The 57,404-nt window shown below is 63.5% G+C and carries 52 protein-coding genes, 1 tRNA gene and 1 other RNA gene (1 of these 54 running past the window's edge); 22 read left to right on the top strand and 32 right to left on the bottom strand.

Annotated elements, in window-relative coordinates; genetic code table 11:
* Positions 1–1,092, bottom strand: the 5' portion of a protein-coding gene (gene lepA / locus F758_RS0118760; protein ID WP_024509308.1) for a translation elongation factor 4. Its footprint begins 720 nt before the window's first position; 1,092 of the gene's 1,812 nt are visible here — the first part of the coding sequence; the start codon lies at positions 1,090–1,092; its stop codon lies beyond the left edge, outside the window.
* Between the two features lie 115 nt (positions 1,093–1,207).
* Here lepA and F758_RS0118755 point away from each other — a divergent pair, with 115 nt between their 5' ends.
* Positions 1,208–2,800: a glycosyltransferase family 39 protein gene (locus tag F758_RS0118755; RefSeq protein ID WP_024509307.1), complete on the top strand. Its 1,593-nt coding sequence runs from the start codon at positions 1,208–1,210 to the stop codon at positions 2,798–2,800.
* Between the two features lie 57 nt (positions 2,801–2,857).
* Here F758_RS0118755 and F758_RS0118750 read toward each other — a convergent pair whose 3' ends face one another.
* From F758_RS0118750 to F758_RS0118730, 5 genes are all read right to left on the bottom strand, one after another.
* Positions 2,858–3,187 (bottom strand): HPr family phosphocarrier protein, encoded by a 330-nt coding sequence (locus F758_RS0118750; RefSeq protein ID WP_024509306.1) that lies wholly within the window; start codon positions 3,185–3,187, stop codon positions 2,858–2,860.
* Positions 3,184–3,585 (bottom strand): PTS sugar transporter subunit IIA, encoded by a 402-nt coding sequence (locus tag F758_RS0118745; RefSeq protein WP_024509305.1) that lies wholly within the window; start codon positions 3,583–3,585, stop codon positions 3,184–3,186. The genes F758_RS0118750 and F758_RS0118745 overlap by 4 nt, the downstream gene beginning before the upstream one ends.
* Before the next feature lie 133 nt (positions 3,586–3,718).
* Positions 3,719–4,246, bottom strand: coding sequence for an HPr kinase/phosphorylase (locus F758_RS0118740; protein WP_024509304.1), 528 nt, complete (start codon positions 4,244–4,246; stop codon positions 3,719–3,721).
* Entirely contained in the window at positions 4,243–6,039 is a 1,797-nt protein-coding gene (locus F758_RS0118735) for a sensor histidine kinase (protein WP_024509303.1), read from the bottom strand. Before F758_RS0118735 ends, F758_RS0118740 begins: the two co-directional genes overlap by 4 nt.
* Before the next feature lie 95 nt (positions 6,040–6,134).
* A complete protein-coding gene (locus tag F758_RS0118730; RefSeq protein ID WP_024509302.1) occupies positions 6,135–6,836 on the bottom strand; it encodes a response regulator transcription factor in 702 nt (233 codons plus the stop codon).
* A gap of 204 nt (positions 6,837–7,040) precedes the next feature.
* Between F758_RS0118730 and F758_RS0118725 the strand changes: the two genes are divergently transcribed.
* Positions 7,041–7,775 carry a HugZ family pyridoxamine 5'-phosphate oxidase gene (locus tag F758_RS0118725; RefSeq protein ID WP_024509301.1) on the top strand — a complete coding sequence of 245 codons (735 nt, stop codon included), beginning with the start codon at positions 7,041–7,043 and terminating at the stop codon, positions 7,773–7,775.
* 395 nt (positions 7,776–8,170) lie between these two features.
* Entirely contained in the window at positions 8,171–9,787 is a 1,617-nt protein-coding gene (locus tag F758_RS0118715; protein WP_024509299.1) for a phosphoenolpyruvate carboxykinase, read from the top strand.
* Positions 9,788–9,990: 203 nt separating this feature from the next.
* Here the strand turns inward: F758_RS0118715 and F758_RS0118710 are convergent, their stop codons facing one another.
* A complete protein-coding gene (locus F758_RS0118710) occupies positions 9,991–10,809 on the bottom strand; it encodes an acyl-CoA thioesterase (protein WP_024509298.1) in 819 nt (272 codons plus the stop codon).
* Between the two features lie 189 nt (positions 10,810–10,998).
* Positions 10,999–13,515, bottom strand: a complete 2,517-nt coding sequence (locus F758_RS0118705; protein ID WP_024509297.1) for a glycogen/starch/alpha-glucan phosphorylase — start codon at positions 13,513–13,515, stop codon at positions 10,999–11,001.
* Between the two features lie 199 nt (positions 13,516–13,714).
* On the opposite strand from F758_RS0118705, the gene F758_RS0118700 reads away from it, so the two are divergent.
* Together F758_RS0118700 and F758_RS0118695 are read left to right on the top strand one after the other, a co-directional pair.
* Complete coding sequence (locus F758_RS0118700; RefSeq protein WP_024509296.1) at positions 13,715–13,942, top strand: hypothetical protein; 228 nt, start codon at positions 13,715–13,717, stop codon at positions 13,940–13,942.
* 157 nt (positions 13,943–14,099) lie between these two features.
* On the top strand, positions 14,100–14,531 hold the full coding sequence (locus tag F758_RS0118695) for a hypothetical protein (protein WP_024509295.1): 432 nt from the start codon (positions 14,100–14,102) through the stop codon (positions 14,529–14,531).
* A 106-nt stretch (positions 14,532–14,637) separates the two neighbouring features.
* Here F758_RS0118695 and F758_RS0118690 read toward each other — a convergent pair whose 3' ends face one another.
* Both F758_RS0118690 and pyrE read right to left on the bottom strand, forming a co-directional pair.
* Positions 14,638–15,417, bottom strand: a complete 780-nt coding sequence (locus F758_RS0118690) for a DUF2865 domain-containing protein (protein ID WP_024509294.1) — start codon at positions 15,415–15,417, stop codon at positions 14,638–14,640.
* 279 nt (positions 15,418–15,696) lie between these two features.
* Entirely contained in the window at positions 15,697–16,260 is a 564-nt protein-coding gene (pyrE, locus tag F758_RS0118685; RefSeq protein ID WP_024509293.1) for an orotate phosphoribosyltransferase, read from the bottom strand.
* A 206-nt stretch (positions 16,261–16,466) separates the two neighbouring features.
* Here pyrE and F758_RS0118680 point away from each other — a divergent pair, with 206 nt between their 5' ends.
* Complete coding sequence (locus F758_RS0118680; RefSeq protein WP_024509292.1) at positions 16,467–17,093, top strand: glutathione S-transferase family protein; 627 nt, start codon at positions 16,467–16,469, stop codon at positions 17,091–17,093.
* A 222-nt stretch (positions 17,094–17,315) separates the two neighbouring features.
* On the opposite strand, the gene F758_RS0118675 is transcribed toward F758_RS0118680, so the two are convergent.
* The 3 genes from F758_RS0118675 to F758_RS0118665 form a co-directional block, all read right to left on the bottom strand.
* Positions 17,316–17,951 carry a LysE family translocator gene (locus F758_RS0118675; protein ID WP_024509291.1) on the bottom strand — a complete coding sequence of 212 codons (636 nt, stop codon included), beginning with the start codon at positions 17,949–17,951 and terminating at the stop codon, positions 17,316–17,318.
* Positions 17,952–18,057: 106 nt separating this feature from the next.
* Positions 18,058–21,129 carry a DNA polymerase I gene (gene polA / locus F758_RS0118670; protein ID WP_024509290.1) on the bottom strand — a complete coding sequence of 1,024 codons (3,072 nt, stop codon included), beginning with the start codon at positions 21,127–21,129 and terminating at the stop codon, positions 18,058–18,060.
* Between the two features lie 207 nt (positions 21,130–21,336).
* Positions 21,337–22,404: an acyltransferase family protein gene (locus F758_RS0118665; protein ID WP_024509289.1), complete on the bottom strand. Its 1,068-nt coding sequence runs from the start codon at positions 22,402–22,404 to the stop codon at positions 21,337–21,339.
* 150 nt (positions 22,405–22,554) lie between these two features.
* Here F758_RS0118665 and F758_RS0118660 point away from each other — a divergent pair, with 150 nt between their 5' ends.
* From F758_RS0118660 to F758_RS0118645, 4 genes are all read left to right on the top strand, one after another.
* Positions 22,555–23,871, top strand: a complete 1,317-nt coding sequence (locus tag F758_RS0118660; RefSeq protein ID WP_024509288.1) for a UDP-glucose dehydrogenase family protein — start codon at positions 22,555–22,557, stop codon at positions 23,869–23,871.
* Positions 23,872–23,988: 117 nt separating this feature from the next.
* A complete protein-coding gene (gene hrpB / locus F758_RS0118655; protein WP_024509287.1) occupies positions 23,989–26,472 on the top strand; it encodes an ATP-dependent helicase HrpB in 2,484 nt (827 codons plus the stop codon).
* A gap of 149 nt (positions 26,473–26,621) precedes the next feature.
* Positions 26,622–27,140 (top strand): TIGR02281 family clan AA aspartic protease, encoded by a 519-nt coding sequence (locus F758_RS0118650; RefSeq protein ID WP_024509286.1) that lies wholly within the window; start codon positions 26,622–26,624, stop codon positions 27,138–27,140.
* A gap of 240 nt (positions 27,141–27,380) precedes the next feature.
* Positions 27,381–28,880, top strand: a complete 1,500-nt coding sequence (locus F758_RS0118645) for a phosphomannomutase/phosphoglucomutase (protein WP_024509285.1) — start codon at positions 27,381–27,383, stop codon at positions 28,878–28,880.
* A gap of 201 nt (positions 28,881–29,081) precedes the next feature.
* On the opposite strand, the gene F758_RS0118640 is transcribed toward F758_RS0118645, so the two are convergent.
* From F758_RS0118640 to F758_RS0118630, 3 genes are all read right to left on the bottom strand, one after another.
* The gene (locus F758_RS0118640; RefSeq protein ID WP_024509284.1) at positions 29,082–29,594 is read right to left on the bottom strand and encodes an Lrp/AsnC family transcriptional regulator; all 513 of its coding nucleotides are present in this window, start codon (positions 29,592–29,594) and stop codon (positions 29,082–29,084) included.
* A gap of 284 nt (positions 29,595–29,878) precedes the next feature.
* On the bottom strand, positions 29,879–30,829 hold the full coding sequence (nudC, locus tag F758_RS0118635; RefSeq protein ID WP_024509283.1) for an NAD(+) diphosphatase: 951 nt from the start codon (positions 30,827–30,829) through the stop codon (positions 29,879–29,881).
* A 7-nt stretch (positions 30,830–30,836) separates the two neighbouring features.
* Positions 30,837–31,256, bottom strand: coding sequence for an HIT domain-containing protein (locus tag F758_RS0118630; RefSeq protein WP_024509282.1), 420 nt, complete (start codon positions 31,254–31,256; stop codon positions 30,837–30,839).
* 207 nt (positions 31,257–31,463) lie between these two features.
* On the opposite strand from F758_RS0118630, the gene ffs reads away from it, so the two are divergent.
* The 5 genes from ffs to F758_RS0118605 all read left to right on the top strand — a co-directional run bounded on the left by ffs (position 31,464) and on the right by F758_RS0118605 (position 35,086).
* An RNA gene (gene ffs, locus F758_RS47110) (signal recognition particle sRNA small type) lies at positions 31,464–31,560 on the top strand.
* A gap of 160 nt (positions 31,561–31,720) precedes the next feature.
* Positions 31,721–33,574 (top strand): DNA polymerase III subunit gamma/tau, encoded by a 1,854-nt coding sequence (locus tag F758_RS0118620; protein ID WP_024509281.1) that lies wholly within the window; start codon positions 31,721–31,723, stop codon positions 33,572–33,574.
* Positions 33,575–33,669: 95 nt separating this feature from the next.
* Positions 33,670–33,996, top strand: coding sequence for a YbaB/EbfC family nucleoid-associated protein (locus F758_RS0118615; protein WP_024509280.1), 327 nt, complete (start codon positions 33,670–33,672; stop codon positions 33,994–33,996).
* Positions 33,997–34,015: 19 nt separating this feature from the next.
* A complete protein-coding gene (recR, locus tag F758_RS0118610; protein ID WP_024509279.1) occupies positions 34,016–34,621 on the top strand; it encodes a recombination mediator RecR in 606 nt (201 codons plus the stop codon).
* Positions 34,622–34,645: 24 nt separating this feature from the next.
* On the top strand, positions 34,646–35,086 hold the full coding sequence (locus F758_RS0118605) for a hypothetical protein (RefSeq protein WP_024509278.1): 441 nt from the start codon (positions 34,646–34,648) through the stop codon (positions 35,084–35,086).
* A gap of 105 nt (positions 35,087–35,191) precedes the next feature.
* Here the strand turns inward: F758_RS0118605 and F758_RS0118600 are convergent, their stop codons facing one another.
* Together F758_RS0118600 and F758_RS0118595 are read right to left on the bottom strand one after the other, a co-directional pair.
* Complete coding sequence (locus F758_RS0118600; protein WP_024509277.1) at positions 35,192–36,562, bottom strand: AmpG family muropeptide MFS transporter; 1,371 nt, start codon at positions 36,560–36,562, stop codon at positions 35,192–35,194.
* A gap of 146 nt (positions 36,563–36,708) precedes the next feature.
* Complete coding sequence (locus F758_RS0118595) at positions 36,709–37,917, bottom strand: DNA recombination protein RmuC (RefSeq protein WP_024509276.1); 1,209 nt, start codon at positions 37,915–37,917, stop codon at positions 36,709–36,711.
* 170 nt (positions 37,918–38,087) lie between these two features.
* On the opposite strand from F758_RS0118595, the gene def reads away from it, so the two are divergent.
* The 3 genes from def (at position 38,088) to truA (ending at position 40,541) form a co-directional block, all read left to right on the top strand.
* Positions 38,088–38,615 (top strand): peptide deformylase, encoded by a 528-nt coding sequence (gene def / locus F758_RS0118590; RefSeq protein ID WP_024509275.1) that lies wholly within the window; start codon positions 38,088–38,090, stop codon positions 38,613–38,615.
* A 126-nt stretch (positions 38,616–38,741) separates the two neighbouring features.
* Positions 38,742–39,674 carry a methionyl-tRNA formyltransferase gene (fmt, locus tag F758_RS0118585; RefSeq protein WP_024509274.1) on the top strand — a complete coding sequence of 311 codons (933 nt, stop codon included), beginning with the start codon at positions 38,742–38,744 and terminating at the stop codon, positions 39,672–39,674.
* 129 nt (positions 39,675–39,803) lie between these two features.
* Positions 39,804–40,541, top strand: coding sequence for a tRNA pseudouridine(38-40) synthase TruA (gene truA, locus F758_RS0118580; RefSeq protein WP_024509273.1), 738 nt, complete (start codon positions 39,804–39,806; stop codon positions 40,539–40,541).
* A gap of 111 nt (positions 40,542–40,652) precedes the next feature.
* On the opposite strand, the gene dapE is transcribed toward truA, so the two are convergent.
* The 10 genes from dapE to rpmH form a co-directional block, all read right to left on the bottom strand.
* Positions 40,653–41,807 (bottom strand): succinyl-diaminopimelate desuccinylase, encoded by a 1,155-nt coding sequence (dapE, locus tag F758_RS0118575; RefSeq protein WP_024509272.1) that lies wholly within the window; start codon positions 41,805–41,807, stop codon positions 40,653–40,655.
* A 222-nt stretch (positions 41,808–42,029) separates the two neighbouring features.
* Positions 42,030–42,875 (bottom strand): 2,3,4,5-tetrahydropyridine-2,6-dicarboxylate N-succinyltransferase, encoded by an 846-nt coding sequence (dapD, locus tag F758_RS0118570; protein ID WP_024509271.1) that lies wholly within the window; start codon positions 42,873–42,875, stop codon positions 42,030–42,032.
* A 146-nt stretch (positions 42,876–43,021) separates the two neighbouring features.
* On the bottom strand, positions 43,022–43,732 hold the full coding sequence (locus F758_RS0118560) for a pyrimidine 5'-nucleotidase (protein WP_035722420.1): 711 nt from the start codon (positions 43,730–43,732) through the stop codon (positions 43,022–43,024).
* 168 nt (positions 43,733–43,900) lie between these two features.
* Positions 43,901–44,887, bottom strand: coding sequence for a DUF1036 domain-containing protein (locus tag F758_RS0118555; protein ID WP_035722444.1), 987 nt, complete (start codon positions 44,885–44,887; stop codon positions 43,901–43,903).
* Between the two features lie 71 nt (positions 44,888–44,958).
* Positions 44,959–45,855 (bottom strand): acetylglutamate kinase, encoded by an 897-nt coding sequence (argB, locus tag F758_RS0118550; RefSeq protein ID WP_024509268.1) that lies wholly within the window; start codon positions 45,853–45,855, stop codon positions 44,959–44,961.
* A 72-nt stretch (positions 45,856–45,927) separates the two neighbouring features.
* Positions 45,928–46,299, bottom strand: coding sequence for a DUF423 domain-containing protein (locus F758_RS0118545; RefSeq protein ID WP_024509267.1), 372 nt, complete (start codon positions 46,297–46,299; stop codon positions 45,928–45,930).
* Complete coding sequence (gene yihA, locus F758_RS0118540; RefSeq protein ID WP_024509266.1) at positions 46,296–46,949, bottom strand: ribosome biogenesis GTP-binding protein YihA/YsxC; 654 nt, start codon at positions 46,947–46,949, stop codon at positions 46,296–46,298. Before yihA ends, F758_RS0118545 begins: the two co-directional genes overlap by 4 nt.
* A 112-nt stretch (positions 46,950–47,061) precedes the next feature.
* Entirely contained in the window at positions 47,062–48,921 is a 1,860-nt protein-coding gene (gene yidC / locus F758_RS0118535; RefSeq protein ID WP_024509265.1) for a membrane protein insertase YidC, read from the bottom strand.
* Between the two features lie 28 nt (positions 48,922–48,949).
* Positions 48,950–49,327, bottom strand: coding sequence for a ribonuclease P protein component (gene rnpA / locus F758_RS0118530; protein ID WP_024509264.1), 378 nt, complete (start codon positions 49,325–49,327; stop codon positions 48,950–48,952).
* Positions 49,328–49,373: 46 nt separating this feature from the next.
* Positions 49,374–49,508, bottom strand: a complete 135-nt coding sequence (rpmH, locus tag F758_RS0118525) for a 50S ribosomal protein L34 (protein ID WP_024509263.1) — start codon at positions 49,506–49,508, stop codon at positions 49,374–49,376.
* A 507-nt stretch (positions 49,509–50,015) separates the two neighbouring features.
* On the opposite strand from rpmH, the gene F758_RS0118520 reads away from it, so the two are divergent.
* The 3 genes from F758_RS0118520 (at position 50,016) to queD (ending at position 52,250) form a co-directional block, all read left to right on the top strand.
* Positions 50,016–51,491, top strand: coding sequence for a sensor histidine kinase (locus tag F758_RS0118520; RefSeq protein WP_024509262.1), 1,476 nt, complete (start codon positions 50,016–50,018; stop codon positions 51,489–51,491).
* 246 nt (positions 51,492–51,737) lie between these two features.
* Positions 51,738–51,814: transfer RNA gene (locus tag F758_RS0118515), tRNA-Arg, on the top strand.
* A 79-nt stretch (positions 51,815–51,893) separates the two neighbouring features.
* Positions 51,894–52,250, top strand: a complete 357-nt coding sequence (queD, locus tag F758_RS0118510) for a 6-carboxytetrahydropterin synthase QueD (protein WP_024509261.1) — start codon at positions 51,894–51,896, stop codon at positions 52,248–52,250.
* A gap of 127 nt (positions 52,251–52,377) precedes the next feature.
* Here the strand turns inward: queD and F758_RS0118505 are convergent, their stop codons facing one another.
* The gene (locus F758_RS0118505) at positions 52,378–53,046 is read right to left on the bottom strand and encodes a class I SAM-dependent methyltransferase (RefSeq protein WP_035722418.1); all 669 of its coding nucleotides are present in this window, start codon (positions 53,044–53,046) and stop codon (positions 52,378–52,380) included.
* An 80-nt stretch (positions 53,047–53,126) separates the two neighbouring features.
* Complete coding sequence (locus tag F758_RS0118500) at positions 53,127–54,113, bottom strand: alpha/beta hydrolase (RefSeq protein WP_245286530.1); 987 nt, start codon at positions 54,111–54,113, stop codon at positions 53,127–53,129.
* A gap of 279 nt (positions 54,114–54,392) precedes the next feature.
* On the opposite strand from F758_RS0118500, the gene F758_RS46550 reads away from it, so the two are divergent.
* The gene (locus tag F758_RS46550) at positions 54,393–55,199 is read left to right on the top strand and encodes an SDR family oxidoreductase (protein WP_084305500.1); all 807 of its coding nucleotides are present in this window, start codon (positions 54,393–54,395) and stop codon (positions 55,197–55,199) included.
* Between the two features lie 37 nt (positions 55,200–55,236).
* Here the strand turns inward: F758_RS46550 and F758_RS0118490 are convergent, their stop codons facing one another.
* Both F758_RS0118490 and F758_RS0118485 read right to left on the bottom strand, forming a co-directional pair.
* Entirely contained in the window at positions 55,237–56,151 is a 915-nt protein-coding gene (locus tag F758_RS0118490) for a hypothetical protein (protein ID WP_157450065.1), read from the bottom strand.
* A 386-nt stretch (positions 56,152–56,537) separates the two neighbouring features.
* Positions 56,538–57,404: LPS-assembly protein LptD (locus F758_RS0118485; protein WP_024509256.1), on the bottom strand; the 867-nt coding region annotated here is incomplete at its 5' end.

Below are 57,404 nucleotides of genomic sequence, written 5' to 3'. Positions count from 1 at the left end.
GCGCGACAGGCGCTCTTGAATGATCTCCAGATGCAACAGGCCCAGAAAACCGCAGCGGAAGCCGAAGCCGAGCGCGGCCGAGGTCTCCATCTCGAAGGAAAAGCTTGCGTCGTTGAGGCGCAATTTTCCCATTGCCGCGCGCAGGGATTCGAAATCGTCGGCATCGACCGGGAACAGGCCGCAGAACACCACGGGGATCGCGGGCTTGAAGCCCGGCAGCATCTCCTTCACCGGGTTCTTGTCATCGGTGATGGTGTCGCCAACGCGGGTGTCGGCGACCTCTTTGATCGCAGCCGTAATGAAGCCGATCTCGCCGGGACCAAGTTCGTCGACCTGTTGCATCTTCGGCGTGAAGAAACCGACGCGCTCGACGTCATAGGCCGCTTTCGTGCCCATCATCCGGATGCGGCTACCCTTCTTCATCACGCCGTCGACGACGCGGATCAAGACGACGACGCCGAGATAGACGTCGTACCAGCTATCGACCAGGAGCGCCTTCAACGTCGCGTCGCGATCGCCTTTCGGCGGTGGCAAGCGGGTGACGATCGCCTCCAGCACGTCGGGAATGCCCTGGCCCGTCTTGGCGGAAATCATGATAGCATCGGATGCATCGATGCCGATCACATCCTCGATCTGCTGCTTGATCTTTTCGGGCTCGGCGGCCGGCAGATCGATCTTGTTCAGGACCGGCACGATCTCGTGGTTGTTGTCGAGCGCCTGATAGACGTTGGCGAGTGTCTGCGCTTCCACGCCCTGGCTCGCGTCGACCACCAAGAGCGATCCTTCGCAGGCCGCCAGCGAGCGCGAGACCTCGTAGGCGAAGTCGACATGGCCGGGCGTGTCCATCAGATTGAAGATGTAGTCCTGGCCGTCCTTGGCGCGGTAGTGCAGCCGCACGGTCTGTGCCTTGATGGTGATGCCGCGCTCGCGCTCGATATCCATGGAATCGAGCACCTGTTCCTTGCCCGCCATTTCGCGATCCGACAGGCCGCCGGTCATCTGGATCAGGCGGTCGGCAAGGGTCGACTTGCCATGGTCGATATGGGCGACGATGGAGAAGTTGCGGATGTTGGAAATGGGCACGGTCGTCATGGGCGGCGGGATAGCATTGGCCCCTCTGGCCGGCAACCATATAGCTTTATTCTAAGGGCTTTTGTTCACGCCAAGCTGATTCCACTTGCTCCCAAAAAGCGCTACGCGTGAGGCCATGCCGACTGCATCCTTGTTACCCGCCGCCTCGCGCGCACGCCGCCGTCTGACGCTGCGGCGACCTGCCGCGTGGCTTGTGGCCCGGGCCCGGGATCCCGAGACCGGCCTCTGGCTCGTGATTACCTTTGCGCTTTTGCATGCCCTGCTCTGGACCCTCATCCTGATCAAGTTGAAGGCGGCGCAGGACGTCCATATGGACGTGGCGGAGGCCTTTGCCTGGGGTCAAAAGTTCCAGTTGGGCTACGGCAAGCATCCGCCCCTGTCGGGGTGGGTCGCGGGCCTCTGGTTCAGCTTCTTCCCGGTCGCCGACTGGGCCACCTACCTCCTGGCGATGACAACGGTGAGCGTGGGGCTCGTGCTCTGCTACCTCATCGCGCTGCGGGTGGTCGATCGCCGCCGCGCATTCTTCATGATGGTGACGCTCGCGCTGTATCCGATCTTCAATTTCAAGGGCTTCAAGTACAATCCAGATCTGCTGCAGCTTGTCACTCTGCCGCTGCTGGTACTGGCCTATCTCAATGCCTTCGAAAAGCGTAGCTGGCTGTCGGGCGTCTGGCTCGGACTCGCCGGCGCGCTGGCGCTGATGACCAAATACTGGGTGCTGACCATGATCGGCGCCATTGGCCTCGCGGCGCTGATCCACCCCGATCGCCTGAAGATCCTGCGCTCGCCCGCACCATGGGTCGCGATCGTGACAATGGTCGTTGCGATGATTCCGCATCTGATCTGGCTGAAACAGGTCGATTTCGTGCCGCTGACCTATGCCGGCGATGTCTACGGGCTATCGAGCCGCGCGCAAAGCGCACAGCTCGTGCTCGGTTATGTCGTGCATAATGCCGGGCTGCTCGCGGCTCCGATCCTGGTCGGTCTGCTGGCGCTGGCGTGGCGGCCACGGCTGCTGGCGCAGATCTGGTCGTCGGGACCTAACGGGGCGGTAAAGCTTTCGCAGGCACTGAACATCTGGATCATTCAGATCATCGTCGCGGTGGGGCCGCCGCTCGGCGCGCTTGCCTTCACGATCTACATGAAGACCGACTGGGGAATCTCGCTGTTCTTCCTCACGCCGCTCGCGCTGATCGCAATTCCTCGATTGCGCGTGCCGGCGATGGCGCTGTTTCGGATCATGGCGATCTGGCTGGTGATCACGCTCGTTACGCTCGCCGCCGCCCCCAGGATTGCGCTTAGCGACATCCCTAAGAGCCCGAATGGTGCGAGCACTTATGCCGCACGATCGCAATTGGCGCGGGAGCTGACGCAGGCCTGGCATATGCGCTTCGGCTCGCGCTGGGCCGTGGTGGCCGGCACCACTGAAATCGGCGAACCCATGACCTTCTACAGCCCCGATCATCCGGCGCCGCTCACGCCTGGCGAAGTGTGGTCATCCGGGCTGACGTCGCTGGACGAAGCCAAGCGACTCGGCTTCATCGGGATTTGCGATACGACGGATGCACGGCTGCCGACGTGCGAGGCCTGGATGAAGGAAAATGCGCCCAATGCCGAGCAACTGGTGATGAGCACGCAGCGCTTCTTCCAGGGCCATCCGGGCCCGTCGACCGCGTGGAAGATCTATATCGAGCCGCCAGGGAAATAACTGCCGTTGTTCCGGCTTTCGCCGGGACGACGTCGGGAGAGAGATCGCGTGGCCCTCTCACGTCCCTTCTTCGTTGAATTTGCTCTCGACGAGTTCGGTGATGGCGGCAAGCGCGGCTTCCGCCTCAGCGCCGATCGCGGAGACTTTGATGGTGGTGCCGGGCGCGGCTGCGAGCATCATCAGCCCCATGATCGAGGTGCCGCCGACGGTCTCGCTGCCGCGAGTCACCCAGACTTCGGCGCTGAAGCGCTCCACGGTCTGGACAAATTTTGCGGAGGCGCGTGCGTGCAGCCCGCGCTTGTTGACGATCAGAAGCTCTTTGGAAATAGCCCCCTCGGGCACCCGCGGCCCAGGAATGTTCTCTAATGCCGCGTCATCGTCGCTCATTTGCCGGCGAGAACGCGGCTGGCGATGGTGACGTATTTGCGGCCGGCTTCCTGCGCCATCGCGATTGCGTCAGGCAGCGAGCGCTCCTCGCGAACCTTCGCGAGCTTGACCAGCATGGGAAGATTGATGCCTGCGAGCACTTCAACCTTGGGGCGGCTCATGCAGGAGATTGCGAGGTTGGACGGTGTGCCGCCGAACATATCGGTGAGGATGGCAACGCCATCGCCCGAATCTACGCGGTTGACCGCTTCAATGATGTCGCTTCGACAGAGATCGGAATCATCTTCGGCGCCGATCGTGACCGCTTCGATTTGTTTTTGCGGACCCATGACGTGTTCGAGCGCCGCCTTGAACTCGTCGGCGAGGCGCCCATGGGTCACCAGTACTAGCCCAATCATCGGAAACTCCTCGCGGGTGCTTTTTGACGCACCGCACGAACGCGCCACTTTGACCATCCAGAGCCCCCGCGCAAGGGGGGATGTTTGCGGTTCTCCCGGAATCTGGCGGTAGCGGAAGGGGAGCCGCGCCGGTCTATTCGGTCGCGATAGTGGGGGTGATATGGTTACCAATTCCCTTCCCACAATGGGCCGAATGGTTACCGGAAGGTGAACTTGCAGTTGTCGTCAGGGCGGCGACAACCAATGGGAAGGGGTTTTGGTCTGTCGCCACGGGAATTCGCGGTAGTGAAACACCAAAAAGGCTGATCTGAAGCGATTCGGGTGGCGGCAGGCGGGCCGCATCGGAGGCGCCCAGATCGACCACGAGCCCAACGGTCGCCTCGGTCACAAAGTCGCAGCCGCGGATTCCAAGCCCACGAATCTCGATCAGGCCGGCCAGTTCGGGCACCGCGCGCACCAACAATTCTCCGCCGGCTGTGTCCAACCGGACACGGTCATCGCCAACCAGGACGGCCGGCGGGAGCTGCCCGCTGCGGCCGGCGAGAATCAGATCGAAGGCGAGGCGGGACTTGCCGGCGCCGGAGGGACCGCGGATCAGCACCGCGCGCTCGCCTACCTTGACGGCGGAGGCATGCACGCTCGGCCTTTCCGCCTCTGTCATAGCGAGGGCAGCCTGACCACGAAGCGCGCGCCGGCCACCGTCGGCTCGCCGTCGGGACCCGCAGGACCTGCACGGTTCTCGGCCCAGATGCGTCCGCCATGCGCCTCGATGATCTGCTTGGAGATCGATAGCCCGAGTCCGGAGTTCTGCCCAAATCCCTGATGCGGCCGGTCGGTGTAGAAGCGCTCGAACACGCGCTCCAGCGCATCGGCGCGAATGCCTGGCCCGTCGTCGTCGACCACGATCTCGATTTCCGAGCGGACCCGCCGGCAGTAGATTCGTACCTTGCTGCCGGGCTCGGAGAACGACTGCGCGTTGGACAAGAGATTTGTGATCACCTGCCCGAGCCGCGAATCGTGTCCGGGCACCGAGAAGGTGTCGTTGGCGCTTCGTCCCTCGAAGCGCGCCTCGACGCCGACGTCGTGGCCGAGCTTGGTCTCGTTGGCCACCGAGGTGAGCGTCGCCAGCAGGCGGCGCACGTCGACCGGCGCCATGTCCTGGCGCTGCAATTCGGCATCGAGCCGGCTGGCGTCGGAAATATCGGAGATCAGCCGATCGAGCCGTTTGACGTCATGCTCGATCACGCCGAGCAGCCGGGTGCGGCTGTTCTCGTTGCGCGCGAGGGGGAGGGTTTCCACCGCCGAGCGCAGCGAGGTGAGCGGGTTCTTCAGTTCATGCGCGACGTCGGCCGCGAACATCTCGATCGCCTCGATGCGATTGTAGAGCGCGTCCGTCATGTCGCGGAGCGCGCCGGAGAGATGGCCGATCTCGTCCCGGCGGCGGGTGAAGTCGGGAATTTCCACGCGGGTCTTGATGCGGCGGCGGACGCGCTCGGCACTGTCGGCCAGCCGGCGCACCGGACCCGCGATCGTGCTTGCGAGCAGGAGCGAGAGCAGCATCATCACCGCCGACGCCACCCCGCCGACCTTGAGGATCGCCAGCCGTTCCGCCGTCACCATCTGGTCGATGTCATCGCCCTGCGTCGACAGCATCAAGGCGCCGTGAATGGTACGCGAGCGCTGCACCGGGACGGCGACCGAAACGATTACCTCGCCGCGGGAATTGACGCGCACCATGCTGCGCTTCTGCCCCTTCAGCGCGTCGGAAACCTCCTCGTAGCTCGAGCCGCTCTCATATTCGCGATAGAGCGGCAGGTCGCCGCGGTTGATCCAGGTACGGACCGCGGTCAGCACGCGCTCGACGATCCCGGGCTTCGACGGCGCCGGCAGGTCGAAGCGCAACACGTTTTCGAGGTTGCGGCTGTCGAGGATCAGCCCGCCGTTCGGATCATAAATCCGGGCGCGGGTTTTGGTCGGGGAGATCAGCGTGCGCAACACCGGTGCGACACGTTCGGGGTTGATCGGAAAATCGAGCGGCGAATATTCGTCGGGCGCGCCTATGGTCTCGCCGGGCTTGAGGTCGAGGAGCCGGTCAGGGTCGATCGTGATGGTGTTGGTCTGCACGGTCGCGGAGGCCGCGATTGCACCGGCAATGATCTCGGCCTGCACCAGAAGGCTCTGCGCGCGCGCGTCGATCAGGCCCGCGCGGAATTGCGACAGGTAGAGAATGCTCGCGACCAGCGCCAGCAGCCCCGCGATATTCAGCGAGACGATCCGGCGCGTCAGGCTCGAGAAGGAGAGCGTGAACAGAAATTGCCCGGCACGGCTCAGCCATCCGAGCGGCCGCTGCCAGCCTTTCAGACGCGGTGCCTCCGCCTCCGCGGCATCCAGAACCACGGACGACGAAACATCCGACGCGTTCAGTCCTGCATCAGGCTGCGTTCGATCAAGCAATGGTCAACACTGCCGATTGTTTCGACTGGTTTGTTTGTTGCGCCATCCTACCCCAGATGGCGTGAGGCGCGAAACGCGGGAAACAGCGCTTCGAATCAGGCTTCCTTGAAACGATAGCCGACTCCGTAGAGAGTCTCGATCATCTCGAACTCCGGATCGACCACCTTGAACTTCTTGCGCAGCCGCTTGATGTGGCTGTCGATCGTGCGATCGTCGACATAGACTTGGTCGTCATAGGCGGCATCCATCAGCGCATTGCGGCTCTTCACCACGCCGGGCCGCGTCGCAAGCGCCTGCAGGATCAAAAATTCGGTGACCGTCAAGGTCACCGGCTCGTTCTTCCACGTGCAGGTGTGGCGCTCCGGATCCATGCGCAGGAGGCCGCGGTCGAGCGCCTTGGCGTCGTTCTCCTTTGGCACGGCGGTTGGATCCTTGGGCTGCGAACGGCGCAGCACCGCCTTTACACGCTCCACCAGGAGCCGCTGCGAGAATGGTTTGCGGATAAAATCATCGGCGCCCATCTTGAGGCCGAACAATTCGTCGATCTCTTCGTCCTTGGAGGTCAGAAAGATCACCGGCAAATCGGACTTCTGCCGCAGCCGGCGTAGTGTCTCCATGCCGTCCATGCGCGGCATTTTGATATCGAGGATCGCAAGATCCGGCTGGGTGGTGCGGAACCCGTCTAGCGCGGAAGCGCCGTCAGTGTAGGTCATGATGCGGTAGCCTTCCGCTTCCAGCGCGATCGAGACGGAGGTGAGGATGTTGCGGTCGTCGTCGACCAGAGCGATTGTGGGCATGAGCCTGCTTTCAGTTCGGGTTTGCTGAACGGCGGGCAATCCAGGTGATGCGCCGCATGAATGGGCTTCAAACACGGTCAGCGAGCAATGCAAGCTGGGCTGAAGTGTGACCGAGTTCCCAGGGACGCCTCCCGTCCCGCACCCATCAAGGCCCCCTTTAACCGAAAAAAGGGCCTCATTGCAACAAGATGACGAGATAAATCGATGCAACCGGGTACCGCTTTCAACGCTTCCAAATTGGCGCGCTCGCTGCTGCGGCGCCGGCGCCAGGGGGCGCTGGCGACCTTAATGGCCGGGACGGGCTCCCCCTATTGCTCCCTGGTTAACCTGGCGAGCCATCCCGATGGAACGCCAATCCTGCTGATTTCGCTCCTGGCGGTGCACACCCGCAATATCCTGGTCGATCCCAGGGTTTCCTTGATGTTGGATGAGCGTGCGGCGGGCGATCCGCTGGAGAGCGCCCGAATTATGCTGCAAGGCCAGGCGGAGGTTGTCGGACCGGACGAGGGGGCACTCGTGCGGCGGCGCTATCTTGCGGCCCATCCGAGCGCGGAAGGCTTCGTCGACTTTTCCGACTTTTCCTTTTTCCGGATCGTGCCGAACGGAGCCCATCTGGTGGCCGGATTCGGGCGCATTCTCGATCTCAAGCCGGAGCAGTTCTTGACGGACATTGGTGATTCGCAGGCGCTGATCGAGGCCGAGGCAGGTGCGATCGAGCACATGAACGCGGACCACCGTGATGCGATGAATCTTTATGCGACGAGGCTCCTCGGCGCGCAGCGCGGCGATTGGCGCTGTACGTCGATCGACCCTGATGGCATCAATCTGCAGGCGGGCGATGTGACCTTGCGACTGGATTTTCCCGAACACGTCACGGGTCCCACCGAACTGCGCAAGATGCTGGTCAGCTTGGCCGAACAGGCGCGCGCGGCGGATTGAGCCGGTCCGAGTCGCCGCGAGCTATGAGACGCAATCGCTATCTTTCACGCAAACGGAAATCCGCCACTCGATTGCTGGTGTTGTTTTCGCCGGCGTTCGGCGCGCAGGTATCATGCGGCGCATTGTTGTGCACCGCAAAAGCTGCCCACGTCGCAGGCGGTCGCGGCGCATTGTCACGCACACTGTGCCGCAAATTGCGCCGCGCTGCGGCAAGCGATTGAGATGCATCGCCGATCTGCTTGAATAAACCAATCGAGGGGGATCGGCTTGGCAAGCCGAGCGTTGATCAAGTAATAAGTCGCCGGACCTGGGCCGGTGGGGCTATAGTGGCACCGCAGAAGCGGCGCACGGGATGAGGTTCGCGCCGGGTGATGCGGGTTCGAGGAGGATTCTTCGTGCAAGAGACGGGTGTGCGTAACGGTGCCTTCGGTGCCGACAAATTCGGCTTAAGAAATCTCAAGCAGGTGCACTGGAATCTCGGCGCACCACAGCTCTATCAATACGCCCTGATCGCAGGAGAGGCGGTGCTATCCGCCGATGGCGCGCTATGCGCCGACACCGGCGAGTTCACCGGGCGCAGCCCGAAGGACAAGTTCACCGTCCGCGATGCGATGACGGACAAGAAGATGTGGTGGGCTGGCAACCAGTCGATCACATCGGAGCAATTCGAGGCGCTCTATCAGGATTTCCTGAAGCACGCCGAAGGCAAGCGGCTGTTCGCTCAGGATCTTTATGGCGGCGCAGATCCGACCTACCGGATCAAGACGCGGGTCTTCACCGAACTCGCCTGGCACTCGCTGTTCATCCGCACGCTCCTGATCCGCCCGCAGGCGGTCGAGCTCGCGACCTTCGTGCCCGAGCTCACGATCATCGACATGCCGAGCTTCCGTGCCGATCCCAAACGCCATGGCGTGCGCTCGGAGAATGTTGTCGCCATCGATTTCGCCCGCAAGATCGTCCTGATCGGCGGATCGTATTACGCCGGCGAGATGAAGAAGAGCGTGTTCACGACGCTCAATTATTATCTCCCCGAGCGCGGCGTGATGCCGATGCACTGCTCGGCCAATGTCGGGTCCAAAGGTGATACCGCAATCTTCTTCGGCCTGTCCGGCACCGGGAAGACGACGCTGTCGGCCGATCCCAACCGCACGCTGATCGGCGACGACGAGCATGGCTGGGGACCGGACGGCGTCTTCAACTTCGAAGGCGGTTGCTATGCCAAGTGCATAAAGCTGTCGAAGGAAGCCGAGCCGCAGATCTACGCCGCCAGCAAGCGCTTTGGCGCCGTGCTGGAGAACTGTGTGCTTGACGAAGATACGCGCGAGGTCGATTTCGACGACGGCTCCAAGACCGAGAATACCCGCTCGGCCTATCCGCTCGATTTCATCCCGAACGCCTCGCGCACGGGACGGGCGCCGCATCCGAAGAACGTCGTGATGCTTGCCGCGGACGCCTTCGGGGTATTGCCGCCGATCGCAAAGTTGTCGCCGGCGCAGGCGATGTATCACTTCCTGTCCGGCTACACCGCGAAGGTCGCCGGCACCGAGCGTGGTCTGGGCTCCGAGCCTCAACCGGAATTCTCCACCTGTTTCGGCTCGCCCTTCCTGCCGCTCGATCCGTCGGTCTATGGCAACATGCTGCGCGAGCTGATCGCCCAGCACAATGTGGATTGCTGGCTGGTCAATACCGGATGGACCGGCGGCAAGTATGGCATCGGCAGCCGCATGCCGATCAAGGTGACGCGCGCGCTGCTCACCGCGGCCCTCGATGGCAGCTTGCGCAATGTCGAGTTCCGCACCGACAAATATTTCGGCTTTGCGGTGCCGACCGCGCTGCCTGGCGTGCCGACCGAAATTCTCAACCCGGTCAACACCTGGAAGGACAAGGACGAGTTCGACAAGACCGCCCGCAGCCTAGTCGGCATGTTCCAGAAGAACTTCGCCAAGTTCGAGGAAAAGGTCGATGCCGATGTCCGCGCCGCCGCGCCCGAAGTGAAGCTCGCGGCGGAGTAACTGCTGCCCTTGTCATTCCGGGGCGCTGCGATAGCAGCGAACCCGGAATATCGAGTCTCCGGGCTCGATACGGCGCATCGCGCCGGTGGCGACCAAAGAAGCAGCTTGGTCCAGCAAGTCCGATTCTAGCCTCGTCACCCTGAGGCGCTCGCCACCGGGTCCGCGCGAAGCGCGGCCAGGATGACGGTTCAACATCCTGTCGACTACGCCTTGAAATACGTCATCTGTGTCGTGGTCGCGAGCAGGCGGCCGGAGGGCGACCATAATTCGCCGGACTGATCGCTGAAGCTCTTATGGAAGATTTTCGCGTCGGCGGCGCCGAGCACGCGGGTGATATCTTCCTTCGCCAGATCGTCCGTGTCGGCGTGGAAATAGGTCGTCAGCGACACCGTGCCGATCGGTACCAGCTCGCCTTTGATATGAAAGATGCGGGCGAAGAACGCATCCGACATCGCCATCAGCGACAGGCAATCGATCTTGCGCGGCATGCTATCCCCGATCCAGAGCTTGGAGAAGGCGCTCGCCGGCTGAGCCTGCGTGCCGCCGCGCAAGTCCACCGCGCCCTCGACGAAGCGGAAATCATATTGATTGACCCAGGCCGCCGCGAGCTTCGGATAGGGCTTGATCTCCTCGAAGGGCCTGGCATCCGGCATCGTGGCTTGCTGGTGCGACCATGACGGACGACGCTCGGCAAACACGGCCGTGGCGAGCGTGGCCGGCTCGGAGCCGTCCTGCGACAGCTCAACGCACCAATGCTGCGTCGAGCGATTGGCTTTGACCAGGCGGACGTCGAGATCGAACGCGCCTTCCGCAATCGGTGCGCAATAGTTGACGGTGAGCGACAGCGGATCGCCCGCGCGCTGCGGATGCTCGAGCAGCGCACGCAAAATGGTTGCCGCCGTGAAGCCGCCGAACGGGCCGACGAAGGCCCAATAATCCGGACTGGTCCGTCCCTGCCAGCGGCTGTCGCCGGCCGTGACACGGGTGGCGTCATCGAACAGGTGTGTGGTCTTGGTCAGCATCGGTTGTCTGGCACTCCGTCATTCCGGGGCGATGCGAAAGCATCGAACCCGGAATCTCGAGATTCCGGGTTCGCCTCTTCGAGGCGCCCCGGACTGACAGCGCAAAATTCGCGCAGCACCAGTGTAGTATGATGCTTATCCTGCCAAATGCAATGACCTCTGAGGTAATTGATTTCCGCGCTGAAAAATTCAGCGCGCGCCGCGTTGCATATCCGTCTGCGCTAGCGACGAGGGGGCGGGATGCACAGGGACGTGCCAGATTTCCTCGGCATATTCGCGGATTGTGCGGTCGGAAGAGAACCAGGCCATCCGCGCCACATTGAGGATGCTGGCGCGCGTCCAGGCCGGCATGACCTGCCAGCGCGCGTCGATGCCGCGTTGCGCCTCGTAATAGGAATCGAAATCGGCGCTGACCATGTAATGGTCGAGATAACGCAGCGCGTGTGCGATCGACTCGAAGCGGCCGGGGTCGCCGGGCGAGAACTCGCCGCTGCCGATCGAGTTGATGGCGCGTGCAAGCTGCGGCGACTTGCGGATAATATCGGTCGCGTCGAGGCCCTGCTTACGCCGGACCATCACGTCCATGGCCTCCATGCCGAAGATGGCGATGTTCTCGGGCCCGACATGCTCGCGGATTTCGATGTTGGCGCCGTCGAGCGTGCCGATGGTCACCGCGCCATTGAGCGCGAGCTTCATGTTGCCGGTGCCGGAGGCCTCCATGCCGGCGGTCGAGATCTGCTCGGAAAGATCGGCAGCGGGGATGATCACCTCGGCAAGGCTGACATTGTAGTCGGGCAGGAAGGCGACCTTCAGGCGGTCGGCAATCACCGGGTCCTTGTTGACGACTTCGGCCACGTCATTGATCAGTTTGATGATCAGCTTGGCGTAGCGATAGCTCGCCGCGGCCTTGCCGGCGAAGATCTTGACCCGCGGCACCCAATTGGCTTGCGGATCGTCCTTGATCGCATGATAGAGCGCCACGGTCTCGAGGAGGTTGAGGAGTTGGCGCTTGTATTCGTGGATGCGCTTGATCTGGACGTCGAACAGGGCGGTCGAATCGACCACGACGCCGAGCTTCTCGTTGATCAGACGAGCCAGCGCCAACTTGTTGTGACGCTTCACATTGCGGAATTGCTGCTGGAAGGCGTTGTCGCTGGCGCGTGCCTCCAGCAGTTCCAGCCGGCTCGGATCGTCGAGCACGGCCTCGCCGCACACCTCGCGCAACAGTTCGGTCAGCTTGGGATTGGCGAGCATCAGCCAGCGGCGGAAGGTAATGCCGTTGGTCTTGTTGGTGATGCGGCTGGGATAGAGATGGTTGAGATCGTGGAACACGGTCTCCCGCATCAGGTCGGAATGCATCGCCGATACACCGTTGATGCTGTGCGAGCCGACGAAGGCGAGCTGGCCCATCCGCACCCTGCGGCCGCTCTTCTCGTCGATGAGCGAAACCGAGGCGCGAAATTCGATGTCGCCGGGACAGCGCTGCTCCGCCAGCGCCAAGTGCTGGCTGTTGATGCGGTAGATGATCTCGAGATGTCGCGGCAACAGCCGCTCGAACAGTTCGACCGGCCAGGTCTCGAGCGCTTCCGGCAGCAGCGTGTGGTTGGTGTAGGACAGTGTATTGACCGTGATCTTCCATGCCTCGTCCCAGCGGAAATTGTGCAGGTCGATCAGGATCCGCATCAGCTCGGCCACCGCGAGACTTGGATGCGTATCGTTGAGCTGCACCGCGACCTTCATCGCGAGGCTTCGCAGTGAGCCGTCCGAGCTGAGATGGCGGTTGACCAGATCCTGCAGCGAAGCCGAGACGAAGAAATATTCCTGCCGCAGCCTGAGCTCGCGTCCCGCCGGGCTCTCGTCGTTCGGGTAGAGGAATTTGCAGATCGCTTCGGCGCGCGCCTGCTCGGCGCTGGCGCTGACATAATCGCCGGTGTTGAACACGTCGAGCTTGAGCGGATCGGGCGCGCGTGCCGACCAGAGGCGCAGCGCGTTGACGTGCTGGCCGCGCCAGCCGACGATCGGGGTGTCGTAGGCGACCGCCTGCACGGTTTCCGCCGGATGCCAGACCGCGCGATCGCGGCCCTTCTCGTCGATGTGTTCGACGCCGCCGCCGAAATGGACGTGATAGACCACTTCCGGCCGTTGCAGTTCCCAGGGGTTACCGCAGCTTAGCCACTCGTCGGGATATTCCTGCTGCCAACCGTTGTTGATGATCTGGCGAAACAGGCCGAAGTCGTAGCGAATGCCGTAGCCGATGGCGGGGATCGCCAATGTGGCCATGCTCTCCATGAAGCAGGCGGCCAGCCGCCCCAGGCCGCCATTGCCGAGCGCGGCGTCGGGCTCGCATTTGCGCAGATCGTCGAGGCCGACGCCGAGATCGCCGAGCGCGGTCTCGAACACCTGCAGCAGGCCCATGTTGTTCAATGCATCGCTGAAGAGACGGCCAATCAGGAACTCGAGCGAGAGATAATAGACCCGCTTGCGGCCCTCGTCGTAGCTCTGCTTCTCCGCCGTCAGCCAGCGATGCACGATGCGGTCGCGCAGCGCCAGCGCCGCAGCCGTGTACCAGTCATGCTTGGTCGCCAAGCTGGCGTCCTTGCCGATGGCAAGCCGAAGCTTTGCGAGGATGGCACTCTTGATCTCGGCCAGCGCCAGTTCATCAACCGGTTGGCCGGGTGCCGGATAGTGGAACGTTTGATCCGCCAACTTCAAATCCTGACAGTAAGACTCACCGAATGATAAGCACGTTGGACGCGGCGTGTAACCCGTAGCCGCCCGGTTAATGCGGCGCATGCATGATTTTTATGCAAGGGCCGGGCCGATCCGGCCCATCCGGTTCCATTGCTTTCGGTGATAGAGTTATCCCTAGCGGTAGCCTCGAAGTCGGGCTTTTCGGAGGATCGCCATGCGCCTTGCCATCGAGATCATCGCTGCCCTGCTTCTGGTACTCTGCGTCAGCGTCCCCAGTGCCGCCTTCGCCGGCGGGCTGGGGCAGGGCGCCGATCGCGTGAGCTGCACGTTCAGCGTTCCGCAGAAAGCCACACCCGCACCCCGCTGCATGGCCATCAAAAAGCAATGCGGCGGGAAGTTCTATGCCAATTACTGTGGCGACAAGATGCTTGCGGATATGTGAGGCGGAGCAGGCGTATCAATGACGTCTTGGCAAAAAAGCAGGGCGACAATTCAATGAGAACGAATTAAGAACATTTTAGCAAGCCTTTGATATATAATGGCGATTCGGCTCATCGCCGACACAACATCTATGGTCTGTCAGACATTGCGAGGACTACATGTCCACCATCGCCTTCGATCAATTCGCGTTGACCCGGATCGCCGATTTTGCTCGCACCCTATCGCGGCTGCATCAGGCTTCGCGCCTCAGATATGTCGATGACGACGAAATCGATCGCGAGTTCAACGCCGTCTGCCGGTCGATCTGGGGCTACACCATCGACGATATCAGCGATGAATTGTTTTCACCCGCCGACCACGCCTTCCTCGATACGCTCGATGAGGCGCAGGCGCGCATCTTCGCCGCCGAGCAGGGTTATGACCTCGTCGACGACACTGGCATGCTCACGGATTGGTGGGGCTATTGCTGGATGATCCTCGCGGAGAAGCGCGGCCTGCTCACGCCGGAAAATCGCACCGCCGCGCGTGCCGCGATCGAGGAGAAATACCTGGCCGCACCGAATGTGATCGGCGTGATCGTGGGGCGGTGATGCCCTCCATCATTCCGGGGCGCGCGAAAGCGCGAACCCGGAATCTAGAAGTTGTGGCGCGAGATTCCGGGTTCCATGTTGTCGGATCGTCCCGGAATGACTGTGGTCAATTCACTTCCGCTCGCGTGTCCGGCGCGGCCTTCGGCGGGGGGCTCACCGGCGGCGGCGGTTCACGCGTGCCATCCGCATTGGACGCGTCGTTTGCGACCATGTCCGCGCGGACGGGAGCAACCTTCAGCGCGTTCAGCTTGGCGCGGACCTCGCTGGTCAGCCCGGGATAGGAGGCGACCGGCGTGAGCTCGGGTGTCTGGTCATTGCCGAGACGGACCCCGGAATAGGCTACGAGGCCTTCGCTGGTGGCGATCACGTCGCCGGCCCGCAGCGAGCCGTCCAGCGCAAGATCCACCGGCGCGAGCCCTGCGGGATCGCGACCGTTGCAGGTGCAGTCGGCGCGGAGCGCCTTGCGATAGGCATAGGCGTTCTCGCTGTCCGCGTAACGCTCACCGCTCGCCGTATAGGCGTTGTCGATGCTGGACCCGAAATAGACCTTGGTCGGGCTCGCGGGACAGAAGGCCTGGCACATCTGAACCGGGGAGGCGCCGCCACGCGTCAGCGGAAAATACCGGCCGTCACAGCTACGCACGCAAAAGGCAGGTCCGGAGCTTGCAACGACGGGCCGTGGCGGTACCGGCTGCGGGTTGTTGTTGAAGGGGTCGAAGAAATTCCCTTGCGGCGAAGCCTGGCGCGGTCTCTGGAAAGCGCCGAACAGCAAATCGAGCAGGCCCTCGGCCGAAGCCATCACTGGCATCAGCGCAACGGGGCCGGCGATGCTGACCACGATGAGGGGTCGGCGCAACCTGCGGCGAAAGGACAACTTCGTACCCAACGCTTACTCCACCCGACGCAGCCAATCTCCCTTGCGACGCGAGCCACGCCGCAAGGTTGCATTCACCATAAATCATGGATGGTAAATGAGCTCTAAGCGTGGCGACGATGTGCGGAAGAAATGAAAGGCACGCGTCTTTCTCTTGACCTCGCCCCGCGTGCAGGGAGAGGTTGCCGCCCGTCGTACGATGCGAGGCGGGCGAGGGGGGCCCAAAAGTTGCGCTCGTGGATAGAGCCCCTCAGCCCAACTTTCTCCCCCTAAGGACAAGGAGAGGGAGCCTCACTCCTTCAAGAATTCCGAGGCCTTATAGATCGAGCGGAAGGGCAGACCGGCTGCCGCGAACGTGCCGCTCGCGCCTTCCTCGCGGTCGACCATGGTCAGGACCAGCGCGACATTGGCGCCGGTCTCGCGCAGGGCCTCGACCGCCTTCATCGCCGAACCGCCGGTGGTTGTAACGTCCTCCACCACGACCACGCGCTTGCCTTCCAGGCTCTCGCCCTTGGTGAGCCCCTCGATCGCGAGCCGTGCACCATGCTCCTTCGGCTTCTTGCGGACGAAAAAAGCGGCGATCGGATGGCCCTTCAGCCACGAAAGCTGCGCGATCGCACCGGCCAGCGGAACCGCGCCCATCTCCAGCCCGCCGATATAATCGAGCTGGTCGTCCTTCAGCGCCTCAAAGGTCAGCTCCGCGAGCAGCGCGGCGCCCTCGGGGTCGAGCATGGTCGGCTTGAGGTTGAAATAGAAATCGCTCTTGCGGCCCGAAGCCAGCGTGACTTCGCCGCGGCCGAACGAGCGCCTGCGGATGATGTCGTGAAGACGGGCACGGGAAGCTGATTTGGACAAGGTTCTTTTCTCGCTTTACGGCAGCGGGCGCAATTTATCGGCGCTCTCGCGCACATTCCAGAGCCGATCCCGGCCGTCAACAGCGCAGGAATGGCCGCGGTCCCCAGCCCTCGGGTGGGAGGCGACGGGCCGCTTTGCTCAGCAATAGTCAAGGATGCTACAGACGCGCATCTGAACAAGAGCTGAAGGGCCGTCAAGGGGAGCACATGACCATCGAATTTCACACCTGGAACACGCCGAACGGCCGCAAGATTTCCGTGGCGCTGGAGGAAATGGGGCTGGCCTACAAGGTGATCCCGGTGAACATCACCAAGGGCGAGCAGATGGCGCCCGATTTTCTGGCGATCAGCCCGAACAACAAGATCCCGGCCATCGTCGATCCCGACGGTCCCGATGGAAAGCCGGTCAGCCTATTCGAGTCCGGAGCGATCCTGCTCTATCTCGGCGAGAAGACCGGAAAGTTCCTGCCCAAGCCCCTGATCGACCGTATCCCGGTCTATGAATGGCTGATGTGGCAGATGGGCGGCTTCGGGCCGATGCCGGGCCAGGTGCATCACTTCATTGCGCTCGACAACGAGCAGGACCGCGCCTACGGCCTGAAGCGTTTCATGGCGGAGACGCGAAGGCTTTATGGCGTGCTCGACCGCCGTCTTGCCGGCCGCGAATTCGTCGCCGGCGACCTCTCCGTTGCCGATTTCGCGATCCTCGGCTGGGCCTGGCGCCATCCGCGCCACAAGGTCGAGCTCTCGGATTTTCCGAATGTGGAGCGCTGGTACAACACGCTGATGGCGCGCCCGGGCGTCAAGCGCGGCATGGACGTAAAGCTTGATTGATTAAAGGTGGTCATCACCCGCCATCGGGTCTCGCCTTCGGCGAGCCCGATGACAGGCTCCAGCGGGTGATCCAGTATTCCAGAGGCGGTTGTGCTTGAGCCGAGACGCCACGGGGTACTGGATGCCCGCATGCATTCGATCTCGGGTTTACCCGAGATCGGCATAGTGAATGCGCAAGTCGGTTAAAGCCGACTTGCGGGGCATGACGACCGGGGGGCGGCCTCACGCCCGCTTCGCCTCGAACGCCATTCGCACCGCAAGTCCTGCCAGCACCGTGCCCATCAGATAGCGCTGAACGAGCATCCAGGCCGGGCGCGTGGACAGAAACAGTGCGATTCCGCCGGCGCTGAGCGCGATCAGAGCGTTGATGCTCACGCTGATGCAAATCTGGATGGCGCCCAGCACGAGCGATTGCACCAGCACGCTGCCTGACGCCGGATCGATGAATTGCGGCAACAGCGCCAGATACAACATCGCGATCTTCGGGTTGAGCAGGTTGGTGACAAGGCCCATCACGAACAGTTTGCGCGGACTGTCGACCGCGAGTTTCTTCACCTGGAACGGCGAGCGTCCGTTGGGCTTTATGGCCTGCCACGCCATCCAGAGCAGATACGCCGCGCCCGCAAAGCGTAAGCCATCATAGGCGTAGGGCACGGCGAACAGCAGTGCCGTGATGCCGAAGGCCGCACACAGCATGTAGAACACGAAGCCGAGTGCGACACCGCCCAGCGATACGATACCGGCCGCCGGTCCTTGCGTGATCGAGCGCGAAATGAGGTAGATCATATTCGGGCCCGGCGTCAGCACGAGACCGAAGGAGAGCAGGGCGAAGCCGAGCAGGGCGGAAGTGGCAGGCATTTTGGGCACTCGCGATAGGTTTGCCGCGTTTCTTACCGGTGAGCGTTCGGCGATGCCATCGCGCAATTGCACCGATATGAGGCGATCAACTCGGAGCAAAAGGGGGCTAGTGCGCCTCGTCCCAGTTGTCGGCGGCACGCGCATCGACATGCAGCGGCACCGAGAGCAGCACCGCGGGGAACGGCGCGTCCTGCATCACCTTCTGCACCACCGGCAGCGTCGCCGCGACCTCTTCGTCGGGCACCTCGAAGATCAACTCGTCATGCACCTGCAATAGCATCTGCGCCGAGAGTTTCTTGTCCGTGAGTGCCTCCTCGACCCGCACCATGGCGCGGCGGATGATGTCCGCGGCGGTGCCCTGCAATCGCGCGTTGATCGCGGCGCGCTCGTTGAATGAGCGGACCGAGGCATTGCTCGCCTTGATCTCTGGGTAGTGGCACTTGCGGCCGAACAGCGTGGTGACATAGCCGTATTTGCGGCAGAACTCCTTGGTTTCGTCCATATAGGCGCGGATGCCCGGGAAGCGCTCGAAATACTTCTTGATGTAGGCGGACGCCTCCTCGCGGCCGATGCCGAGCTGGTTGGCAAGGCCAAAGGCGGAGATGCCGTAGATGATGCCGAAATTGATCGCCTTCGCGCGGCGGCGCACCTCGCTCGGCATGTCCTTGATAGGCACGCCAAACATTTCCGACGCCGTCATGGCGTGAATGTCGAGCCCGTCGCGGAAGGCCTGTTTTAGCACGGGGATATCGGCGATCTCGGCGAGCAGCCGCAGCTCGATCTGCGAATAGTCGGCCGAGACCAGCTTGTGGCCCGGGGTCGCAATAAACGCGCGGCGGATCTTGCGGCCGTCCTCGGTGCGGATCGGGATGTTCTGCAGGTTCGGCTCGTTCGAGGACAGCCGCCCCGTCGTGGTTGCGGCCAGCGCGTAGGTGGTGTGCACGCGATGGGTCTGCGGATTGACGTAGTTCGGCAGCGCATCGGTATAGGTGGACTTGAGTTTCGAGACCTGGCGCCATTCCAGGATCTTCTTCGGAAACTCGTAGCCTTGTTCGGCAAGCTCGTCCAACACCTGCGCCGAGGTCGACCAGGCGCCGGTCTTGGTCTTGCTGCCGCCGGGCAAACCCATCTTGCCGAAGATGATGTCGCCGATCTGCTTGGGGCTGCCGACATTGATCGGCTCGCCCGCGAGTTCCTGCAGCTCCGCCTCGACCCGCGCGGCGGTCTGGGCAAAGTCTCCCGACAGCCGCGACAGCACCTGGCGGTCGATCGAAATGCCGCGCCGCTCCATGCGTGCCAGCACCGCGACCAGCGGGCGCTCCAAGGTCTCGTAGACCGCAGTCATGCGTTCGGCGACGAGGCGCGGTTTCAGCGCGCGCCAGAGCCGCAAAATGACATCGGCGTCCTCCGCCGAATAGGCGGTGGCCTTGTCGATCGCGACCTGGTCGAACGAGAGCTTGTTCTTGCCGCTGCCGGTCAGTTCGCCAAAGGTTAGCATGGCGTGGCCGAGCCAGCGTTCGGCCAGCGAATCCAGCCCATGTGCGCCGCGTCCCGCGTCGAGTGCATAAGACATCAGTTGCGCGTCGTCGTAGTTGCGCAAGATGATGCCTTCCTGCGCGAACATCACCGCATTGAACTTGACGTTGAAACCGATCTTGAGCAGCCCGGGCGCCTCCAACAACGGCTGCAGCGCGGCCAGTGCGTCGGTCGCCTTGATCTGGCCGGGCGCAAGTCCTGCGTCGAACAGGCCGGCACCGCTGCCGGGCTGCTTGTGAGCGAGCGGGATATAGCAAGCGTCGTTCGGAGCGAGTGCCAGCGCGATCCCGCAGATCTCCGCCTGCAGCGGATCGATCGAATTGGCCTTGGTCTCGATCGCGAAATGGCCGACGTCATGGACACGCGCGAGCCACCCATTGAGCTGGTCCAGGCTCTGGATGGTCTGATATTTGCTGCGATCAACGCGGGTATTGCGCGCCGCTTCCGCCCGCGCGGTCGCAAGCGCAGCCGGCGTGCCCTTGAGGCTGGCGGCCTTGTCGCTCTTGTCCGGTGCGGCCTTGTTGGGCCCGGCCGCGTTCGGCTTGGGCCGCTCTTTGCCGCCACCGGGCGCGGGCAAAGCCGGGGCACTCTCTTCCGGCAGCACGCGTTGGGCCGCAGGCGAGGAGGATCCATTGCCGCTCTTCAACAGCTCATCCGGCGCGACATCTGCGGGGTCGACATGCGCGTACTCCGCGACCCGCCGGGTCAGCGACGAAAACTCCATGGCCTTCAGAAACGCAATCAGCTTGCGCGCGTCGGGCTCGTGCACCGCGAGGTCGTCGAGCGGGACCTCCAGGTCGACCTTGTCGTCGAGCAGCACAAGCTGGCGCGAAATCCGCGCCTTCTCGGCGTTCTCGATCAGCGCCTCGCGCCGCTTCGGCTGCTTGATCTCGCTCGCGCGCAAGAGCAGCGTGTCGAGGTCGCCATAGTCGATGATGAGCTGCGCCGCGGTCTTCACGCCGATCCCGGGCACGCCCGGCACGTTGTCGGTGGAATCGCCGGCGAGCGCCTGTACGTCGACCACCTTCTCCGGCGGTACGCCGAATTTCTCGCGCACTTCGGCGATACCGATGCGGCGGTCCTTCATCGTATCGTACATGGTGACGCAGTCGGTCACGAGTTGCATCAGGTCTTTGTCGGACGACACGATGGTCGCGGTGGCGCCGCGTTCGCAGGCCTGGCGCACGTAAGTGGCGATCAGGTCGTCGGCCTCGAATCCGGCCTGCTCGAGGCAGGGCAGGTCGAAGGCGCGCACGGCGGAGCGGATCAGCGGAAATTGCGGGATCAGGTCGTCAGGCGCAGGCGGCCGGTGCGATTTGTAATCGGCATAGATCTTGTTGCGGAAGGTGACTTCGCTCTTGTCGAAGACGACGGCGAGATGGGTCGGCCGGTTGTCCTCCGGCATCTCCCGCAACAGCTTCCACAGCATGTTGCAGAAGCCGAGCACGGCATTGACCTGCAGGCCGTCGGACTTACGGTTCAAGGGTGGCAGCGCGTGATAGGCGCGGAAAATGTAGCCGGAACCGTCGACGAGGAAGACATGGTCGCCCCTGCCGAGCGCTTTGGCGGCAACGGGTTTCGGAGCAGCGGCCTTCGTTGCGGCCGGCTTTTCGGTGGTCACTTTGGGGGAGGTCTTGGGCATGACGCCAATTTAAGAATTTTTGCGGCAAATGACAGGCTTTGAAGCCGGATTTTGGCTTCGCAAACAAGCAAATTCCGTCGCCCGGCGAAGGCCGGGACCCATAATCCCAGGCAGATGTCGTTGCGAGAGCTGTTACCGCCGCGCGCCACAAACTCGCGCCTGCGCTTATGGGTCCCGGCCTTCGCCGGGCGATGTCGCCGAAAGAGCCTATTCCGCGGCCTGCAATGCGGTCGCCTGTTTTTTCGGTGCGATCCAGAACGCGTCCGGCCGCTCGAACAGGAAATTGGCGTGCACGGCGAGCGCGAGGCGCCAGATGAGCAGCGCACCGGCCACGCCCGCGATCGTGACGATCAGCGAGATCGCGCCGATATCTTCGATCAGGCCCGTCTTGAGCAGCAGCGTCCGGGTCGCCGCCATCGGCAGGAAGAACGCGAGATAGATCACGATCGAGTGCTCGCCGCAGAAGCGCAAGGCATCGAGCCGGCGGGCATGCGCGAGCAGCGTGCCTGAAGTCACGATCGCGCAGGCGCCCGCGATGCCGAGCATCAGCGATAGCAAGGGCAGTTCGCTATAACCCAGCGCAACGAGGCCGCCGTCGATCAGCGCCCATAACGCCAGCGCAGCGAGCGCGCGCATAGGATAGGCGCGGGCGCAATTCGACAAAGCGAACACTTGAGAGGCGAACAGATAGCCGGAATAGATGTAGACGAATCGCGCGCAGAACTCGTCGATCGCGGTCCAGCCGGTTCCGATCCGCAGCGTCTCAAGGAGCGCGGCAACGCTCCAGATCAGGAGCGGCGAAACGTTGCGTGTCAGTTTTATGACGACGAAGAAGATCGGCAGCAGGTAAATGAACCACAGCGTGCCGAACGGCTCGATGAAGGATTCAAGATACAGCAGGCCGGCCTGCGCCCAGCTTGATTCGGCGGCAAAGGCGGGCGCCTTGAAGCCGAACTGGATGGTCACCCACAGCACGTAGAAATAGGCGAAGTGCACCACCTTGCGATCGAGATAGGTGCGCCAGTCGCGATTGATCACGAGCGGCAGGAAAAGCCCCGAAATCAGGAAGAAATCCGGCATCCGGAACGGCTTTGCGAAGGCGACCAGCAGGTGCATGAAGCCGGTCTGGCCGGTCGCCTTCTCCACGCCCAATACCGAATGCATCATCACCACCATGACGATGCAGATGCCCTTGGCGTAGTCCACCCAGTCGACGCGTCCGCCGGTCCCAGCGGCAGGGCCGCTGGATGCGAGCGCTGTACCGATTTTGGTCATTGCTGTCCCTTTGTGAGGCGGTATTCTTGCATCATCCGGCCGATCAGTTGCTGTCCCCTTTATTCATACAAACGACATGCCGTATTCTTTGCTTTCCTTCCCGCGGCCGGATAAGAGGCGGTCGCGTTAACCATTCGAGGTGGTTGTTTCATGCGAATTGCCATGATCGGCACTGGCTATGTGGGGCTGGTTTCCGGAGCCTGCTTTGCGGACTTCGGTCACAACGTCACCTGCGTGGATAAGGATGCGGAGAAGATCGCATCGCTCGAGCGCGGCGAGATACCGATCTTCGAGCCCGGCCTCGATACGCTGGTCGAGACCAACGTCAAAGCTAAGCGGCTTGATTTCACGACCGACCTGTCCGTTTCCGTGGCCGAAGCCGATGCGGTGTTCATCGCGGTCGGCACGCCGTCGCGTCGCGGTGATGGCCATGCCGATCTTACTTACGTCTACGCGGCCGCGCGCGAGATCGCGCGTGCCGTCTCCGGCTTCACGGTGGTGGTCAACAAGTCGACGGTGCCGGTCGGCACCGGTGATGAGGTCGAGCGGGTGATTCGCGAAACCAATCCGAGCGCGGACGTTGTCGTCGCCTCCAATCCGGAGTTCTTGCGCGAGGGCGCGGCGATCCGCGATTTCAAGTTCCCCGACCGTATCGTGATCGGCACCTCGGACGAACGCGGCCGCAAGGTGCTTGCCGAAATCTACCGTCCGCTGTCTCTCAATCAGGGCCCGTTGATGTTCACCGCGCGGCGCACTGCAGAGCTGATCAAATACGCGGCCAACGCCTTTCTCGCCACCAAGATCACCTTCATCAACGAGATCGCCGATCTCTCGGAAAAGGTCGGCGCCGATGTGCAGGAGGTCGCGCGCGGCATCGGCCTCGACAATCGCATCGGCAGCAAATTCCTGCACGCAGGTCCGGGCTACGGCGGCTCCTGCTTTCCCAAGGATACGCGTGCGCTGATCAAGATCGCGCAGGATTACGACGTGCAGCTTCGCATCGTCGAGGCGGTGCTCGGCGTCAACGACAACCGCAAGCGGGCGATGGCGCGCAAGGTCGCCGCCGCCGCAGGCGGAAGTTTGCGCGGCAAAACCATCGCTGTGCTCGGCCTGACCTTCAAGCCCGACACCGACGACATGCGCGAGGCGCCGTCGATCCCGCTGGTCACGGGCCTGCTCGACATGGGCGCCAAGGTGCGTGCGCATGATCCGGCCGGCATGGAGCAGGCGCGCAAGGAACTGCCCGATATCGAATATTGCGAGGACCCTTACACTTGCGCCAAGGGCGCGGACGCGATGGTCTTGGTGACCGAGTGGGTGCAGTATCGCGCCATGGACCTGGAGCGGCTGCGGCGCGAGATGGCGCAGCCGGTCGTGGTCGACTTGCGCAACATCTACCGTCCCGAGGAGATGGCCGCGCACGGCTTTGTCTACGAAAGCGTCGGCCGGCCTTCGAAGGGGAAGTGACGCTTTGGTTGTCATACGCCGCGCATGCGGGGTATCCAGTACTCTCGATCTTCGTGATTGCGAAGGCCTGAGCTTACTGGATCACCCGCCTTCGCGGGTGATGACGGATACGAGATATTGCCCCGCAGCTTCGACGCGCCCCTCCCGATCGACGCGGTTCTCGACCAGCTCTCGGATACGCTGGCCAGGACCAACGCCGCCGTGCTGGTCGCACCCCCCGGCGCGGGCAAGACCACGCGGGTGCCGCTCGTGCTGCTCGACGCACCCTGGGCCAAGGACAAGAGGATCATCGTGCTTGAGCCCAGGCGCATCGCCGCGCGCGCCAGCGCCGAGCGCATGGCAAAGACACTTGGCGAGCGGGTGGGCGAGACCGTCGGCTACCGCGTTCGCTTCGGCTCGAAAGTCTCGCGCACCACCAGGATCGAGGTCGTCACCGAAGGCATCTTCTCGCGGCTGATCCTCGATGATCCCGAACTCAATGGTGTCGCGGCGGTGCTGTTCGACGAATTTCACGAACGCTCGCTCGACGCCGATCTTGGCCTCGCGCTGGCGCGCGATGCGCAAACGGGCCTGCGCGAGGATTTGCGGCTGCTCGTGATGTCCGCCACGCTGGACGGCGCGCGGGTGGCGAAACTGCTCGGCGATGCGCCGGTGGTTGCCAGCGAAGGCCGCGCCTTTCCGGTCGAGACGCGCTATCTCGGCCGCAAGCCGGATGTGCCACTGGAACGGCAGATGGCCGACGCCATCATCACCGCGCTACGCGCCGATCCCGGCTCGGTGCTGGCCTTCCTGCCGGGCGCGGCTGAAATCCGCCGCATCGAAACAGCATTGAAAGAGCGTATCCAGGATGCGGGAATCGAGATCGTACCGCTATTCGGTGCGCTCGACGCAAGCGTTCAGGATCGCGCCATCGCGCCCGCACCAAAAGGCTGCCGCAAGGTGGTGCTGGCGACCTCGATCGCGGAGACGTCGCTGACGATCGAGGGCGTCCGCATCGTGGTGGATTCCGGCCTTGCGCGCGTGCCACGCTATGAGCCGAATATCGGGCTGACGCGGCTGGAAACCGTGCGCGCCTCGCGCGCCGCCGTCGATCAACGCCGCGGCCGTGCCGGCCGCACCTCACCCGGCATCTGCTACCGTCTCTGGGACGAGCTGCAGACCGCCTCGCTTGCACCCTTCACCCAGCCGGAAATCCTGAGCGCGGATCTCTCGTCGCTGGTGCTGGACGTCGCGCAATGGGGTGTTGCCGATCCGACCACGCTGCCGTTTCTGGATCCGCCGCCTGCGCCTGCGTTGAAGGAGGCCAAGAGCCTGTTGTCCGAGCTCGGCGCGCTCGATGCCGATGGTCGCATCACGGCCGAGGGCAAAAGCCTGCGTGCGCTGGCGCTGCCGCCGCGGCTCGCGCGCATGATCGTGGACTCCGAGCGTTTCGGGTCGGCCGAGCCGGCGGCGGATATCGCCGCCATTCTCACCGAGCGCGGGCTTGGCGGCGACAGCGTCGATCTCGATGCCAGGGTCGAGCAGTTCCGCCGCGACCGTGCGCCGCGCGCGGCCAGCGCCCGCGATCTCGCCCGCCGCTGGGCCGCGCAAGTCAAGTCGTCCTCGCCCTCCGCCGCGCCGCGAGGGGAGGCGGAGTTGTCGGCGGGCGTCATGCTCGCCTTCGCCTTCCCCGATCGCATCGCGCGCAATCGCGGCAACGGCAGTTTCGTGCTCGCCAATGGCCGTGGTGCCAGCGTCGATCAAGCCTCCTCACTGGCCCGCGCGCCCTATATCGCGGTTGGAGAGCTCACGGGCGCAGCGGCCAGCGGGCGCATCCTGCTGGCGGCGCCGATCACGCAGGCGGAGATCGAGCTGCATTTCGCCGATCAGATCGAAACCGCTGATGAGATCAGCTTCGATCGCAATGCGCTCGGATTGCGGGCGCGGCGCCGACGCCGCCTGCATGCCGTGACGCTTTCTGAAGCTCCGCTGGCGCTCACGCCTTCAGCCGAGACCGCGCGCATTTTCGCCGACGGCCTGATCGCCGTCGGCCTCGACAAATTGCCGTGGTCCAAGGCCGCAAAACAGTGGCGCGACCGCGTGATGTTCTTGCGCAAGGCCGAAGGCGACCCCTGGCCGGATCTGTCGGATGACGCCCTTGCCGCGCGGTGTGAGGATTGGCTGGTGGGTGCGCTCTATGACAAGACGTCGCTGAAAGATCTTTCCGCCGGCGATCTGTCGGAAGCCTTGATGGCGCTGTTGCCGTGGGATTTGCGCGGCCGGCTCGAGCGCGAGGCGCCGACGCATTTCGAGGCGCCGACCGGCACGCAAGTTACGATCGATTACGAGGCCGCGCAGGGGCCGACCATTGCCGTGCGCCTGCAGGAATTGTTCGGGCTCAATGCCCATCCCTCGATCGCGGGCGGCGCGGTGCCGCTGGTGGTTGAATTGCTGTCGCCCGCGCAGCGACCCGTGCAGGTCACGCGCGACCTGCCGGGTTTCTGGCGCGGCAGCTATGCCGCCGTGCGTTCGGATTTGCGCGGCCGTTATCCCCGCCACCCCTGGCCGGAGGACCCCGCCAATGCGCTGCCGACGCGCCGGGTGAAACCGCGGGGGACCTGATCTTCCCCCCGCGCCACTCTTGCGGGGAGAGGTGAGGAGAGGACGTTAACCTTTCGCTCACACTTTTCGCGAAAATGGCTGGCCGGACCGTCGCAGTGTTGCGGCCGGCGTGATGAAATTACCCGGCTTGAAACGCGAGTTGTAGCGTCATGCGTAATCTGATGGTGTTTGCGGCGGTCATTGGCGGGCTCGGCATCTTCATGGCCGATATCGCCGCCAAGATGACGCCGCAGCCTGCCTCCGCTACACCTGTCGTCAGCAAAGCCGTCGCGGTTGAGGCGCCGGTCCCGGCCGGCTCCCGTAGCCTTGCCATTGCACGCGACAGCCGCGGCCATTTCCTCACCGGGGCGCGCATCAACGGGCAACGGATCGATTTCATGGTCGATACCGGCGCGTCGGTGGTGGCTGTGAACGAGAGCTCGGCCGCGCGCTTCGGCCTGCACCCCTCGCGCAACGACTACACCGCCAACGTCACCACCGCCAACGGCACGATCAAGGGCGCGCGCACCCGCCTTCCCATGATCGATGTCGGCGGGCTCGTGCTGCGCGATGTCGATGCCCTGGTGTTGCCCGACGAAGCGCTGTCGGAAAACCTGCTGGGGCTGTCGTTCCTGTCGCGCCTGAAGCGCTTTGAATACAGCGACGGCCAGTTGGTGCTGCAGCAGTAAGGCTCCTCTTCGTCATGCCCCGGGCTTGACCGCCGGCATTCAGTACGCTGCGGCATTTCCGGTCGTCAGAAGCCTCTGGAATAACGGATCGTCCGCTTTCGTGGACGATGACAGCTAAGTGAACTCGCAAATCCGCCTGAATTATAGTCATCACAAACTGATAATCCCGCCTTCCGCGGCGGCTATCTATTCGCTGCCGCTGCGCTAGACTGAAGTTCGCGTTCACGACGAGGTCGATTCATGTTTCCCACGCCGAAGCCGGTACTCCTGCCCAACACCTATGCCTTTGAATCCGAGCCGATGGTGAAGCCGACCGGCTTCCGCGAATATGACGCGCGCTGGCTGTTCAACAAGGAAATCAACCTGATGGGCGTGCAGGCGCTGGGCATGGGGTTAGGGACGCTGATCGCGGAACTCGGCGCCAGGAAAGAGATCGTGACGGGGCACGATTTCCGTGGCTATTCGGCCTCGATCAAATATGCGCTGATTTCCGGACTTATGGCGGCGGGCTGCAAGGTCCATGACATCGGCCTTGCGCTGACGCCGATGGCGTATTTTGCTCAATTTGAGCTCGACGTCCCCTGCGTCGCCATGGTGACGGCCTCACATAACGACAACGGCTGGACCGGCGTGAAGATGGGCGCCAATCGTCCGCTCACCTTCGGTCCCGATGAGATGGGCCGGCTGAAGGAGATCGTGCTCTCGTCCGCGTTCAGGAACGAGGCCGGCGGCTCCTATCAATTCCACGAGAATTTTCCGGCGCGCTACATCGCCGATCTGACCAAGCGGACCAAGCTGAAGCGCAAGCTCAAGGTGGTCGTGGCCTGCGGCAACGGCACCGCGGGCGCGTTTGCGCCGCAGGTGATGGAGGCGATCGGCTGCGAGGTGGTGCCGCTCGATGCCGAGCTCGACTACACCTTCCCCAAATACAATCCAAACCCAGAAGACCTGCACATGCTGCACGCGATCCGCGACGCGGTGCTGGCGCACAAGGCCGATGTGGGCTTGGGTTTCGACGGCGACGGCGACCGCTGCGGCGTGGTCGACAACGAGGGCGAAGAGATCTTCGCCGATAAGGTCGGCGTGATGCTGGCGCGCGACATGTCGGCGATCCACAAGGATGCGCAATTCGTGGTCGACGTAAAGTCGACCGGGCTGTTCATCACCGATCCGGTGCTGCAAAAACAGGGCGCGACGACGACCTATTGGAAGACCGGCCATTCCTACATGAAGCGCCGCACCAACGAGCTCGGCGCGCTCGCGGGCTTCGAAAAGTCCGGCCACTTCTTCTTCAACAAGCCGTTCGGCCGTGGCTATGACGACGGGCTGGTGTCGGCGATCGCGATCTGCGAGATGCTCGATCGCGCGCCGGGCAAATCGATGGCGGACCTGAAGAACGCGCTGCCGAAGACCTGGTCATCGCCGACCATGTCGCCGCATTGCGCGGATGAAGCCAAATATGGCGTGGTCGACGCGGTCGTGAAGCATTTCCAGGACTTGCAGAAGAAGGGCGAGACGGTTGCAGGCCAGAAGATCCGCGATCTCGTCACCGTCAATGGCGTTCGCGTCACCGTAGAGGACGGTAGCTGGGGCCTGGTGCGTGCCTCGTCGAACAAGCCGGAGCTGGTGGTCGTGGTCGAAAGCCCGGTCTCCGAGCAGCGCATGCGCGACATGTTCGAGGTCGTCGACAAGGTGTTGCGCACCCACCCCGAGGTGGGCGAGTACAATCAGAAGATTTGAGGCAGCACGGCGCGAGCGCCTCATCACCACATCGCTCGAACCGTCATCCTTAGGCGCGAGCGCCGGCGAGCCTCGAAGGATGGACGGCCACGCTGCGAGAGCCCGGCCGTCGCCCTTCGAGACGCTTGCTCCGCAAGCTCCTCAGGGGTGACGGGACCGCTAGGAAGTCGTTTCGATCCAGCACTGTCCGCTTATAAACGATCACGCCGCCGCCACCGCCGGGACGGGCAGCGCGGTGACCGACTTGATCTTCTCCATCGCAAAGCGCGAGGTGACATTCTTCAGCGGCACCGTCGCGATCAGCTTTTTGTAGAACACGTCATAGCTCTGCATGTCCGCGACCACGACGCGCAGCATGTAATCGACATCGCCGGCCATGCGGTAAAACTCCATGACCTCGGGCATGGCGCTGACCGCTTCGGCGAACTTCTTCAGCCAGGCTTCGGAATGATCGGAGCTCTCGACGGAGACGAACACCGTGATCCCGAGCCCGATCTTGTTCTGGTCGACCAGCGCGACGCGGCGCAGGATGACGCCATCGGCCTCCAGGCGCTGAATGCGCTTCCAGCACGGTGTCGACGACAGCCCCACACGGTCGCCGATCTCGGCGACGGACAGGGAAGCATCCTCCTGGAGTACCATCAGGATCTTACGGTCGATGGCGTCCAGGCGACGGCCATGTTCGTTAGGAAATTGGACGGCGAGCTCGTTCATGAGAATAAAGTTCCATATATGGAGCGGATGACTCTGATATAAAGAAAAATCTTCTATATCAAGCTGAATATCGCGGTCTCCGGTCCGTCGATCTGCCCCGGTTCTAACCCAAAACCTCTTCGATTCCAGTATGTTGCGGGGCAGCAAAGCACTCGCAGCAGGCGGATGCATTTCAGGGTGGCGGCCGAGGCAAAACGAACGCGGCCGTTCATGTCCCGGCCTTGGGTAATCGCCAGCCGAAAAGCGCTATGGAAGACGTCCCCCGTGCCTGGCGGCGCTTTCTGCTATCCGGCAGAAGGCTCGTCCTCCTGCAGCCAGCGCCCCAAGAGATGGTGCGCGATGGCGAAGGGATGCGGCCCGGCAAGTCCGTCGGGGTGTTGGCGCGTGAGCATCAAGCGCGCTTCGTCGCGGTCGAACCAGCGCGCATCCTCCAGTTCCGACCGATCGATCACGATGTCTTCATTGAGGGCGCGCGCGGTGCAGCCGATCATCAGCGACGACGGATACGGCCAAGGCTGCGTCATGTAGTAAGCGACGTCGGTGCAGCGGATGCCGGCTTCCTCGAAGACCTCGCGCTTGACCGCGTCCTCGATCGTCTCGGCGGCTTCGACAAAGCCGGCCAGGCAGGAATACATGCCGGGCATGAAACGCGACTGCCGCCCCATCAGGCATTTGTCGCCCTTGGCCACCATCATGATCACGACGGGGTCGGTGCGCGGGAAATGTTCAGTCTTGCAAGCCGGACATTCGCGCTTCCAGCCGCCTTCCCGCATCGCGGTCCGCGCGCCGCAATTGGCGCAAAAACCGTGCCGCTGGTGCCAGTTGACGAGCGATTTCGCCGCCGCGACCGCCGATAGTTGCTCAGGCGGAATGGTGCCCTGCATCGCCATGGCGCGCAGTTCGCTCACGGCCACATCGTCGCGGCCGATCAGCTTTTCGGCGGCCTGCGGCGCAATGCCCATGCCGAACACGGGCGCGCCGTCGCGCAGGCCCAAAAACACCGTACCCGGATTGGCGCCGAATGTGAGCGCCTCGTCGATGGTGAGCAGCGCTCGCGATGCCTCACCCTCCCGCTTCACCACCAGCGAATCGCGAGAGACGATATAGGCGCGCGCCCTCGGATCGGTCTCCAGCGACAGCAGCTTCTGCTCGTTTGTGCGCAGATGCGCCGCCCGATCCAGGATGTTGCCGACGAACGCGGGCTTGCCCAGCGGAAACGAATCGAATGCGGACATGTTCTGTTCAACCCAACCAGATCTTGCGGCGTAGCGCGCTGATGAAAAGTTGCACTTCCTCGGCGTCATGGGCGAGCGGCGGCACCACACCCCAGACCGGACGCGGCCAGGCGGCGTCGTTTTGGCGGCGCGCGATCACATGCACATGGAGCTGCGGCACGACATTGCCGAGCGCCGCGATGTTGAGCTTGTCGCATTTGGTGATGTCTTTCAGCGCCCGCGCCACGCGGGAGATTTCCGTCGTCAACTGCGCCTGCTCGATCTCGGAAAGGTCGATGATCTCGACCGTGTCCTCGCGCCGCGGCACCAGCAGCAGCCATGGGTAATTGGCGTCCTTGATGACCAGCACCCGGCAGAGCGGCAGGTCGCCGATGTCGATGGTGTCTTTCTTGAGCTGGGGATGCAGCGACCAGGTGGATTCGGGCATACGGGTTCTCGAATTCGTCCCCTACCGTTGCAGACACTCGGGCCGCAAACAACACCCGTCATGCCCGGCTTTATGCCGGGCATCCACGCCTTTTTTGCAAGGCCGGAGCAAGTAGGCGGTCCCGCAGGCGGGACAAGCCCGGCCATGACGGAACAAGCTGTAACACCCCGCTTGCTTTCTGCCCCTTTTGGCCCCAAATAGGGATCGGGAGATTGGCGGTGGACGAGCCACTCGCCAACCGGGTCAGGTCCGGAAGGAAGCAGCCCTAACGAGGTCCGGATCGGGTCGCTCGTCAGTCTCCTACCTGTTTTTCGAGCGAATCGCGCAAAGCGGGGCGAGCATCTCGCCCCCGCGTCGTTCGTTTGGGCGCGTCGTCCGCAAGACCGGCTGCGGCTGTGCGGCCAGGCTATGCACCGTCAGCCGATCGAAGCCGGCCGAAAGACGTTTCATTTGCGGATCGCTCGATGACCGACGCCGGCGCCCCTCCTTCAAAGCCCGACAGCGCCGCCCCTGGCGGTCTCGACTCGGCTGCGGCCGCAGGCGGAGCCAAGCCTTATCGCGTGCTGGCGCGCAAGTACCGCCCCTCCAGTTTTGCCGATCTGATCGGCCAGGACGCGGTGGTCCGCACCGTTTCCAATGCCTTCGAGACCGGCCGCATCCCGCAAGCCTGGATCCTCACCGGCGTGCGCGGGGTGGGCAAGACGACCACGGCGCGCATCCTGGCGCGCGCGCTGAATTATGAGCTGCCGGACGGCTCGATGAAGGGGCCGACCATCGACATGCCGACCCTCGGCGTGCATTGCCAGGCGATCATGGAAAGCCGGCACATGGACGTGCTGGAAATGGATGCCGCATCCCATACCGGCGTCGATGATGTCCGCCAGATCAACGATAGCGTGCGTTACGCGCCGGCCACCGCCCGCTACAAGGTCTACATCATAGACGAAGTCCACATGCTCTCGACCGCGGCCTTCAACGCGTTCTTGAAGACGCTGGAGGAACCGCCGGAGCACGCCAAGTTCGTCTTCGCCACCACCGAGATCCGGAAAGTTCCGGTCACCGTGCTGTCGCGATGCCAGCGCTTCGACCTGCGCCGGGTCGAGGCCGATGTGCTGATGAAGCATCTCGCCAATATCGCGGCCAAGGAAGGGGTCGAGATCGAGCCGGAGGCGCTTGGCATCATCGCCCGCGCGGCGGAAGGCTCGGTGCGCGACTCACTGTCGCTGCTCGATCAGGCGATCGCGCATGCGGCAGGGCCGGTCCGGGCAGACGCGGTGCGGCAGATGCTGGGGCTCGCCGACCGCACACGGGTGATCGATCTGTTCGATTCGCTGGTGCGCGGCGATATCGCCGGCGCGTTCCGCGAATTCCGCGAGCAATATGACACTGGCGCCGATCCGGTCGTGGTGCTCTCGGATCTGGCCGAGTTCGTCAACTTCGTTACCCGCGTCAAGATCGTCCCGGCGACCGCCGATAACCTCGCCTATAGCGAGACCGAGCGGCTGCGCGCGCGCGAGTTCGCGACAAAGATGTCGATGCGGGTGTTGTCGCGGATGTGGCAGATGCTGCTCAAGGGCATCACCGAGACGCAAGGTGCAACGCGCCCGGCGGCGGCCGCGGAAATGGTCTTGGTGCGTATTGCCTATGTCGCCGACCTGCCGACCCCGGACGAAGCGATCAAAATGATCGAACAGAACGGCGGGGCGGCTGCGACGATCGCGCCGATTGCGGCGCCGCGCGGCGCACCGACGTCGCCGGTCTCCTCGATCTCGGCCTCGCCAGCGCGTGCGCCCGCCGCGCCGCGCGCCGAGGCTTCCGTCCGCCAGCAGCCGCAAATGACGGTGCCGGAGCCGCAGGGCGCGCCCGTCCGGCGGATCACGAGCTTTCTGCAGCTCGTGGCGCTTGCCGGCGAGAACCGCGACCTCCTGACCAAGTCCGCGCTCGAGGCCGATGTTCGCCTGGTTCGCATCGAGGACGGGCGGCTGGAGATCGCGCTGGAGCCGCAGGCGTCGCGGACCATGGTGACCGAGCTGTCGCGCAAGCTCGAGCTATGGACGGGCCGGCGCTGGGCCGTGGTCGTCTCCAACGAGGCCGGACAACCGACCTTGCGCGAGCAGAATCTCGTCAAGAAGAACGAGCGCGAGCGCGCCGCCGAAGCCGACCCACGTGTTATGGAGGTGCTGGCACGATTTCCCGGGACGCGCATTGTCGAGGTACGCCGCCTTGCCGCCGAGCCGCCGGAATCCGATATCGGCGCGAACCTTGGCGATGGCGAGTTCGGCGGGGATGACGCGCCTGATAGCGACGACGATTTTTAGAGCATGATCGGGACGCGAAGGGATGCGTTAGCGAGGAAGCGTGCAGTGGTTTTCCGAAAAGACCATGCTCAAGCGAGACCATAGAGGATGCACCGATGGCTGATTTTCTCGGCATGATGAAGCAGGCGGCGCAACTGCAATCCAAGATGCAGCAGATGCAGGAAGAGCTCGGCAATGTGGAGGTCGAGGGCCTCGCCGGCGGTGGGCTGGTTGCGGTTCGCATGAGCGCGAAGATGGAAGTGAAGGGCGTCAGGATCGACCCCTCGCTGATGAAACCGGAAGAGCGCGAGATCCTCGAGGATCTCTTGGTAACCGCGCACGCGGATGCCCGGCGCAAGGCCGAAACCGCGATGCAGGAAAAGATGCAGGCCTTCACCGGCGGCCTTGGCCTGCCGCCCGGCCTGCTGGGGCTTGGTTCATAAGACATCCGGCCCGTCAGAAATGCCCAGCGCCGTCGCCGGCCCCGAGATCGAACGCCTGATCCAGCTCCTGGCGCGCCTGCCGGGGCTTGGTCCGCGTTCGGCGCGCCGGGCTGCACTCCACCTCATCAAGAAGCGCGAAGCGCTGATGGCGCCGCTCGCCAGTGCGCTTCAGGTCGCGATCGACAAGATCCAGGTCTGCAAGACCTGCGGCAATATCGATACGCAAAATCCCTGCACCGTCTGCACCGATCCGCGCCGAGATGCCGCAATCATCGTGGTGGTTGCCGATGTGTCCGATCTCTGGGCGCTGGAACGGGCGAATGCAACCAGTGGACGCTATCACGTGCTCGGCGGAACGCTGTCGCCGCTCGACGGCGTCGGCCCGCAGGATCTCACCATCGATGCGCTGGTCGCCCGTGCTCATGACCCGCAGGTGAGCGAGATCGTTCTCGCGCTAAATGCAACCGTCGACGGTCAGACCACCGCGCACTACATCACTGATCTGTTGCAGGACGCCAGCGTCAAGGTGACACGTCTGGCCCACGGCGTGCCCGTCGGCGGCGAACTTGATTATCTCGACGAAGGTACGCTATCTGCGGCAATGCGCCAGCGCACCCTCTTCTAGCCTGAACACACGGAAGACTGACGAATGACGAAGCGACGATTCGCCATCGGCTTGACCTTTGCGTCGATTTTGCTGGCGAGCTTTCCCGCCTCCGCCGGCCGCGCGGAGCAGCCTGCGGAGGCGCCGGCGCCGCTCAAGGCCGGCAAGCCGATCAATACCGGCGATGTGCTCTCGGGCGAACTCAACGCCTTGCGCGTGCGCGATGCCAAGGACGGCAAGCCGGTTGCGACCTACCAGATCACCACGGAGCCGCGCCGGCTGCCGCCGCCGAACGGGCTGTGCAACCTGGAGACGGGACCCGAAACCTTCCAACTCGTCACCACCAGCGGCACCCAGGCCGCGCAGTTGAAGGCTCTTGTCGGCAAGGAAATCTCGGTGAAGGTGGACGAGGTCGCCTGCGCCCAGGACGCCGGGCAAATGAGCGAGGCGGTGATCACCAAATGGAGTCTGGTGAAGCAGCGTTGAGCTGTTAGCCGTCGCAGGGTGGGTAGAGCGAAGCGAAACCCACCATCGTTGCGAGGCGATGGCTTTCGCTGCGTATCCCACGCGGTTTGCGCGGTTGCGCCGAACTCAAACCTTCACCGGCCCCAGCGTCTCGAAATGGCCGCGCCGTTGTAGCCAGGTCAGCAGCATCAGGCTCGGTATCGCCACGAATACGCAGATCGCGAAGAATGCCGGCCATCCCACGGCCTTGGCCACGAAACCCGCCCCCGACGACAAATACGTGCGTCCGACCGCGGAGAGGGCAGTGAGCAGCGCGTATTGTGTCGCGGTGTGCAGCGGGTTCTGGCACAGCGCCGAGAGATAGGCGACGAAGATCACGGTACCGATCGCGCTGGTGAAGTTCTCCGCGGATATTGCCAGCGCCAGCGCCCATTGGTTGATGCCGATCACCGCGAGCCAGGAGAAGGAGAGGTTGGCGACCGCCTGCAATATGCCGCCGATCCACAAGCTCGCCGCAAGCGAATAGCGCCGCGCGACAAAGCCGCCGGCGAACCCACCGATCAAGGTGGCCGCGAGGCCAACGCCTTTCACGATCGCCGCATAGTCGTTGCGGGAGAAGCCGAGGTCGATGACGAACGGGGCGGTCATGGTGCCGGAAAAGGCGTCGGTGAATTTGAACAGCACCACGAAGGCGAGCGCGGCGACCGCGTCCTTGCGGCTTAGGAACTCGGTGAACGCGCCGACCGCGGCATGCAGCACGCGCACGAAGGCGGTCTCGGCGCGCGTCGCCGCTTCGGCCTGCGCGGATTGTTCCGGTTCCGTGGCCAGAAGCGCCGTCATGGTGCCGATCAGCACCATGCCCGCCATTACAACATAGCCCCATGTCCACGCCGCACCGCGCGTGAGCCCCGCGCCCTCAAAGCCGCTGACGATGAAGAGGGCGCCCGCGGTCGAGACCAGCATGCCGATGCGATAGGCGGCGACGTACGCGGCCATGCCGGCGGCCTGCTCGCTTTCGGGCAGGCTCTCGATCCGGAAGGCATCGACCACGATGTCCTGCGTCGACGAGGCGGTCGCAACCAGCAGCGCCGCCAGCGCGACGAAGAGCGCCGAACGCGCCGGATCCGCTATCGCCAGCAACAGGATCGTTGCGATCAACAGGACTTGCGAGAACACCAGCCAGCCGCGGCGGCGGCCGAAAGCGTGGGTGAAGAACGGCACATGCAGCGCATCGATCAGCGGCGCCCATAGAAATTTCAGCGTGTAGGGCGTGCCGACCAGCGCGAACAGGCCGATGGTGCCGAGATCGACGCCGGCCTCGCGCATCCAGACCAGGAGCGTGGAGCCCGAAAGCGCCAGAGGCAGCCCTGAGGAAAAGCCGAGGAACAGCACGATCAGCACCCGCGGCTGCAGGTAAACCGCAAGGCTCTCGCGCCAGGTGGGTTTAGGGGCTTCGGCGGGCACGCTGATCTTGGATACGATTTCCGGAGCGGTCATGCAGGATCGTAAGGTGGGTTGAGCCATCGGGCGCGCGAACGCGCGCCCGATGACAGGCTGCGCGAAACCCACCATGTCTCATCCGATCTCCGAAAGTGATGGGTTTCGCTACGCTCAACCCATCCCACGCGTCCGGTCAAGCGTAACTATTCCCCCGCCTGCAGCTTGCGCGGGACCGGGAACAGTTCGGGTGCGGCCGGCTTCACCAGCCGCGGCGCCTCCACCGGCGCGTCGGTCTTGCTGAAATCGAGTTCCTCGATCCGCCCGGCGCGCTTTTCGATCTTGTCGGCGGAGATCAGGATCTGCCTGATGTCCTCGTTCACGTCGCCAAAATGCTTTTGCAGCTTGAGCACGCGCTCGCGCAAGCGGGTGAGATCGTCGCCCAAGTTGATGACCTCGGTGCGGATCTGGTCGGCGGCATCACGGATGCGGGCGTCCTTCATGATCTGCTGCATGACCTGGATCGCCAGCATGAGCAGCGACGGCGACACCAGCACGACGCGAGCGCGATAGGCCTTCTGGATCACGTCATCAAAGCCGTCGTGGATTTCGGCATAGACCGACTCCGACGGCACGAACATCAGCGCGTTATCCTGGGTCTCGCCGGGAATGAGGTATTTTTCCGCGATATCACCGACATGCTTGAGCACGTCCGTGCGCAGCCGCTGCGCGGCAAGCTTGCGCTCCTCGTCGCTGCGGGCATCGTGCAGGGCCGTCATCGCCTCCAACGGAAATTTCGCGTCGATGCAGAGCGGGCGTTGGTCCGGCAGGAACACCACGCAATCCGGGCGCTTGCCGTTGCCGAGCGTGTACTGGAACTCGTAGGAGCCCTTGGGCAGACCGTCCTGCACGATCGCTTCCATCCGCGCCTGGCCGAAGGCGCCGCGCGACTGCTTGTTGGCAAGCACGTCGCGTAAGGTCGTGACCTGGGTCGTGAGGTGGGAGAGATTCTTCTGCGCATCGTCGATGATGCCGAGCCGCTCGTGCAGCACGCGCAGCGAATCCATGGTGTTGCGCGTGGTCTGTTCCATTGACTGGCCGACGCGATGGGTGACCGAATCCAGCCGCTCGTTGACCGCGCGCGCCATTTCGGCCTGCCGTCCGGCCAGCGCCTGCGCCATCGCGTCAACGCGGCCATTGGCCTCGCTCTGCACGCGCAGCATCTCGCTCAAGCGCTGCTCGAGCTCATCGGAGCGCATGGCCTGGACGGCCGCCAGCTCCACGCCGCGTTTGCCCGAGCGCGCCACCACGATGACGAGCGCGGCCAACAGCACCAGCGTGAGCACGCCGAAGCCGATCAGCGCTTCGTTCGCATGGATCGGCCAGTCGCCGATCACGAAAAGGATCTGGTTCATGCGGTCCTCTCTAGCCGATTCGCGAGCCGAAGCGAACGAAGAGAGAACATGTATGGTAAATAGGAGGTAAAGTTTTATGGTTAATGCCGCGCTAAATTTCGCGGTTGGCAGGAGGCTAAGCGGTTCCGCGGCACATTGACCGCCACAGGCCGAGGGCCTAAATCGCGCGCATGGCCCTAAGAGAAATCATCATCCTGCCGGACAAGCGGCTCCGGCTCGTGTCCAAACCTGTCGAAAAAGTGACCCCGGAGATCCGGAAGCTTGCCGACGACATGTTTGAGACCATGTATGCCGCCCCCGGGATCGGCTTGGCCGCGATCCAGGTCGCGGAACCGTTGCGCTTGATCACCATGGATCTCGCCAAGAAGAGCGAGGAGGGTGAGACCAGGCACGAGCCGCGCGTCTTCATCAATCCGGAAATCCTGTCCTCTTCGGAAGAGAAGTCCGTTTACGAAGAAGGCTGCCTGTCGATCCCCGAATATTACGAAGAGGTCGAGCGGCCGGCGCGCGTGCGCGTGCGCTTCACCGATCTCGACGGCAACGTGCATGAGGAGGATGCCGAGGGGCTGTTTGCGACCTGCATCCAGCACGAAATCGATCATCTCAACGGCGTGCTGTTCATCGACTATCTCTCGAGGTTAAAGCGCGACCGCGTGGAGAAAAAATTTTCCAAGGCCGCCAAGCGCGCGGGGGAGTAGGAATTCCCCCAGTCGTCATGCCCGGGCTTGACCCGGGCATCCACGCCTTTCTTTCCAGCCGGAAGCAAAGACGTGGATGGCCGGGACAGGCCCGGCCATGACGAGAAAAACTGAAGCAGTTGAGCAATGCCCCTGCGCCTGATCTTCATGGGTACGCCGGACTTCTCGGTCCCCACGCTGTTGGAACTGGCCGCTCACGGCCATGACATCGCGGCCGTCTATACCCGGGCGCCAAAGCCGGGCGGGCGCGGCATGAGGCTGCAGGCAACGCCGGTGGAGCAGGAGGCGCGGCGGCTTGCCATTCCCGTGTTCACGCCATCGACGTTGAAGACCTCGGAGGCGCTGGAACAGTTTCGCGCGCACAAAGCCGATGCGGCGGTGGTCGTGGCTTACGGCATGATCCTGCCGCAGGCGATTTTGGATACGCCGGCCCGCGGCTGCTTCAACCTCCACGCGTCGCTCCTGCCGCGCTGGCGCGGCGCCGCGCCGATCAACCGCGCCATCATGGAAGGCGATGCCGAGACCGGCGTGATGGTGATGAAGATGGATGTGGGGCTCGACACCGGCGACGTCGCGATGGCCGAGCGCGTGGCGATTACCGATCAGATGACCGCTGCCGATCTGCATGATCGGCTGTCGCGACTAGGCGCCGATCTGATGGTGCGCGCCATGGGCGCGCTCGAGCGCGGCCAGCTGCAACTCACGCCGCAGCCGAGCGAGGGCGTGACCTACGCGGCCAAGATCGACAAGGCGGAAACGAGGATCGATTGGAACAAGCCGGCCCGCGCGGTGCTGCGCCATATCCACGGGCTGTCGCCCTTTCCCGGCGCCTGGAGCGAGGTCTCGCTGGAAGGCGCGCCGGCGCGGATCAAGATCTTGCGCTGCCTGCTCGCGGAAGGTTCGGCCACGCCGGCAACGGTGCTCGACGATCAACTCACCATTGCCTGCGCCGAAGGTGCAATCCGCATCACCGAGCTGCAGCGCGCCGGCAAGGCGCCGATGAAGGCTGCGGAGTTCTTGCGCGGCACGCCGCTGAAGCCGGGTGTGCGGTTTCATTAGCGTCGCTGTCGCACATCCAAACCGTCATGCGCGGGCTTGACCCGCGCATCCATCCGATAAGAAAAGGGGTTTGAAACGCGATGGATTGCCGGGCCAAGCCCGGCAATGACAACCGAGACCGATCAGGCGATGCCCCGCTACAAGCTCACCATCGAATATGACGGCGCGCCCTTCTGCGGCTGGCAGCTACAGGACAATGCGCTGTCGGTGCAGGGCGCGCTGGAAGCTGCGGTCGCGGCGATGTGCGGCGAGGCTGTTCGCGTCCATGGTGCGGGGCGCACGGATGCCGGCGTGCATGCGTTCGGCCAGGTCGCGCATTGCGACATCGCAAAACCCTTTACGCCCGACCGTCTGCGTGATGGGCTGAACGCACATTTGCGTCCCCACCCGATCGCGGTGCTCGCGGCCGAGATTGTCCCCGATACTTTCGAAGCGCGCTTCTCCGCCAGGAAGCGGCATTATCTTTATCGCATCAAGAACACGCGAGCCAATCTCGCGCTCGATATCGGCCGCGTCTGGCGCGTGCCGCGTCGTCTCGATGCGGGCGCGATGCATGAGGCCGCGCAGCGGCTCGTCGGCAAGCACGATTTCACCACCTTCCGCGACACCGAATGTCAGGCGAAGTCGCCGGAGAAGACGCTGGACCAGCTCGATGTCACGCGCGAGGGCGACGATATCAGCGTCGTGACCTCGGCGCGCTCTTTCCTGCACAGCCAGGTGCGCTCGATGGTGGGCTCATTGGTCTGGGTCGGCGAGGGCCGCTGGAGCGCCGATGATCTGGCCGCAGCGCTGGCAGCGAAGAACCGCGCCGCCTGCGGCCCGGTCGCGCCGCCGGAGGGGCTATATCTGGTGCGGGTGGAGTATTAGCAATTGCCGACATGCCCCGCGCAGGCGGGATATCCAGTAACCTGCGGCCTCTCGGTTAATCAGCGTCTCTGGAGTACTGGATCGTCCGCCTTCGCAGACGATGATAGTTGGCTACCCAAAATACCGATCCAAGATCTCGCGATAAATCTTCGTCAGCTTCTCCATATCCGCGACCGCGGCGCGTTCGTCGATCTGGTGCATGGTCTGGCCGACCAGGCCGAACTCGATGACCGGGCAGTAGCTCGCGATGAAGCGTGCGTCTGAGGTGCCGCCGGTGGTGGAGAGCTCCGGCTTGCGCCCCGTGATCTCCTCGATCGCGGCGACCGCGAGGTCGGTGAAGGGGCCGGGCTTCGTCAAAAACACATTGGAGTTCGACGGCTGCCATTCGATGCGCGCGCGGATGCGGTTGCCCGCCGCTTTCGCTACGCGCTCTTCTACCAGCTTGCGCAGGGACTCCTGGGTATGCAGGTCGTTGTAGCGGATGTTGAACCTGGCGCGCGCCTGGCCGGGAATCACATTGGTTGCGGTGTTGCCGACATCGACCGAGGTGAACTCCAGGTTCGAGGGTTGGAATTGCGCGCTGCCGCGATCGAGCGGCTCGTCCGAGAGCGCCACGATCAGCCGCGAAATGTCGGGCACGGGATTATGGGCGCGATGCGGATAGGCGACATGGCCCTGCTGACCCTCGACGTAAAGCGTACCGGATTGTGAGCCGCGGCGGCCGATCTTGATGCAGTCGCCCATCACCTCCTGGTTGGAAGGCTCGCCCAGCACGCAATGATCGAACTTTTCGCCGCGCGCGGCGGCCCATTGCAGGAGCTTGACGGTGCCGTTGACCGAAAGGTCTTCCTCGTCCCCGGTGATCAGGAAAGAAATCGAGCCCTTGGGCTTGCCGCTGTTGTCTTTGAGATAGCCGAGCACCGCGGCGACGCCGCAGGCAATCCCGCCCTTCATGTCCACGGCGCCCCGCCCATAGAGGAAACCGCCCTTAACATCGCCCGAGAAGGCGCTGACGCTCCAGGCGGCCTCGTCGCCCGGTGGCACCACATCGGTATGGCCGGCGAAGGTGATATGCGGCGCGCTATCGCCGATACGCGCATAGAGATTGTCGATGTCGGCAGTGCCGGGCTCGCCGAAGGTGACGCGGTGCACCGCAAAGCCGGCCTCTTTCAGAAGTTTTTCAAGAACGCCGAGCGCCCCGGCGTCAGCCGGAGTGACGGAAGGGCAGCGGATCAGATCGCGGGCAATGGAAACGGCATCGGTCATGCCTCCGGCTTAACATGCCGCAGCAGCGGCGGGCCAGACCAGAGAGATGCACTCGTTCCGTCATCCCCGCGCAAACGGCTTTGCTGTTTGTCGCTGGAGGCGCGAGCGGAGCGAGCCTCGAAGGATGAATCGGCCCCCGCTGCGAGAAGCCGGGCCGTCGTCCTTCGAGACGCCCGCTGTCGCGCGCTCCTCAGGCTGACGGGTTTCGCAGCGAGATTAACCCTAATCCCGCAACAGCTCGTTGATGCTGGTCTTGGCGCGGGTGCGCTCGTCGACGCGCTTGACGATCACCGCGCAGGCGGTGGAAGGGCCCGGCTCGCCGTTCTTCAGCGGCCTTCCCGGCAGGTTGCCTGGCACCACCACTGCATATTCCGGTACCTCGCCGACAAAGATCTCGCCGGTCTCGCGATCGACGATCTTGGTGGAGGCGCCCAGGAACACGCCCATCGAAAGCACCGCGCCCTTGCGCACGATCACGCCTTCGGCGACCTCGCTGCGGGCGCCGATGAAGCAATCGTCCTCGACGATCACGGGCTCGGCCTGCAAGGGCTCCAGGACGCCGCCGATTCCTACGCCGCCGGAGATGTGCACGCGCTTGCCGATCTGGGCGCAGGAGCCGACCGTGGACCAGGTGTCGACCATGGTGGCCTCATCGACATAGGCACCGAGATTGACGAAGGACGGCATCAGCACAACGTTCTTGCCGATGAAGGCGGAGCGGCGCACGATCGCGCCGGGCACCGCGCGAAAGCCAGCATCGCGGAAACGGTTCTCGCCCCAGCCGTCGAATTTGGAGGGCACCTTGTCCCACCACGACGCTCTGCCGGGCCCGCCGGGGATCACGCTCATGTCGTTGAGGCGGAACGACAGCAGCACGGCCTTCTTCAGCCACTGGTTGACCTTCCACTTGCCGCTTGGCTCGCGCTCTGCGACGCGCGCCTCGCCTTTGTCGAGCAACTCGAGTGCGCTCTCCACAGCCTCGCGCGCCTCGCCTTTGGTCGCGGTCGAAATGCCGTCGCGCGCGTCAAAGGCGGCATTGATGGTGGATTCGAGGGCGGAGAGAGACATCGGGTGTTCCTGGATCGTTTTGGCAGGCGGGAGGCGTTTTTCGGGATTTGGCAGGGAGGAGTCAAGCGTAGGGTCGTCATGGCCGGGGTTGACCTGGCTTGTCCCGGCCATGACGGAGAAAGTGGCGCCTTTCGCCAGGGCGACGGCTAACTTTTTTGTTTCGCCAGCCCCTCCAAAAAGCCCGTCAGATCGTCAGTAACGTAATCCACGTGCGAGGCGTCGCGCCCCTCCAGCTCCCAATCCTCGCGCACCACCTCCCTGGTGCCGTCCGGCACCACTAGCACTGTGGTCATGCCCAGCTGATGCGGCACGACGAGGTTGCGGGCGAGATCCTCGAACATCGCCGCTTTCGCCGGATCGACGTCGTGTAGCCTGAGAAATCGCTCATAGGTCTGCGGCGCCGGCTTCGGCTCGAGCTCGGCGGCGATGATATCGAACACCGCCTCGAAATGGCCCGATAGCCCCAGCCGCTCCAGCACCTTGTCGACATGATCGACCGAGCCGTTGGTCAGGATCAGCTTGCGTCCGGGAAGCTTTGCGATCGCCGCGCCCATCGCGGGATTGGGCTCGAGCGGCGAATGATCGATCTGATGCACATAGGCGAGGTAGTCGTCGGCGCTGACCCCGTGCAGGCTCATCATGCCGCGCATGGTGGTGCCGAAGCGCAGGTAATAGTCCTTCTGGATCCGCCTCGCCTCGTCAGGCGAGACATTCAGCCAGCGGCTGACATAGTCGCGGATGCGCACGTCGACCTGCTGCCACAGATTGACGTGATGCGGATAGAGCGTGTTGTCGAGGTCGAACACCCAGGTGTCGACATGATCGAAGGTGCGGTGCGTGATTTCAGCTAGCGGCATCGCTCTCTCATCCAGTCGTCCCGGCGAAGGCCGTGACCCATACCGCGTAATTTCTGAACGGGGCACGCGGCGGGTTGCTGCTTTTGAAACAACGAAGGTCTGTGGTTATGGGTCCTGGCCTTCGCCAGGACGACGGTAAAAACCGGGACGACAGCGTCACAACTTTCATCAGGGCATCGCAAAGCGGATGGTCTTGCCGCCAGAGGACATGTCGACCACGGTAAAGCCGGTGGCGGAAAAGCCGCGGCCGGCGCAATCGCCCTGCTCGTTGGTTTCGAACTTGTTTTCGCGGGTGCAAAGCTGCTTAGCGCCGCCCCAGTTCAGCGGCTTGTCGTTGATCTTGATGGTGCGGTTGTCGGCATCGACGGCCTCGGCAAAACTATAGATCTGCCTGGGCTGGCCAGCGACATCGGGATGCAGGCACTTGCCGGGATCGACGCGATACCAGCCGCGGCTGACCACGCTCTTGCCGTCGTCGGTCGCGACCGCCGCCATCACCTTGTATTGGGTGTCGTTGCACCAGGTGAGCCCGGTGGGCGAGGGCGACTGTACCGCATCGATCATGGTCGTGAAGAAGTTCGGCGACTGCAGCACGTCGGGCGAAAGCCCGCGGCTCTTTAAGAAGGCGGCGAGTGCGCTCTGCGTCTTGGGTCCGTCGACTCCATCGATCGGCGCGGCGTCATAGCCCGCGATCACCAGCAGCCGCTGGATCGCGGCGAGCCGCGCCTGCTCGTCATCATATTCGGAGTCTTCGGCGAGATAGGCGACCAGATTGCCGTCATCCGTCTGCGTCGGCGTGACCTGCGTGAAGCGCGCCGGCGTCTGGCCGGCGCGACACTCACGCGCGGCGGCGATGACGAAATTGCCGGACGCAACGCACAGCGTGTCGGTGCCGTTCTGCGGCAGCGGCGAGGCACCGTAGACGCCGAGCGCGCGGGCATTAAGCAGGATGCGGTCGGCCGAGAGCGTGCCCTGCACCACCACACGGCACGCCGCCGGATCGATCCGGAACCAGCCGCGCGTGGCGGTCGCCGCCTTCTCATCGATGCCGATCGCAGCCTCCACCACATAGCTCATGCGGCTGCAGATTTTGAGGTCCGCCGAAGCGGGTGCCGAGGAGGCGAGAAACGAGACGATCACCGGCAGAGCGAGCAGCGTGGACTTCCGAAGAGAACGGGAGGTCCGCCACTTGCCCGGCCATGACGCGGTGAGATGGTTGCGCGCAGTCACTTATGGATCAGCGTACCGGTGCCCTGGTTGGTGAACAGTTCGAGCAGGACGGCGTGCTGCGTCTTGCCGTCGATGATGACGACGCCCTCCACGCCCTGTTCGAGCGCGTAGATGCAGGTCTCGACCTTCGGGATCATGCCGCCCGAAATGGTGCCGTCGGCGATCAGCTTGCGGGCTTCCTTCACCGAGAGCTCCGGAATCAATTTCTTCGACTTGTCGAGCACGCCGGGGACGTCGGTGAGCAGCAAGAGCCGCTTGGCCTTGAGCGCGCCGGCGACGGCGCCCGCAAAAGTGTCGGCATTGACGTTGAAGGTCTGTCCGCTCTTCGAGGTCGCCAGCGGCGCCAGCACGGGGATCAGCTCATAGCCGATGAGCTGGTTGAGCAGGGTCAGATCGACCTTCTCAGGTTCGCCGACAAAGCCGAGATCGACCACTCTTTCGATATGCGAGCCCGGATCGACCATGGTGCGGCTCGCCTTCACCGCGGTGACCATGTTGCCGTCCTTGCCGCAGAGGCCGACCGCCTTGCCGCCGGCCTCGTTGATGTAGCCGACGAGCTGTTTGTTGATCGATCCGGCCAACACCATTTCGACGATCTCGATCGTGGCGGCATCGGTGATGCGCAGGCCTGCCGCGAATTCGGACTGAATGCCGAGGCGCTTCAGCATGGTCGCGATCTGCGGCCCGCCACCATGGACCACCACCGGATTGATCGCGGTCTGCTCCAGAAGCACGATGTCGCGCGCGAAGGCGCGCGCCGTGTCTTCGGCGCCCATGGCGTGGCCGCCATATTTGATGACGATCGTCTCATCGTCATATTGCTGCATATGGGGCAGCGCCTCGGACAGGATTCGGGCCTGATCGAGCGGGCTGATGTCGGGCACGTCGGTCATCAATGGATCTCGCGGGCGGGAGGCGGAAACTCGGGCCGGTTTCTATCCGATTGGCGGGCTATGCGCAAAGTGTCACGCGCGGCGCGGCCAAGCGGCCGCCACCGCGAGCAGGAGCCAGCTCAGGATCAGGAGCGTGCCGCCGGTCGGCGCTGCATAGGGAAACAGGTTGTGCCCGGCAAATTGCCGGATCGTCAAATCGCCAGCGAACAGGACGGCTGCCAGCACAAAGCCGAGCGCGGCAACGAGGCCGGGCTTGGGATGAACGAGGCCGCGCTCGGCAAGCGCCACCGTTCCCAAGACGGCGCTGGCATGAAACAGCAGCATGGAGGAGGCGGGCGCAAGCAGCGCGGCATTGCCGCCATGCGCCGACAGGGCGGCGAGAATCACGCCATCGGCGCCCATGACGCCGGCCAGGATGACGAGAATGCGACAGGCGCTACTCACTGCCCGCGTTCCTGCAGCAGGCGGGCCATGGCGGCACGTAGTTCGGCCATCCCGGCACCTGAGCGTGAAGACGTCGCCAGCACTTGCGGAAAGGCGGCAGGATGTTTGGCCAGGGCCGCTTCCGTCTCGTTGATGCGTGCATGCAGTTCGGTGGCCTTGATCTGGTCCGCCTTGGTAAGGACGAGCTGATAGCTCACGGCAGCCTTGTCCAGCGTCTTCAGCACGTCCTGATCGACATCCTTCAAGCCGTGTCGCGCATCGATCAGTACATAGACCCGTGCGAGCGAGGCGCGGCCCTGCAGGAACTTGTGGATCAGCGCGGTCCATGCCGCGACCTTGGCCTTCGGCGCCTGCGCATAGCCATAGCCGGGCATGTCGACCAGGCGCAGCCCGGCATTTTGCGGCCCCTCGAAGAAGATCAATTCCTGGGTGCGGCCGGGCGTGTGGGAGGTGCGCGCCAGGTTGTTGCGGCCGGTCAGCGCGTTGATGAGCGAGGATTTTCCGACATTGGAGCGCCCGGCAAAGGCGACCTCGGTGGGGCCCATCGGCGGCAGCACCGCGATCGAGGGCGCGGCGTAAACGAAGCGCCATTCGCCGGCGAACAGCGTCCGCCCCGCTTCGATCAGCTCCGCATCGGGCTCGGTGGTCATGCGAAGGCTCTCACCCCCTCGTCATTGCGAGGAGCGAAGCGGACGAAGCAATCCAGAACCTTTGCGGTGGCCCTGGATTGCTTCGCTTCGCTCGCAATGACGGAAATACTGCCTATGTCGCCTTCTTCGGCGCGAACGTGGCCTTGAGGTTGTCGAACAGTTCGACCTTCACGCCGTTACGGCGCATGATGAAGCTCTGCTGGATGACCGAGAGCGTGTTGTTCCAGGCCCAGTAGATCACGAGGCCCGCCGGGAAGCCGGCCAGCATGAAGGTGAAGATCAACGGCATCCAGTCGAAGATCATCTTCTGCGTCGGGTCCGGCGGCGCCGGGTTGAGCTTCATCTGGAACCACATCGTGATGCCCATGATGATGGGCCAGATGCCGAGCGCGAGATAATGCCCGAACACGGGGATCTGCGTCGGATCAAACGGAATGAGCCCGAACAGCGTGAACAGGTTGGTGGGATCAGGGGCGGAGAGATCCTTGATCCAGCCGTAGAACGGCGCGTGCCGCATTTCGATAGTGACGAACAGCACCTTGTACAGAGAGAAGAACACGGGAATCTGGATCACGACCGGAAGACAGCCCGCGACCGGATTGATCTTCTCCTTCTTGTAGATCTCCATCATCTCCTGCTGCTGCTTCACGCGGTCGTCGGGATAGCGCTCTTTGAGCGCCTGGAGCTGCGGCTGCACCGACTTCATCTTCGCCATCGAGGCGTAGGACTTGTTGGCGAGCGGGAAGAACAGCAGCTTGACGATCACCGTCACCAGGAGGATCGAGATGCCGAAATTGCCGAACAGGCGGTAGAAGAAGTCCAGCGCCAGGAACATCGGCTTGGTGATGAAGTAGAACCAGCCCCAGTCGATCAAGAGATCGAAGTGGTTGAGCGAGAGCTCGCGGTTGTAGCCGCCGAAGCCCCAGACCGGGAAATTGAGACCGACGACGCTGGCCTCCTTGGCGCCGGCAAACAGCCGGGTAAAGGCGCTGGCAGTGCCGCCGACTGCAACCGTCTTCGGATCCTCCAGATAATCGGTCTGATAGGTCCTGACATTGTTGAGAAGGTTCGACGAGAACCGGGCCTGCAACTGCGCATGAATGTCGGGCAGCAGCGCCGAGGCCCAGTATTTATCGGTAATGCCGAGCCAGCCATTGGTGATCTTCCAGCCCACCGACTTGGCCTCGTCGATCTTCTTGTAGGTGAATTGCTGCAGGCCCTCATCACCGAGATAGCCGATCAGGCCTTCGTGCAGGATGTAATAGCCCGACACCGGCGGCGTGCCGTGGCGCGAGATCAGTGCGTAGGGATAGAGCGTGACCGGCGCATTGCCGCTATTGCTGACATCGTCCTTGATCGTGAAGAGGTAGCGGTCGTCGATCGAAATCGTGCGATGGAAGCTGAGGCCCTCGCCATTATCCCATTTCAGCACCAGCGGATTGGTCGGGGTGAGGTCGCCCTTGCTCTCCTGCTGCCACACCGTGTTCTGGTCGGGCAGCTTCGCGGACGAGCCGGCTGCGGGCACCCAGCCGAACTCCGCATAATAGGGGTCTGCGGTCCCCGAGGGCGAATACAGCACGATCGGCGGCGAGTGGGGATCGACCGTCTCGCGGAACTTCACCAGCGACAGGTCGTCGATCCGCGCGCCCTTCAGCGAAATGCTCCCCTCCAGGCTCGGCGTTTCGACCTTGACGCGCGGGGCGGCCGCAAGCGCGGCTTCGCGGCTCACCGCAGGAGCATTCGCATTGCTGGCAGCAGGCGCCGCAGAAGGCGCGTGACCGGTCTGCGGCGGGGTTGATGGCGTAGCCGGCGAGGCCGTCGGGCTCGGCTGCGTCGGTTTCGCGAGTTCGGCCTGCTTCTGGCTTTCCGCGCGCTGCCGCTCCATCTGCGGGATGTTGTAGAAATATTGCCAGGCGATCAGCACCAGGCCGGACAGGACGATGGCGATGATGGTGTTGCGATTATCGGTCATCAGTCAAAAATCTCATCCAATCCGGTTCTTAAGGACGGGCTTTGGCGGTTTGCCGGTCGAGACGATCCAGCGAAGTGCGGAGATCGTCGAGCATGGTTTTGAAATCGCGCGAGAGCGCAGGCCGTCGGCCGATGAGCACATAATCATTGTGCGGCCGCAGCGCCATCTTATTCGGCGCAATGTCGTCGGGCGCTACGTCATCGATTCGCCGGACCAGTTCGCGGAGCCGGCGTCGGATGCGGTTGCGTTCGGTGGCGGTGCCGTTCTTCTTGCTGACCGTAAAGCCGATCCGGGGTGGCCCCTGATCGTCGCGGCGCCTGGCCTGCACGGTGAACGCGGCTGTGTTGACCCGTGCGCCATTGTTGGCAACGGCGAGGAAGTCCGCCCGCTGCCTCAGCCGCTCCATGGATGGATCTCCGGCAGGAATGCCCTGAAGCTGACGCCCTAAAAGCTCAGGCGCTCAGGCGCTTGCGGCCGCGGGCGCGGCGCGCGGCCAAAACCTTCTTGCCGCCGGTGGTGGCCAGACGGGCGCGGAAGCCGTGACGGCGCTTGCGCACCAGTTTGCTGGGTTGATAAGTCCGCTTCACGGGTCGTTCTCCGCTGACCGGGCAATTTGCCTGTTGTAAGAGTTGAGAGATGAAGTCCGGCAATGCTTAAGGGCCCAAAATGGGCCGCTTCCGGCCCGGAGGGGCCGGCCCCGGTAATATCCAAGGGCATCGCGGACGATTGGCGCGGCTTATACGGGAGCGACCCACATTCGTCAATCGCGCCGGATGCCACAGGCAGGCTGGGTGCAACCGGCTGGAACTGAGTCATTAAACTCGAATATAATGGATTTTTCGGTGTTTTCGGGTTGAGCTGGCAGAGAGCCGGCTCGGGACATACATCACGGAACTTACCGGGCACGATCAGCAAAGGCGGGAACCGGTCTTCCCGAAGAACATCGTGCTCGCACAAAAAGATTCGAACAAAAAGATAGAGCGCGACGACAATTCGAGGCAATGTCGTCGGGCTCGGGCACATGAGCGATCCGTAATTTGACCGATATTGGGGCGGGTCGCATTGTTGTGCAGGGCAGCAGAGGCGAATATAGCGTGTCAGCGACCGCCGACCAGCCGACCACGAAGGTGCCCCGGCCAAGACCGCCACGCCGGCTCGGCCTCTCGGGCAAGCTGCTGTTGTTGACCATTCCGCTGGTGATGATCGCGGAAGTGCTGATCTATGTGCCCGCGATCGCCAACTTCTGGATGAATCGGCTGAACGACCGCCTCGCCGCGGCCAACACCGCGGCGCTGGTGCTGGATGCGGCGCCCTTGGGCATGGTGCCGGATTCGCTGGCCCGGCAGATTCTCAGGAGCATCCAGGCGCGCGCGGTTGCGATCAAGATGGGCCAGCAGCGGCGATTGCTCGCCAGCGCGGACCTTCCGGCCGCAATCGACCACGATATCGACATGCGGGAGATGACGGTGTGGTCGGCGATCACCGGCTCCTTTGAGATGATGCTTGAAAGCGGCCATGAGGTGATCCGCGTTATCGGCCCGGCATCGGGAGATGCGCAATTCATCGAGGTAGTGACGGACGAGCAGCCGCTGCGGCAGGCGATGTTCCGCTTCTCCCGCAATCTCGTCGTGGTGTCGCTGATCATCGCGGTGTTGACCGCAGCGCTGGTCTATCTTGCCCTGCATTTCCTGTTCGTGCGGCCGATGCGGCGATTGACCGCAAGCCTGGTCGGCTTTCACGAAGACCCCGAAAGCTCGGCACGCATCATCGTCCCGAGCCAGCGCGGCGACGAGATCGGGGTAGCGGAGCGCGAACTGTCCGACATGCAGCGCGACCTGGTCTCGATGCTGCATCAGAAGAGCCGGCTCGCCGCGCTCGGGCTGGCGGTGTCCAAGATCAACCATGACCTGCGCAACTTGCTCGCCTCCGCCCAGCTCATCTCCGACCAGATGGCCAGCGTGCCGGATCCGCGGGTGCAGCGCTTTGCGCCGAAACTGATGCGCTCGCTGGAGCGGGCGATCGCGTTCTGCCAGTCGACGCTGTCCTATGGCCGGGTGCAGGAGGCCGCGCCCGACCGCCGCATGATGTCGGTCGAGCCGATCGTGGCCGAGGTCCGCGAAACCGCGGGGCTCGCCAGCGACGCCTCGATCACCTGGATCACGGCGATCGAGCGCGGGCTCGCGGTCGATGCCGATCCCGACCAGCTCTTTCGCGTGCTGCTCAACCTAGTGCGCAACGCGGCGCAGGCGCTGGAGAGCAACCCGAACAGCGATCGCCCCATGCAGATCCGCGTCAGCGGCCGGCGCGAGGGCGCCGTCGCCATCCTGGAAGTGTCCGACACCGGCCCCGGCGTGCCGCAAAAGGCGCGGGACCATCTGTTCGAGGCCTTCCAGACCTCGGGCCGGCCCGGCGGCAGCGGCTTGGGGCTGGCGATCGCCGCCGAACTCGTCCGCGCCCATGGCGGCAACATCCAGCTCGTCGAGGGCACCATCGGCGCCACCTTCCGGATCGTCATCCCCGACCGTCCGGTGGAACTCCTGTCCATCCGCAACGAGCGGGCGAGGGCGTAGACTCCTTCACGTTTATCCCGTCATTCCGGGGCGATGCGTCAGCATCGAGCCCGGAATCTCGATGTTTTGGGGTTGCCCGCCGGCGCGAGCGCCCCGGAATGACCGCGCAAAATGGCTCGCAAAAGCTCCTCACGGACCTTGCCAATTGGGACCGAAGCCGCTAGCTAGAGGACCGCTTTCGCGGCCTTCCGACCTGATCTCGGATTGCAAGCGGGCCTTCACCGCCCGCCACCAGATGCGAAAAACGCGCCCGTAGCTCAGCTGGATAGAGCATCAGACTACGAATCTGAGGGTCGGACGTTCGAATCGTTCCGGGCGCGCCATTCTTCGATGCCGGTCAACAGTGCAGCATCTGGTTGCCGGTCGCAGGCCGCGGATCGGGCGCGCCGTGTCAGGAACCAGATGAAGATATCGCAGGCATTCAGATTCGAAGCCGCACATCGGCTGCCAAACGTGCCCGAGACGCACCGCTGCAGCCGACTGCATGGTCATTCCTACCGGGTCGAGGTTCAGTTGAACGGACCGGTGGATCCGCGCACCGGTTTCGTCGTGGACTTCTTCGACGTCGAACGATGCTTCGCCGACATCGTGGGCGCGTTGGATCACAGATGCCTGAATGACGTCGAGGGGCTTGAGAACCCGACCGCCGAGAACATCGCGATTTGGATATGGGAGCGCTTGAAGCCGAGTCTTCGGCCGCTCTCCGCTGTTCGGGTCTATGAGACGGCGGACTGCTGGGCCGAATATGAGGGGCGATAACGACCACGCGCCGCGACCGGTTGCGGTCCTTTGGACCAAATCTTCCTCTTTCCGATTTAACCAGAGCCAGTCCTTGCGGGTGCGCCCGCTCGATAGCGCAGGTCATCGACGATCGCGTCAGATCGCATCAGGCGTAGCCAACCCAGCCGCGGAAGGTGAAGCCGGCATAGAACAGGCCGACATTCGAGAAGCCCGCTTCACGCAACATTGCCTCGTCCTGCTCTGGCGTGAGGATGGTTAGCTGCGTGTCAATCGCGGCGCGGGCATTCGCCGCCTTGTCGGGATCGCCGCCGGAGGCGACCACGAACGCCGTGTATCGCGACAGCCAAAGCGCGCGCTCTTCACCTTGCGGAAGGCTGAGGTGTGCGACCACGAAGGGCGCGCCAGGCTTCAGACGGCGGTAAACCTCGGCCACCGTACGTCGTCGTTCCTCGAGAGTCAGGAAGTGCAATGTCAGAAGACAGCTCGCGGCATGGAACGGCCCGATCGGCGCATCGTCGATGTAGCCCTGATGCAGGGTCGCGCGCGAGGCGAGCGGTCCCAGGGTCCGTTGGGCCAGCTTCAGCATCTCGGCACTGGGATCAACGCCGTCGAACATCCAACCCGGATGGGCCTCGGCAAACGCCTTCAACTCCAGTCCGCCGCCGGCCCCGACGACCAACACTCGGCCATCCTCCGGAACACGCTCTGCAAGCAGAAGCGTGGTCATGCGTTGCATGGCGTAGTAGCCGGGCACGTTTCGTGGCGGCCCTTCGGCGTACCGGGCCACGGCCTCAGGATTCGAGAAGGGGTCCATCCGCTCGCTCACCAAACCAACTCCGGGGATTGCAGGTCAGGAGAAGCTCAAGAGAGGTTCTGGCATGCACGAGACCGGGATTACGCGGCCGTCGTATCGATCGCGCGGCGAATGACCCGCTGGACTTCCTCGTTCGACAGAAACAAATCGTGGTTGATGATGCCCCAGCCCGCATCGGACGCATCGATCACGCGCACGCCGAGCCGCTCGATGGCAGCCTTCTCGGCGGCGCCGACGCGGGTCATTCCACCCGCGATCCGCCCCGACAGCGCCAACGCGCGATCGTTCGTTGCGCTGATGACGGTGATCTTGCCGGCGAGCGGACCGATGCTGCTGACCGCCGACGAGAACACGTCCATGTCGATATCGGGCGCGGCGAAAACCACGGCGCCGATCCTGCCGGTCACAGTGTCGCCATAGCGCGCGTAGAGCTGACGCAGGCTTTCGAGCGCCAGCATGGTTCCCATGCTGTGCGCGACGATGTGGAGGCGGCCGGTGCCGGCGGTCGACACGATCGAAGAGAGCACGCGTTCGAAGGCGTCGCGGGACCACATCGCGCTGTCGCGGTCGTAGCCGTAATCGAACAGCCCCGCCTTGGACGGCCAGGAGAAGACCATCGTCCGGCCGCGGAACTTGATTCCGTCTGAGAGGCGTGCGGCATCGAGCGCGGCTGTCTCGAAGGTTTGTTTGAAGCCGTGCACGTAAATCAGGACGTCTCCTCCACCGCCGGCTTGCGCAAGAAGATCGCTAACCTCTCCCGGCTCGGGTTCGACGTCGTCAATACGCCAATCCGCAAGTCCGACCGCGGCGAGCGAGAGACGGCCGCCGTCCGGCGGCACCAGTTTCGCTCGCGCGACCGTCATAGTCGACGCGCGCTCCGGCCCGAACCAGGGCTTCGCACGCCCGCCGTTCACCCGATTGCGCGTGGTTGCGACGAGCAATGTGGGCTGGACCGAGAGCGATGAAGCATCGAACTGCGCACCCGTTGCGCTCAAGCCGGCGCATCCGCCGAGCGCGAGCACGCTGGCGAGCGACGAAAGCCCGCCCAGAAGCCTGCGGCGGGACACAACGATCTCATCTTGCAGTAAAGGTGGGACGATCACACAGAAAACCCTTTGGGGGAACCGCCAGCCATGGGACCAGCCCCTCGCAAGTTCCGTGAATGATAATGGCGGCGAGAAATGGGCGGGCGGTGCCACGCATCGACAGCGGCGTTCCACTTGTGAAGAGATCGGAACAGGAACCGATGCCAAGATGCTTGGTTTTGGTCGCAACCGTCGTTTGCTTGTCGCGATCAATGTGCGGGCGATCGCAAGTCGTCCACCCTCCGCAGGACAGCAACGATCATGCGTGTGGCTTTGATAACAGGCGCAGGCAGAGGTCTTGGCCGGGTGATGACATTGGCCCTGCTCGAGGCCGGTCACAGCGTATTTCTGACGTCAACGGACGCGGCTTCACTTGAGGAAACGCGAAGAGCGAGCGGGGCGGGCAATCGTGCGGCAGTCGCAACCGCCGATCTGTCAGATGAACGACAGCTCTCCGTGCTCTTCAATGCGGCCGTCGCGACATTCGGGCGCGTGGATATCCTGATCAACAACGCAGGCATTCCCAACCCGCCGGCAGGGCATCCGCTCGACGTCACGTCGGTTCAGATGCGCCGGCTGTTCGAGATCAACACTTTTGCCCCGATCAATCTGACGCGCCTGGTCGTACCCGGCATGATTGAACGCGGATGGGGAAGAATTGTCTTCATCAGCACCAGTCTCGATACGATGCTGCGGCCCAGCCACGTCATGTACGGAATGACCAAAGCATCGGATGAGGCCTTCGTTGCAGCGCTCGCGACGTCGTTGAGCTCTACGGGCGTGACGGCAAATGTGTTGCTGCCGGGCGGCCCGACGGCGACCCGCATGGCAGCGGATGTTGGAGATCCCAAAGCGCTTCTGCCTCCTGAAATCATGGCGGCGCCCGTTGTCTGGTTGGCATCGAATGCGTCGAACAACGTCTCAGGCCGCCGCATCATCGCTGCGAGATGGAATACGAGCCTGGCGGCCGATCAGGCGGCCCAAGCAGCAAGTTCGGCCGCCGCGTGGGCTGGCGGTGCAGACACGAGCATCAGGCCGACGGCGAGCAAATCACTCGACCGAGATTAGTGCACCCGCGCATCAAGTGCAGAGGCGGCCGGTTGCGCTATCGGTTCAGCGCGGTCTGCCGCCCGGTGCCTTGCTGAGTTCGCTGCGTATCCCGTGAGCCCTGCGCCACGTCTACACGATCGTGCCCTGGCAGGATCGGCTCGATGATATTGAACAGAACGAAGTTCTCCATGCGGCCCAGTTTCGTCCGCGGCAGGATGCGCTGGAAGCGGCCGTCCGGCGGCGCGAGGCAGATCGGGTTCATCGAGACGCCATATTCCAATGCGGCGCCTGCAAGCAGCCGACCTTCCTTGTCGATCACACTCTGGTCGCTCTGCGATTCCACCGCGAGCTTGACGATGTCCTTGACTTTTTCGGCCTTGGCGGTCGCGCTCGCCTCCAGCCTGCTCTGAGCGTCGCGGTCCAATTTGAACTCGGCTGTGGCCTTGAGGATCTTCTGCCCCTGGCAGACATAGCCGCCGACATGGATATATTGCATCGCGACCTGGCTGCATTGCGGCTTCTCCATCATCTTGGCGAAGATGGACCAGTTCGGGCCTAGCGGAATCTCCTCCAGGACGACGTCCGTCAGCGACGAGCGTACGTTCACGACATAGTCCTTGTCGGTGCCGCCGTTCAGCAGCCAGCCGAGGTCGACCTTCACGCCGGTGGCGAAGCGCCCCCGTGTCTCCAGGCTCTGCTGCATCTCCCAGCTTCGCGAGGAGACGACCTGCCCCTCCAGGTCGGCCGGATCGGCATCGCAGATCGCGTTGAAGTGCTTCACCTCCGGATCGACGTAGTACAGCGATCCGACATGCATCAGGTTGGACGGCGGACGGATCGGGACGAAGCCATAGTCGCGCAAGGTGTCGGCAAGCGGATCTTCGCTGGGCGCTGTCAGATAGTACGCGGCCGGAGCGGCGGCCGCCGTGGTTAACGTCGCAGCAAGTGCGAGCACTGTGATTGTTTGCATGATCGCCTCCTGGGTCCGCGCGCTTGCCTAGGCTCTCGCGCGCTTCTCAATGGTCAGCGTCGGTCAGCGTCCGGGGCAGCAGGCCATCCCGCACTTGGCATAACCGATCGGACAGGCCGATGCCGGTGTGACGGCCAAGGCCCCGGCGAGCATCACTGCTAGGATTGCAAAGGTCCTGATCTTGCACATGCCACTCTCCAGATTCTGCAGATAGAGCACGGCACTCGCTCAACGGGCTCGAGGGTAGCTGAAATCCCGGCATGGTCGTGTGAGGTGGTTCACATCGCAATCATCGGCCGGTATCGTCGCTATCACGTAGGCCGCTTAATGACCTGATGGAAATGGGCGAGCAGGCGGCGCCGCAAACATGTTCGCGCGCGTCCACCCTAAGGCAAAGGAATGGAAACGTTTCCGATCGTCCGCAGTCCGATCTGCAGCATGTAAGCCTCGTTGAGGACCGGCGGCGACGAGGCGGTCGCATAGTTGTAGGACCTGATGTAGTTGGCTGCCAGCACGAAGCAGTCGTCCACATAGCCCGCGCCGATGGTGTACTGGTTGATCTTGTTGGCCTCGAGGTCCCAGCGCGCACCGCCCGTCACCACCCAGTTCGCCGCGACCTTGATCGAGCCCGAGCCCAGGATGCCTTCGCGGCGGGTCAGGTAGCCGAGGTCCGGCTGTGCGGCGTAATTGCCGTACAGCAGGCTCACCGACCAGCGATCGAAGTTGGCGCGCGCTTCGGCTTCGAAGCGCTGCACGTTCCAGGTCTGCTCGTCGAAGCGGGAGCGGACGCTGAAGGTGTAGGTGCGGTTGGGCGAATAATCGACGCTGGCGACATAGTCGGAGGCCGTCCGCTCCAGGCCGGAATCGAGGCCGGTATTGGTCGCGTCCTGAACCGCGAAGGAGTTGAGCCCGAACAGCTGGTAGGACTGGCCGAACATCACCTTGACGGTGCCGCCGCGGTCGAACTGCGTCGTCGCCTGCACGCCGACATTGGCGCGGCCGCCGCCCTCGACGCGGTCGTAGCCGGAGAATTTATCGACGCTGAACAGGTTCGAGGTGTCGAACACCAGNCTCTGGGCGTCCTCGTTCGGAAGCTTGCCGGCATAGGTCTCGTTCGGGCGCACGATCACCTGGGCGATCGGCTCGATCGTCGTCGAGCCCCACGGCTCCACGTTGATGAAGGGATAGCGGTATTCGAAGCCGATGGTCGGCATCGCCCGCAGCGCCTGGGTGTCGCCGACCGGCAGGAAATT

Origin of the sequence: Bradyrhizobium sp. ARR65 (assembly GCF_000472385.1) — a bacterium.
GTDB lineage: Bacteria > Pseudomonadota > Alphaproteobacteria > Rhizobiales > Xanthobacteraceae > Bradyrhizobium.
Note: the sequence above shows the minus strand (reverse complement) of the source record. Positions and strands in the feature narration are given on the sequence as shown.

Coding starts and splice junctions, on each gene's coding strand:
- F758_RS0118675 (WP_024509291.1), bottom strand. CDS start 17,951: ATGCCTGCCACTTCCGCCCTGCTCGGCTTCGCCCTGCTCTCCTTCGGT.
- F758_RS0118640 (WP_024509284.1), bottom strand. CDS start 29,594: ATGAACGAGCTCGCCGTCCAATTTCCTAACGAACATGGCCGTCGCCTG.
- F758_RS0118700 (WP_024509296.1), top strand. CDS start 13,715: ATGCGCCTTGCCATCGAGATCATCGCTGCCCTGCTTCTGGTACTCTGC.
- F758_RS0118605 (WP_024509278.1), top strand. CDS start 34,646: ATGACGAAGCGACGATTCGCCATCGGCTTGACCTTTGCGTCGATTTTG.
- F758_RS0118695 (WP_024509295.1), top strand. CDS start 14,100: ATGTCCACCATCGCCTTCGATCAATTCGCGTTGACCCGGATCGCCGAT.
- def (WP_024509275.1), top strand. CDS start 38,088: ATGGCCCTAAGAGAAATCATCATCCTGCCGGACAAGCGGCTCCGGCTC.
- F758_RS0118630 (WP_024509282.1), bottom strand. CDS start 31,256: ATGCCCGAATCCACCTGGTCGCTGCATCCCCAGCTCAAGAAAGACACC.
- F758_RS0118615 (WP_024509280.1), top strand. CDS start 33,670: ATGGCTGATTTTCTCGGCATGATGAAGCAGGCGGCGCAACTGCAATCC.
- F758_RS0118755 (WP_024509307.1), top strand. CDS start 1,208: ATGCCGACTGCATCCTTGTTACCCGCCGCCTCGCGCGCACGCCGCCGT.
- F758_RS0118650 (WP_024509286.1), top strand. CDS start 26,622: ATGCGTAATCTGATGGTGTTTGCGGCGGTCATTGGCGGGCTCGGCATC.
- F758_RS0118505 (WP_035722418.1), bottom strand. CDS start 53,046: ATGGACCCCTTCTCGAATCCTGAGGCCGTGGCCCGGTACGCCGAAGGG.
- queD (WP_024509261.1), top strand. CDS start 51,894: ATGAAGATATCGCAGGCATTCAGATTCGAAGCCGCACATCGGCTGCCA.
- F758_RS0118600 (WP_024509277.1), bottom strand. CDS start 36,562: ATGACCGCTCCGGAAATCGTATCCAAGATCAGCGTGCCCGCCGAAGCC.
- F758_RS0118645 (WP_024509285.1), top strand. CDS start 27,381: ATGTTTCCCACGCCGAAGCCGGTACTCCTGCCCAACACCTATGCCTTT.
- F758_RS0118620 (WP_024509281.1), top strand. CDS start 31,721: ATGACCGACGCCGGCGCCCCTCCTTCAAAGCCCGACAGCGCCGCCCCT.
- F758_RS0118745 (WP_024509305.1), bottom strand. CDS start 3,585: ATGATTGGGCTAGTACTGGTGACCCATGGGCGCCTCGCCGACGAGTTC.
- rnpA (WP_024509264.1), bottom strand. CDS start 49,327: ATGGAGCGGCTGAGGCAGCGGGCGGACTTCCTCGCCGTTGCCAACAAT.
- F758_RS0118725 (WP_024509301.1), top strand. CDS start 7,041: ATGCAACCGGGTACCGCTTTCAACGCTTCCAAATTGGCGCGCTCGCTG.
- dapE (WP_024509272.1), bottom strand. CDS start 41,807: ATGACCGATGCCGTTTCCATTGCCCGCGATCTGATCCGCTGCCCTTCC.
- F758_RS0118710 (WP_024509298.1), bottom strand. CDS start 10,809: ATGCTGACCAAGACCACACACCTGTTCGATGACGCCACCCGTGTCACG.
- F758_RS0118680 (WP_024509292.1), top strand. CDS start 16,467: ATGACCATCGAATTTCACACCTGGAACACGCCGAACGGCCGCAAGATT.
- F758_RS0118595 (WP_024509276.1), bottom strand. CDS start 37,917: ATGAACCAGATCCTTTTCGTGATCGGCGACTGGCCGATCCATGCGAAC.
- F758_RS0118750 (WP_024509306.1), bottom strand. CDS start 3,187: ATGAGCGACGATGACGCGGCATTAGAGAACATTCCTGGGCCGCGGGTG.
- polA (WP_024509290.1), bottom strand. CDS start 21,129: ATGCCCAAGACCTCCCCCAAAGTGACCACCGAAAAGCCGGCCGCAACG.
- F758_RS0118660 (WP_024509288.1), top strand. CDS start 22,555: ATGCGAATTGCCATGATCGGCACTGGCTATGTGGGGCTGGTTTCCGGA.
- F758_RS0118560 (WP_035722420.1), bottom strand. CDS start 43,732: ATGCCGCTAGCTGAAATCACGCACCGCACCTTCGATCATGTCGACACC.
- argB (WP_024509268.1), bottom strand. CDS start 45,855: ATGACCGACGTGCCCGACATCAGCCCGCTCGATCAGGCCCGAATCCTG.
- dapD (WP_024509271.1), bottom strand. CDS start 42,875: ATGTCTCTCTCCGCCCTCGAATCCACCATCAATGCCGCCTTTGACGCG.
- F758_RS0118730 (WP_024509302.1), bottom strand. CDS start 6,836: ATGCCCACAATCGCTCTGGTCGACGACGACCGCAACATCCTCACCTCC.
- F758_RS0118665 (WP_024509289.1), bottom strand. CDS start 22,404: ATGACCAAAATCGGTACAGCGCTCGCATCCAGCGGCCCTGCCGCTGGG.
- truA (WP_024509273.1), top strand. CDS start 39,804: ATGCCCCGCTACAAGCTCACCATCGAATATGACGGCGCGCCCTTCTGC.
- F758_RS0118490 (WP_157450065.1), bottom strand. CDS start 56,151: ATGCAAACAATCACAGTGCTCGCACTTGCTGCGACGTTAACCACGGCG.
- F758_RS0118740 (WP_024509304.1), bottom strand. CDS start 4,246: ATGACAGAGGCGGAAAGGCCGAGCGTGCATGCCTCCGCCGTCAAGGTA.
- fmt (WP_024509274.1), top strand. CDS start 38,742: ATGCCCCTGCGCCTGATCTTCATGGGTACGCCGGACTTCTCGGTCCCC.
- recR (WP_024509279.1), top strand. CDS start 34,016: ATGCCCAGCGCCGTCGCCGGCCCCGAGATCGAACGCCTGATCCAGCTC.
- yihA (WP_024509266.1), bottom strand. CDS start 46,949: ATGACCACCGAGCCCGATGCGGAGCTGATCGAAGCGGGGCGGACGCTG.
- F758_RS46550 (WP_084305500.1), top strand. CDS start 54,393: ATGCGTGTGGCTTTGATAACAGGCGCAGGCAGAGGTCTTGGCCGGGTG.
- yidC (WP_024509265.1), bottom strand. CDS start 48,921: ATGACCGATAATCGCAACACCATCATCGCCATCGTCCTGTCCGGCCTG.
- nudC (WP_024509283.1), bottom strand. CDS start 30,829: ATGTCCGCATTCGATTCGTTTCCGCTGGGCAAGCCCGCGTTCGTCGGC.